The organism is Microbispora sp. KK1-11, assembly GCF_006874435.1.
Classification (GTDB): domain Bacteria; phylum Actinomycetota; class Actinomycetes; order Streptosporangiales; family Streptosporangiaceae; genus Microbispora; species Microbispora catharanthi.
In genome coordinates, this window is sequence record NZ_VIRJ01000036.1 from 1 (window position 1) to 57,671 (window position 57,671).

The following is a 57,671-nucleotide window of genomic DNA, read 5'->3' on the forward strand; positions in this document are numbered from 1 at the left end:
GACCCAAAAGCCGCGGCCTGACCCTCTACACGATCCTCAAAGAACTCCAGATACTCCTGGCCACCTGGACCGGCCGCTGCCCCACCTGCTCACAGCGCCCACCCTGAGCACCTAACAAAGCACTACTAGGGCGTGTATCGAAAGTGCGTGCGGTGGTGGACGTGTCGCAGTACTCCTGGGGAGACAGAGACACCTTGGTTCTTGTTTGGAGTCGTAGATGGCCGTTCGCCGTGTCGTGCCCAACATCCAGTCGGAGGCTGCGCGGGAGAGCCGGGAGTTCTATGGCCTGCTGGGCTTCGAGGAGGTCATGAACCACGGTCGGATCATGACGCTCGCGTCCCCGTCCAGCCCGGCAGCGCAGGTCAGCGTCATGACCAGCGATAAGACCGCGCCTGTCTCCCCCGACATGAGTGTCGAGGTGGACGACGTGGATGCGGCTTATGCGGTCATGCGGGCGAGCTGGCGCGGAGATCGTTCACCCCTTGCAGGACGAGGAGTGGGGCGTGCGGCGGTTCTTCGTCCGTGACCCCAGCGGACGGGTTGTAAACGTGCTGGGTCACCGCTGACGGCCCTCCCGTGTCCCTGGCGAAAGTGCTGGTCACAGCCACTCGTTGATGGCCGCCACAAGAACGCGCATTGAAGATCCGCTGCCAGGTACCCTCCGTACGTCCAGACGCGTGCCGCGCCGCCCACGCGCTCCGTAGCGTCGGCACCACGACGAGCAGGAGGAAGAAGGACATGGCCACCACCGGCGACGCGCCGGCGACCTATCCAGATCGAGTTACGCCGTTGATCGGACGGACCCGTCGTCCGCCACGAGCGTTCCGGCTTGCTTGATCTGGCGGTGAATGGGGCTCACCTCGGCGGACTCGACGCCGGGCAGGGTTCCGACACGGTCGGAGGTGAACTCGAAGAGCTCGTCCAGGTCCCTGCAGTGGACGGCGGCGTGGAGGTTGTTCCTCCCGGACATGGCGGCGACGAAGCCCACTTCGGGCATCTCGGCCAATGCGCGCCCAACGGACTTGGTCTCGGAGGGGTGTACCTGTAGCCACAGGTTCGCGCAGGCATGGAACCCCAACGCCGCCGGCGTGAGCTCCACATGGATGTGCACGACGCCGTCGCTGATGAGTGCCTGAAGCCGCCGGGACGCCCGGCCGGGAGTGAGACCGGCCGCGGACGCGAGGTCGACGAGACTGGCGCGACCATCAGCGGTAAGGGCCGTCAGCAGCTTCTCGTCGTGCTCGTGAAGATGTGGCGATCGGTTCACGACCATGGCCGATTCCTTGTACGGCTTTCCGGTCAGGCCGAACTGCGCTTCCTGTTCGGGCGTCAGCACTCCGGCGAGCGCGGCCCAGTACCGGCCTCGTCCGCCGAGAAACTTACGGAGCATCACGGATGCTTCGATGTCGAGTACGGCGGCCGCGCGGGGGAGCTTGCGTCCCAGGAGGTCCTCTCGCTCCTCTTGCGATCGTGACCGGACCGCGCAGGTGACCTCGGCGCCGGCCGCGCTCAGCGCGACCCAGCTGATGTCATCGCGGTGCGCGAGCGCTACGGCGATGGCGGCGCCGCTGCCGGGCCGGCACCGCAGCCGCACCATCCACTGGCTCTGGCCGAGCGCGCCCGGGTCGACGGCTCCGGTCACCCGCAGCACGCCCGTGCGCCGCATCCGCGCGTACCGGCGGGACACGGTCGGCTCGGACAGCCCGAGCACCGCCGCCATCGTCGCGAAGGGGACGCGCGGGTCGATCTGCAAGGCACGGATGATTTGCAGGTCGGCGGCCTCCAGGGTGAAAGAATCCACCATTTGCACCGCTGTCATATCGACGATCGTACAACCAGGGGGTGGATCTGAGGCGTGTCCGGCACCCGCGCGATGACACTGGGGTCACAGACGTGAGGGAGTGTTCGATGCGTAAGTGGTTACCGCTCGTCGCGGTGTGTCTGGGCACGTTCATGCTGCTGGTGGACGTGACCATCGTGAACGTGGCCCTGCCCGATATGGCCAGCGGCCTGCGGACCTCGCTCAGCTCGTTGCAGTGGGTGGTCGACGGGTACGCCCTGGCGCTGGCCGCGCTGCTGATCGGTGTCGGCGGGCTGGCGGACAGGATCGGTCACCGGCGGACCTACCTGGCTGGGCTGGCGGTGTTCGCGCTTGCCTCGCTGGCCTGCGGCATCGCGCCGGACCCCGCGGTGCTCATCGTCTCTCGGGCTGTGCAGGGCGTGGGCGGCGCGGCGATGATCGCCACGACGTTCGCGTTGCTGAACAACTCCTACACCGGGCGGGAGCGAGGCATGGCGTACGGGATGTGGGGGGCCGTGTCGGGCGCCTCCTCGGCGGTCGGGCCGCTGGTCGGCGGCCCTCTCACAGAATTCCTGTCGTGGCGCTGGATCTTCTTCGTCAACCTCCCGGTGAGCGTGGTGGCGATCACCATGGGCGTGCTCCTGCTGCGCGACCAGCACACCCGGCAGGCGCATCGCATCGACGTGGTGGGAGTGGTGCTCTTCTCGGCCGCGATCGGCTTCCTGACGTTCGGGATGATTCGCGCCGGCGAACTCGGCTGGGACACCACGAGCTGCTGGGTGGCGCTCTGCGTCGGTGCGGCCTTGCTGCTCGCGTTCGTGGTCGTCGAGACGCGGATCGCCGAGCCGCTGCTCGAACCGTCCCTGTTGCGCAACCGGGTATTCAGCGGCGTGCTCATCGCGGCTGTAGTGCTGAACTTCTCCGCGTACGTGTCGTTGACCTATTCCTCGATCTGGATGCAGTCGGTCTTGGGTCTGTCGCCGGTGACCGCCGGTCTGGTCGCGCTGCCGATGTCGGGAGCCGCGTTCGTCGTCTCCGCCTCGCTCGGACGCGTCATGCACCGGCTGCCGCCGGGGCGGGTGATCGGCAGCGGGATCCTGCTCGTCGGCGTCGGTGACCTTCTCGGTTTCGCGCTCGTGCACGTATGGGCATCCTGGCCGGCAATGCTGCCGGCCTTCTTCGTCGTCGGGCTCGGGGTCGGTCTGGCCACGCCGCTGCTGAGCTCGACCGGCACGGCCGCGGTGCCGGCCCGGCGCGCCGGGATGGCGGGCGGTGCCGTCTACACCGCCCGGCAGGTGGGTTTCGCCTTCGGCATCGCACTCCTCGGCAGCGTCTTCACCGCCGGCGCGCACCACACTCTCGCCGACCGGCACATCGAATCCACGGGCTCGGTCGCGCACGACATCGCCGGTGCGCGCAGTGCTGACCTGGCGCGCACGGTGCCCGCAGGGGCACGCCGGCTGGTCGACGAGGCGGTCCACGCCGCGGCCGCCAACGGCATCGCGGCGCTTCTCGCCGTCGCCGGGCTCCTGGGCGTCGCCGGGGCCGTGGTCTCGTTCGTCATGCTTCGAGAGCGACCCGTGCCGGAGACCGCCGCCGAAGCCAGACCGGAGGCCGCCCTGGCCGAGTAGATACGCGGCCTAGCGGCCGGGGACGGAGGCGGGACGGCCGGCGTCGAGGCGATCACGCTGCGGCACGACGGTGTACTCGGGGTCCTTGGCCGAGGCCCGGCCCGCCTCCAGCACGCCGAATCGGGTGCACAGGGCTCCGGCCGTGATCGCGAGCCCGGACAGCGCGGTGAGGGCCCGGCTGCGTCCGGCGACCGTGGCGAGCAGGCCGCCGCCGAGGGTGAGCACGCGGGAGGCCCGCATGAGCCTGCCCGCCCTGCCCTTGCGGTACGGCTCGCCGACGAGACCGAGACGGCGCTCCATCAGCCCGCCGGCGACGACCTCGGCCACGGCGCCCGCCGCCGCGGCGGCGCGGGCGGGCCCGGCCTGCGCCCGTGGCGTGGTCAGCATGACGGCCGCACCCGCCGAGGCGAGGGCACTCCCGGAGAACAGGAACGGCAGCTCGCGCATCCCCTCGTGCCAGGCGGGGACGGCGGTGTCGGCCAGCAGGACGGCCGTGTAGGTGGCCATCGCCAGACCGCTCAGGCCGCTCGCGACCGACGCGGCGTCGCCCGCGAGGGGCAGCAGGCCGGTCACCGCGGAGCCCGCCGCGACGCCGGTCAGCCCGCTGTGGGCGGCCAGCGTCCAGGAGCCGACGCTCATCGGCGAGGTGACCTTGAACACCCGCAGCATGTTGAGGAAGCGCATCGGCCGGCCCAGCTCGGCCACGAGGAAGACCGCACCGGCGCTCGCCCCGGCGAAGGCGGTCATCCGGGCGGCCAGTTCCAGCCGATCCCGCCCGGTGAGGCGGGCGGCCGCCGCCATCGCGCCCGCCGCGCCGGACAGCCCGCCCAGATAGAGGTACGCCGGCATGTGGGGTTCATGCCAGATGGGCTGCTTGAGGACCGGCTGGCCGTAGTAGGACCGGAACTCGGCGTCCGGCACCATCTCGTCCCGGCGCCTCGGCATCAGATCCTCCCCACAGAAACGATCACGACCTTCTCCCCGGACGGTGTCATGTCCTTCTCCGCAGGCAGTGTCATGTCCTTCTCCGCAGGCAGTGTCATGTCCTTCTCCGCAGGCAGTGTCATGTCCTTCTCCGCAGGAAGGAGGCGGCGACGCCGGCGGCCAGGGCGAGCGCCGCGCCGCCCGCCCAGCGCCACATCGCGGGCAGGTCGCGCGTGGTCACCACGGGATCCGGCGGCAGGCCGTACGTCTCCGGCTCGTCCAGCAGGAGGAAGAACGCGCCCGTGCCGCCCACCCCGTTGTCCGGGTTCGCGCCGTACAGCCGGGCCTCGGTCGTGCCCTCGGCGTGCAGCCGTTCGACCCGTTCCTCGGCCCGCTGCCGCAGCTCGTCGAGCGGCCCGAACTGGATGGACTTCGTCGGGCACGCCTTCGCGCAGGCGGGCTCCATGCCGCCGCGCAGCCGGTCGTAGCAGAGCGTGCACTTCCACGCCCGGCCGTCGTCCTCCCTGCGGTCGATCACGCCGTACGGACAGGCGGGGACGCAGTAGCCGCAGCCGTTGCAGACGTCGGCCTGGACGACGACGGTGTCGAACTCGGTGCGGAACAGCGCCCCGGTGGGGCAGACGTCGAGGCAGGCCGCGTGGGTGCAGTGCTTGCACACGTCCGACGACATGAGCCATCGGCCGTCCTGCTCGACGAACGCCACGTGCCGCCAGGTGCTCGCGCCGAGCGCGCCGGTGTTGTCGTAGGAGGTGGCCCGGAAGACGAACCCGTCGTCGGGCACCTGGTTCCACTCCTTGCAGGCCACCTCGCAGGCTTTGCAGCCGATGCAGATGGACGTGTCGGTGAAGAACCCCACCCGCTCAGCCATGGCGATACCTCTCGATCAGGTCGAGCAGGGCCTTGCCCCGCGGGCGGCGCCCCGGCAGGACGTCGCAGGTGCCGGCCTTGCTCTCCTGGATGTAGACGTTCGGGTCGAGCACGATCGACGGCAGGTCGTTGACGACGTCCCCGGTGATCACCCCGCCGCTGCTGTATCCCCAGTGATACGGCATGATCACCTGGTGGACGGTCCGGCCGTTCAGCCGCAGCGGGCGCACCCGGCCGGTCACGAGCACGCGCAGCTCGATCGCGGTCCGCGCGGTGACGATCGTCGCCCAGCCGCCGTTGTCCAGCCCGATCTCCTCCGCCATGTCCAGGGACACCTCGCAGAACGCCTCCGGCTGGAGCTCGGCGAGGTAGGGCAGGGGCCTGCTCATGGCGCCCGTCGTGTGGTGCTCGGTGAGCCTGCTCGTCGTGTAGACGTACGGGAACCGGGGCGACAGCGCCGGGTTGTACGGGTTCTCGGGGCGGTCGATGGTCCGGCGGGCCGGGTTGGCCTGCTGGCCGTACAGCGCGTTGCGCACCGGCGACTCGTGCGGCTCGTAGTGGGTGGGCAGCGGCCCGTCGGACAGTCCTGACGGGACGTACAGCCAGCCCCTGCCGTCCGACTGCATGATGAACGGGTCGGTGCCGGCCAGCGCGTCCTGCGCCTTGGCCCCCTCGGGCGGCACGTAGTCGGGCGCCTTGTCCTCCTCGAAGTCCGGCACGTCAGGTCCGGTCCATTTGGTCCCGTCCCAGTAGACGTACTTCTTCCGCTCGCTCCACGGGCGGCCCTGCGGGTCGGCCGAGGCGCGGTTGTAGAGGATGCGCCGGTTCGCCGGCCAGGCCCAGCCCCATTCGAGCGCGACAGGACCCTGCTCGGTGTGCGGCTTGCGCCGGGCCGCCATGTTGACCCCGTCGGCGTACACCCCGCAGTAGATCCAGCAGCCGCAGCTCGTCGACCCGTCGGGCTTCAGCTCGCGCAGCGACGCCAGCAGGCGGCCGTCGGCGGCCGTGCCGTTGATCTCGCGCAGGACGGCCCCGGCGTCGGGGTCGCGCTGCTCACCGATCTCCGGGTAGTCCCAGGTCAGCTCCATGACCGGCCGGTCGATCTCGTCGTCGCCGAGCCGCTGCCTGATCCGCTTGCCGAGGTGGTAGTAGAACCACAGGTCGCTGCGGCAGTCGCCCGGCGGGTCGAGGGCCTTCTCCCGCCACTGCAGCAGCCGCTGGGTGTTGGTGAAGGTGCCCTCCTTCTCCACGTGGCTCGCGGCCGGCAGGAAGAAGACCTCGGTGCCGATGTCCTCGGTCCGCAGCTCGCCCGTCTCGATCTCGGGCGCGTCCTTCCAGAACGTCGCGGTCTCGACCAGCACGAGGTCGCGGACCACCAGCCAGTCGAGGTTGGCCAGGCCGAGCCGCTGCGCCTTGCCGTTGACCGAGCCGACCGCCGGGTTCTCGCCCACGACGAAGTAGCCCTTGACCGTCCCGTCGATCTGGCCCATCACCGTCGCGTAGTGGCCGTGGTCGCCCGTCAGGCGCGGCAGGTAGTCGAAGCAGTAGTCGTTGGCCTCCGTCGCCGCGTCGCCCCACCACGCCTTGAGCAGGCTGACGACGTACGCCCGCCGGTTGCCCCACCAGCCGGTGTCGGCGCCCTCCCGCTCCAGATAGTGGTCGAGGCCGTCGTGCCGGTGGGCGTGCGGCATCGCGATGTATCCCGGCAGCAGGTTGAACAGCGTCGGGATGTCCGTGGAGCCCTGGATGCTCGCGTGCCCGCGCAGCGCCATGATGCCGCCGCCCGGCCGGCCCATGTTGCCCAGCAGGAGCTGCAGGATCGAGGCGGCCCTGATGTACTGCACGCCGACCGAGTGCTGCGTCCAGCCGACCGAGTAGACCCACGCCGTGGTCCGCTCCCGGCCCGAGTTGGCGGTGATCGCCTCGGCCAGCTCGTGGAACCGCTCCGGCGGGATGCCGCACAGTTCCTCGACCATCTCGGGTGTGTAGCGGGAGTAGTGCCGCTTGAGTATCTGGTAGACGCACCGCGGGTCGGTCAGCGTCGGGTCCTCGGGCGGCGTCGCACTGGCGCCCGCGCCGCGCGCGCCATAGGAGTCGGACCCCGCCGCCTCGGCGTGGCGCATGTCGCCCTCGACCGGCTCCTCCTCCTCGGGCACGTCGCCCTCGTACGCCCAGCTCGACGGGTCGTACCTGCCGGTCTCCTCGTCGTAGCCGGAGAACAGGCCGTCGAGGTCCTCGGTGTCGCGGAAGTTCCTGTTCACCAGGGTCGCGGCGTTCGTGTACGCGAGGACGTACTCGCGGAAGTCGAGCCCGTTCGACAGCACGTAGTTGATCAGCGCGCCGAGCAGCACGATGTCGGTGCCGGCGCGGATCGCGAGATACCTGTCCACGGTCGCGCTGGTCCGGCTGAAGCGCGGGTCGATGTGGAAGACCTTCGCGCCGCGCGCACGCGCCTCCATCACCCACTGGTACCCCACCGGATGGCACTCGGCCATGTTGGAGCCCTGGATGACGATGCAGTCAGCGTTGGCCAGGTCCTGCTGATACTGGGTCGCGCCGCCACGCCCGAAGCTGGTCCCCAGACCGGGGACGGTGGAGGAGTGTCATATGCGCGCCTGGTTCTCGACCTGGATCGCGCCGAGGGCGGTGTAGAGCTTCTTCATCAGGTAGTTCTCTTCGTTGTCGAGCGTCGCCCCGCCCAGGCTGGCGATGCCCAGAGTCCTCCTGACCTCCTGCCCCTCGTGCGTCTGCTGCCAGGTCTCGCGCCGGGTCCGCACCACGCGGTCGGCGATCATGTCCATCGCGGTCTCGAGGTCGAGCGGCTCCCACTCGGTGCCGTACGGCCTGCGGTAGAGGATCTTCGTCTGACGGCCGGGGTGGGTGACGAGCTGCTTGCTGGCCGATCCCTTCGGGCAGAGCCGCCCGCGGGAGATCGGCGAGTCGGGGTCGCCCTCGATCTGGGTGACCTTGCCGTCCTTGACGTAGACGAGCTGGCCGCAGCCCACGGCGCAGTAGGGACAGACGGAACGCGCGACCGTCTCGGCCCCCTCGACGCGGGGCCTCAGGGCGTCCGTACGCGCCGAGCGCGCCGCCTGCCCTCTGCCGTCCTCTCCCTTGAGCTGCCGGATCACCGGCCAGCGGGAGAGCCATCCACCACCCACGACGCCTCTGATGCCCCAGCGGTGACGGTCTAATCATGAGAAATCGCCGTGTCTTCCCCCCCCCGCCGGGACGTGACCGCGTGGAGGTAGCCCCGGGCGAGCGCGCGACGCCCGGACGAGCGGTGCAGCTCGCCGAGCAGCCGCCGGGTGGCCGCCTCCCCGCTCCGGTCGCCGAGCTGCCGGAAGATCGCCAGTGAGCTCTCCAGCCGGGCCGAGCCGTGCCGCCAGTCGCCCCTGGCCGCCTGGAGCCCGCCCAGGCCCTGCATCGCGTACGCCGCGCAGTGCCGGTCGCCGAAGCCCTCGAATATCGTCAGCGCCCGGCCCTGGGCGCGCATCGCCCGCCCGGTCTCCCCCGCGAGGTCGTGCAGGCGGCCGATCTGAAGCGACACGCAGCCCTCCCTGTGGGCGTCGCCGAGCTCCCGCGCCATGCGCAGCGCGCCGCCGAGCCAGTCGGCGGCGCCGTTCAGGTCGCCCGCGCTCAGGCAGGTGCGCCCGAGCGCCTGCCGCGCGTACGCCTCGCCCGACCGGTCGTCCAGCGACACGAACATCCCGAGGGCCCTGCGGAAGTACCGGGAGGCCGCGGCCTGATCGCCCCGGAACTGGCCGACCGCGCCCAGCCCGCAGACCGAGACCGCCTCGCCCCTGACGTCGCCGAGCGTACGGAAGATCACCCGGGAGCGGCGGAACATGCCGGCCGCCTGGACGTACCTGTCCCGATAGAGGGCCACCTGGCCGAGTCCCCGCAGCATGGCGGCCTCGCCCGCCCGGTCTCCGGCCGCGCGGGCGGCCTCCAGGGCGACGCGGTGGGTCTCCTCCCACGGGCCGAGGTGACAACGCAGGTCGAAGTACGGCACGAGCGCCGCCGCCAGACCCCAGGCGGCACCGGCCAGCCCCGCCTCCGCCGCCAGCCGTACGGCCTCGACCAGGGTCTCGTGCTCGGCCCCGAACCAGGAGACCGGGTCGGCGGCGACCCGGCGCAGGGCGTCCTCGGGCAGCCGCCAGCGCCGGGCGGCGGGCGAGGTCAGGCGGAAGACCGTGGTGGGCAGTAGGGCCGTGGCGTGTTCGGCGGCGGCCGTCCAGCCCGCGACCACGCGCGCCAGCGCCGGCATGTCCACCTCGCCCGCCTTGTCCCTGGCGTCGACGCGCAGCAGGTCGGGCAGCCGGTAGCGGGGCTGCCCGAGGGGGTCGGTCCCCACCGGGCGCAACAGGTTCGCGTCGACCAGCACGTCGGTCACGTCGTCGCTGCGGTGCCGGTCGAGCACGGCGTCGACCACCCAGCCGGGCAGCGGCCGGGTGCCGAGCAGGCCGAGCGCGCGGAACGTGCGCGCGGCGTCGTCCGGCAGCAGGCGGTAGCTGCGGTCGAAGGACTCCCGCACCTCCAGGTCGCCGGCGCGCAGCTCGGTGAGTCTGGCCGTCTCGTCGTCGAGCCGCCGCCGCAGCACGGCAGGCGACCAGCCGGGACGGGCGGCCAGCCGGGCCCCGGCCACCCGGATCGCGAGCGGCAGCCGGCCGCAGGCCCGCACGATGGCGGCGGCCTCCTCCGGCTCCCGCTCCAGCCGCTCCGCGCCGACGATCGCCGTCAGCAGCCCCAGCGCCTCCGCCTGCGGCAGGACGTCCAGGTCGATCCGCGCGGCGCCGGGCAGCTCGGTGATGCGGCGCCTGCCGGTCACGACGACGGCGCTGCCGCCGCCCGGCAGCAGCGGCCCCACCTGCGCGGCGCCCGCCGCGTCGTCGAGCACGACCAGCATCGGCCGTTCGGCGAGCAGCGTGCGGTAGAGCGCGGCCCGCTCGTGAACCGTGGGCGGCAACGGCTCCGCCGCGCCCAGCGCGCGCAGCGCCTCGGCCAGCAGCTCCCCCGGCTCGACCGGCGAGACGGTGTCTCCGGGCTGCGCGGTGTCTCTGGGCTGTGCGGTGTCATTGGACTGCGCGGCGTCGTTACGCTGCGCCGTGCCGCCCAGCGACAGGAAGAGCTGGCCGTGGGGGTACGCCTCGCGGACGGCGTGCGCGCAGCGCACCGCGAGCGCGGTCTTGCCGACGCCCGGCGGCCCGGTGACGACGGCGACCCCGCCGGGGGCGAGCGCCCGGGTCAGCGCCGCCACCTCGGCGGCCCGCCCGGTGAAGTCCACCAGGTCGGGCGGCAGCTGACGCGGCACGACAAGGCCGGGGACGCCGGGCAGAGCGGGATCGCCGGGGAAGACGGGATCGGCGGGGAGACCGGACGCGCCATGAGGCGACGCGGCACCGGGAGAACCGGAGGCGGTGGGGAAACCGGGCGGGCCGGGCGGTCGTGGGGGCGGCTCCCCGGCAAGCACGGCCTCGTGCGCCCGGCGCAGCTCGGGGCCGGGCTCGACGCCGAGTTCGGTCACGAGGTGCTCGCGGATCGCGGCGAAGGCCTGCAGCGCCTCGCCCTGCCGCCCCGACCAGTGCAGGGCCAGCATGAGCCTGCGCCACAGGTCCTCGCGGAAGGGATGGTCGGCGAGCAGTGCCCGCAGCTCCCCGACCGCCTCGCCGTAGTCCCCGGCCGCCATGAGCAGCTCGACCAGGTCCTCCGCGGCGCGCAGCCGCGCCTGGGCGAGCCGTTCGAGCCGGCGGTCCCACAGCGGGCTGCCGGGCAGGTCGGACAGCGGGACGCCCTGCCACAGCGCCAGCGCCCGTGCCAGCAGGTCGGCCGCCTCGTCCGGCCGGCCCCGCGCCCGGCACTCCCGCGCGGCGGTCACCCGCTCGTCGAACAGCAGCAGGTCGAGCTCGTGCGGCGGCAGCTCGATCGCGTACCCCGCCCCGAGGGCGCGGATGCGGGCCGGGGCCTGCCCGAGCTCCGCGCGCAGGGCGCTCGCGTACGTGCGGAGGTTGGCCGCGGTCGAGCGTGGGCGGTGGCCCGGCCACAGCACCTCGGCGAGCTCGTCGCCGCCGACCGTGTGGTTGGCGTGGAGGAGGAGGGTGGCCAGGAGCATGCGGGGTTTCGGGCCGCCGAGCCGTGGCGCCGTGCCCGGCAGGCGGACCTCCAGGGGACCGAGCACCCTGAACGTGGGCTTATCGACTGTCATGACCGCGTTGCTCCCCCTGTCGAAGGACCGGTTCGCCATGACTCGCCCACCCTTTGTACCGAGTCTTGATGTTTTTTGTGCAGTAGATTCCGACTCTTTTTGGTCATGAGACTCAAATCGCTTGTCACGGCGGGCCTCGCGATGGTCCTCGGCCTCGCGTTCGGCGCCGCGACCGCCCCGGCGGCCTCCGCGGCGGGTCCACGCCCGGACTTCCAGATGCCGTTCCCCTGCGGCCAGGTCTGGACCGGCAACTCCAACGCCAGCAGCGCCCACCAGTCGTACGAGATCGACTTCAACCGTGGCAGCACCGCCGACGCCGACTACGGCGACACGGTCGTGGCGGCGGCCGCCGGCACCGTCGTCATCTCGGCCCACCAGGGCTCCACCAACGGCTTCGGCAACCTCATCAAGATCGACCACGGCGGCGGCTGGTTCACCTACTACGCGCACCTGAGCGTGCGCTCGGTGAGCGAGGGGGCGCACGTCACCCAGGGCCAGAAGATCGGCGAGGTCGGCAACACCAGCAAGCCCGGCAACAACATCGCCCCGCACCTGCACTACGAGGTGCGCACCAGCGACACGTCCTACCCCGCCAACATCCAGAAGGCGGTGTTCAACGGGGTCACCTTCGGCTACCCCGTGCAGACCGTGACCTCGCACAACTGCGGCGGCGGCGGATCGGCCAACCCCTACACCCCGCAGGAGGTCTGCGGCAGCGGCTACTCGGTGATCGACTCGGCCGCCCTCGGCACGGCGGGCACCGTCTACCTGCTCTACAACTCCGGCAACGGCAACAACTGCGTCGTCACGATGAAGAAGACGTCACTGGGCACGGCCACCGCGACCAGCGCCTACCTGGAGGTCCAGGGCAAGAGCCGGGTGACCGACTCCGGCAACTACGGCTACTACGCCGGACCGGTGCGCGCCTCGGCCGCCGACACCTGCGTCAAGTGGGGCGGCAAGGCGGGCTCGTCCAGCTACGACAGCCCCTTCGAGCACTGTGGCTGACCCTCACCGGCTGACCCCCATGGCCGAACCCCTGATCGTCCGCGGGTCCCGACGTACGGCCCTGACCGCCGTCGGCGTCGTGACGCTCCTGCTGTGCCTGGCCGGGCTCGTCCCGGCCGGGCCGGCCTCGGCCGCCGAGGGCCCGCTCGCCACCGCCTTCACGCGGGCGGCCGCGGCCCACGGCGTCCCCCGCGACCTGCTCGTCGCGCTCGCCTACGCCGAGACCCACCTCGACGGCCATGGCGGCAAGCCGAGCGCGAGCGGCGGGTATGGCGTGGCGCACCTGGTCAGCAATCCCACGGCGCACACCCTGGAGGAGGCGGCGCGGCTCACCGGAGCGCCGGTCGCCTCGCTCAAGGCCGACGACGCGGCCAACGTGGCAGGCGCGGCGGCCGTGCTGCGGGCCAGGGCCGACGCCCTGGGCCTGGACGCCGCCGCCCGCGCCGAGCCCGGTCGCTGGTACACCGCCGTCGCGCGCTACGGCGGGGCGAGCACGCCCGAGGTCGCCCGGCTGTACGCGGACGCCGTCTACGACCTGCTGTCGGCCGGGTTCACCGCGCAGACGCCGGCGGGCGAGACGATCACGGTGGCCGCCCGCCCGGTGAACCCGGACCGGGGAGCCCTCGCGAACGCTCGCGACCTCGACCAGCCGGCGAACCGCACGCTCGCCGCGGCGGCCGTCGACTACCCCGGCGCGACGTGGGTGGCGGCCAGCACCGCCAACTACGCGGTGTCCGACCGGCCGGCGAGCGACACGATCGACCGCATCGTCATCCACGTCACCCAGGGCTCGTACGCCGGGACGATCTCCTGGTTCCAGAACCCCGCCGCCCAGGTCTCCGCGCACTACGTCGTACGGTCCTCCGACGGCGCGATCACCCAGATGGTGCGGGAGAAGGACCGGGCCTGGCACGCGGGCAACTCCGACTACAACCACCACTCCATCGGCATCGAGCACGAGGGATACGTGGACGACGCGTCCTGGTTCACCGACGCGATGTACCACTCCTCGGCCGCCCTCGTCCGCTCCATCGCCGCGCGGTACGGCATCCCCAAGGACCGGTCCCACATCGTGGGGCACTACCAGGTCCCCGGGAGCGACCACACCGACCCCGGGCCCCACTGGGACTGGAACACGTACATGCAGTACGTCACGGGCGGCAGCGGGACCGGGAACCCGTACACGCCGGAGCAGGTGTGCGGGAGCGGCTACTCGGTGATCGACTCGGCCGCCCTCGGCACGGCGGGCACGGTCTACCTGCTCTACAACTCCGGCAACGGCAACAACTGCGTCGTGACTCTGAAGAAGACGTCGCTGGGCACGGCCACCGCGACCAGCGCCTACCTGGAGGTCCAGGGCAAGAGCCGGGTGACCGACTCGGGCAACTACGGCTACTACGCCGGGCCGGTCAGTGCGTCCGCGGCGGACAAATGCGTGAAGTGGGGAGGCAAGGCGGGCTCGTCCGGCTACGACAGTCCGTTCGAGCACTGCGGCTGACCCCTTCCGGCATCGGTCCGAAGCATGGCCCGCAGCATGATCCGGGGTCCCCGCGCGCCGCACCGCGCGGGGGCCCTCGCACTGTCTCTGGGAGATTGATGAGAGCTTGGGACCCGCGAAGTGTAGAGCGCGCTGGGAGGGCAATAAGGGCCTGATTCGGCACTCTTCGTGGGCGACTCATGCCCGCGGAACCCACCCTCACCAGAGGACAGCGATGAGCGACCAGCCGCCCGAGTGGGCGAGGAATCTTGAGAAAGCGGCGATCGAGGCGGCCAGGGCCGTCGAACGCGCCGGCCGGGCACTCGGCAAGGCGGTGGAGCAGGCAGGACGCACAGCCAAGGCCCAGGCGGCGATGGCGGCGGCCTACCAGGCGGATCTCGAAGGGCTGGAAAGGGTGCTGCGCGACCTTCCCGCGGAGCAGGTCAGGGACATCTCTGCGGCCGCGGCGGTGGTGACGGCGACCGCCGACCAGGTGCTGGCCCAGACGCCGAAGGACGATCTCTGAGCCCGTGGCAGGCGATGCGCTCGGATCCTTCCCCGAAGCGGCGGGCAGGAGCGACGCGGCGATGTCCACAGCCTGTGGACGACCACACGGCCCTGCGCTCTTCCCCCCCTGAGGTTTTCCGCACCCCTGGGGATGCGGCGCACCAGAGGGAGCCCGGCGGCGCCCCTCATGGTGACCGCATCGCCCGGCTTCTAGCGTCAGCGGCATGGACACCGCGGAAGTCGGAGGGATCGCCGGGTGGGCGATGGAGCTCACCGAACGCCTGGGCGCGCCGGGCGCCGGCGTCGCGATCGCCCTGGAGAACCTGTTCCCCCCACTGCCCAGCGAGGTCATCCTGCCGCTCGCCGGGTTCACCGCCGCCCGCGGGGACATGAGCCTGGTCGCCGCCCTCCTGTGGACGACCGCGGGCTCCGTCGTGGGGGCGCTCGCGCTCTACTGTGTGGGCGCACTGCTCGGCCGGGAGCGTACGGTGGCCATCGCGGCGCGTCTGCCGCTGGTCAGGATTTCCGACATCGAGAAGGCGGAGGCGTGGTTCGCCCGGCATGGCGTGAAGACGGTGTTCTTCGGGCGCATGATCCCGATTTTTCGCAGCCTGATATCGGTCCCCGCCGGTGTGGAACGCATGCCGCTCGGCACCTTCCTGCTGTTCACCACGCTCGGCAGCCTGATCTGGAACACCGTGTTCGTGCTGGCGGGTTACCTGCTCGGCGAGAACTGGCACCTCGTCGAGGAGTACATGGGGATCGTGTCCAAGGTGGTCGTGGCGGCCGTCGTGCTGGTCGTCGTCCGGTTCGCGGCCGTACGGCTGCGGGAACGGCGCGGCCAGGGACCCCATGCCCGTTGACCGGCCGCTCCCCGGGCAGGTCCGCCTGCTGCCCCGAGCGGCGCGAATCGCCGCGAAGAAGCCGATGAACGTCGCACGCGCCCTCAGGATCCTCGCGGCGCTCGTCATCGGCACGCTGACGGCGGTCGTCGAGCTGGCCTGTCTGTTGGTGGCCGCGCCGCTCGCCCTGCTCTGCCTGCCGCACGCCAGCGCGCGACGCGCCGGGGAGCGGGCGCTGCGGGCCGTGGCCGTGCCGCTGGCCCAGGTCGAGATGCGCAGGCTCGGCCTGCTCGGCGTCCTCGATCTCACCGTCGGGACCGGCCGGGTCGCCGGGTATCTCGCGGCCCGATGGCCGGTCGGCCTGCTCGGCGGCCTCGTGCTCTTCCTGCTGGCGGTGGGCGTGAGCACATGCGTGTATTTCGCGTGGAGCTGGGCCCACGGGCAGAACCCCGACGGCATCCCGCCGACTCCCGGCATCCTCGCCTACATCGGGGTGCTCGGGATCGTGCTGCTCTTCCTCGACATCATGGGCATCCAGGGCGTCGCCGCCCTGGAACTGCGGGTCGCCCGGCGCTTCCTCGGCCCCAGCCCCACCGAGCTGCTGGAGCGCCGCATCGACGAGCTGGCCAGGACCCGCGCCGGGATCGTGAGCGCGGTGGACCAGGAGCGGCGCAGGATCGAGCGCGACCTGCACGACGGCGTGCAGCAGCGGCTGGTGGCCCTCGCCGTGCTGATCGGGCGGGCCCGGCGGGGGCGCACCCCGCAGCTGCGCGACGACCTGCTCCAGCAGGCCCACGAGGAGGCGCAGGAGGCCCTGCGCGAGCTGCGCGAGGTCGCCTGGCGGGTCTACCCGGCCGAGCTCGACACGCTCGGGCTGCGCGAGTCGCTGGCCGCCGTCGCCGAGCGGGCCGGGATGCCCGTCACGGTCGCGTACGGCCTGACCGCGCGCCCGCCCACCGAGGTCGAGACGGCGGTCTACTTCGTCGTACGGGAGGCCGTGACGAACGCCGCCAAGCACGCGGCGGCGGGGCAGGTCCGGGTGGAGATCCTGGAGGACGAGGACACGATCGTCGTACGGGTCCGCGACGACGGGTGTGGCGGCGCCGACCCCGGCGGAGGCGGCCTGTCCGGGCTGGCCCGCAGGGTCGCGGCACTGGACGGCCGGTTCCGGGTGGACAGCCCGCCCGGCGGCCCGACCACCGTGAGCGCCGAGCTGCCCTGCGGGTGACCCTGGCCGAAGGCCACGTGGTGCCCACGGCAAGGCCGAGCCTGCCGGCTTCTACGTGGGAGGTGCAGCGTGTCGTTGGCGTACGCACGTCGCCTGGCCATCTCGTGCAAACCGGTGACTGCTCGCCGTGCGGCGTATCGTCAGCGACATGACGGATCAATCGCGCGATTGGGAGAACGTAGCCGTTCTAAGGAACCTTTAAAGGTGCCTGAAACCACACCAGAGGCCGCGATGTTTGTGTTGCCCACAAGACGCCGGTTCTCGTCCGGCGAGCTCAGTGGACGAAAGGCATCACGATGACGAAACGCACACGGCTGGTCGTGGCCACGGTCACGCTCGCCACGCTGGCCGCGACCGGCACGGCAGCGGCGGCGGGTCCGACCCCGACACCCGGCGCCGCGAAATCCGACCCCGCGACGGTCAAGGTGGACGGAAGGTCCAGGGCGGGCGCGGATGCCGATGTGGCCGCGATCGCGGCGAAGCTCGGAGTGACGACCGAGCGGCTCGACGCCGCGCTGGTCGCGGCCAAGACGTCGCTGGCCAACTCGGCCGGCGTGACGCCGGACGCCTTCGTCGCGGCGGTCGCGGCCAACCTGGGGCTGCCGGTCCCGCAGGTTCAGGACGCTCTGAGACCGATGGTCGCCGAGCCCGCGCCAGGTCGTGACGACCAGAGCAAGCCGGACAGCATGGACAAGAAGGCCCTGGACGGCCCGCAGAAGTCGTCAGGCACGCCCAGGGCGGGCGCGGATGCCGATGTGGCCGCGATCGCGGCGAAGCTCGGAGTGACGACCGAGCGGCTCGACGCCGCGCTGGTCGCGGCCAAGACGTCGCTGGCCAACTCGGCCGGCGTGACGCCCGACGCCTTCGTCGCGGCGGTCGCGGCCAACCTGGGGCTGCCGGTCCCGCAGGTTCAGGACGCTCTGAGACCGATGGTCGCCGAGCCCGCGCCAGGTCGTGACGACCAGAGCAAGCCCGACAGCATGGACAAGAAGGCCCTGGACGGCCCGCAGGACTCGCCGTTCACCACCGACGCCGCGGCGGCGTCCGTGGCCGCGGCGCTCGGTGTCGATCAAGCCAAGGCCAAGGCCGCTCTCGAAACTGTGGTGGCGTGGGGCAGAGTCGACCCGACGTCCAAGGCCTTCGGTGACATCGCCGCCTCGCTCGGGGTCAGCGCCGACCAGCTCAATGCCGCGTTGAGCGATCTGAAGCGGTCACTGATCAAGGGCTGACGGCCACCGCGTCTCACACAGCTACAGGGTTCGACGGCGAGGATGGGCGACCATGCGGATACTTGTGGTGGACGACGACCCGGCTGTGCGGCGGTCCTTGGAGCATGCGTTGCGCCGGGACGGCTACGACGTGTCGTCCGCCGCTGATGGGGCGTCCGCCCTCGCCGAGCACGGCGTGTTCCGCCCGGACGCGGTGGTTCTCGACGTCCTCATGCCCGAACCGAACGGGCTGGAGGTGTGCCGGGCGCTACGTTCGGGCGGGCACGACACGCCGATCCTGATGCTCACGGCCCGGGACCTGGTCACCGACCGGGTCGCCGGGCTCGACGCGGGGGCCGACGACTACCTGGCCAAGCCCTTCGCCTTGGAGGAGCTGCGGGCCCGGCTCAGGGCCCTGCTCCGGCGCAGCGGTGCCAGGGCCGAGGTGCTGCGCTTCGCCGACGTCGACCTGGACTTGAGCGGCTGCAGGGCCGAGCGTGCCGGCCGGCGCCTGGATCTGACCAAGACGGAGCTGTCCCTGCTGGAGCTGTTCCTGCGCAATCCTGGCCGGGTGCTGAGCCGGACCCAGATCTTCGAGTCCGTCTGGGGCTACGACTTCGGCCCGGAGTCGAACGCACTGTGGGTGTACATCAGCTACCTGCGAAGCAAGCTCGAAGCGGACGGCGGCAGCAGATTGATCCAGACGGTGCGCGGCCTGGGGTATGTCCTGCGCGAGGAGCCATGAACCTGCGCACCCGGCTGGCCATCGCCGGCGGTTCCGTGGTCGCGGGCGCCCTGGTGCTCGTGTCGGTGGTCCTGTATCCGGCCGTGAACGCCAACCTCCGCGGCCAGATCGACAGCTCGCTGGTCGTGGCCGCCGACCAGGCACCGGACGTGGCCGCGGCCATCAAGACCAAGTTCAGGGACGTCAACGGGGAGCCGGGCTTCCCGGCTGTTCCGCTGGGGATCGGAAGCACCAAGCTGCAGATCGTGCCGGGCCCGGTCCAGATCGGGCCGTCGACGGAGTTCGTCGACCTCACCGCCCGCGACGTCGCCGTCGCGAACGGCACCGCCGACGCCTACTTCCGTGACGCGGTCTACAACGGCGTCGCCTACCGCGTCTTCACAGCCCAACTGCCCGAAGCTCCGGGGACGCTCGTACGCACGGCCATCCCGGAGTCCGATCCCGCACCCACGCTACGCGAACTCGCCTGGCTGCTCGCCGGCTCGACGGTGGCCGCCGGACTTCTGGCAGCACTGGCCTCACGCCTCGCAGCACGCCGCGTCCTACGCCCGGTGCACCAGCTCACCGAGACCGTGGAACTGATCCGCACGACCGGCGACCTGGCCATCCCGATCCCCGCCGACAGCCGGGATGAGATCGGCCGGCTCGGCTCTGCGTTCGCGGCGATGACCGCCGCCCTGGACGAATCGGTCGGCGCCCAGCGCCGTCTGGTGGCCGACGCCTCGCACGAGCTGCGCACACCACTGACGAGCCTGACGGTGAACCTCGAGCTGCTGTCGGAAAACCCCGCCGACGCGCAGGCCCCACTCCTCGCCGCCGAAGCGCTCGGCCAGGCCGGCGAACTCACGACATTGGTCAACGACCTGATCGACCTGGCCCGCTACGGCCAGGCCCCGTTCCACACGGAAGACGTCCGCCTCGACCTCGTCGCCGAGCGCGTCGCGGCCCGCGCGGCGCGTCGGGCGTCGCAGATCGAGTTCGAGCTGACCTGCGCGCCCACTCTCGTCCACGGAGACCCCGACGCCCTGGAACGCGCCGTCGCGAACCTCGTCGACAACGCCGTGAAATGGAGCCCGCCCGACGGCCGGATCAGGATCAGCGTCAAGGCGGGCACCCTCGAGGTCGCAGACGCCGGCCCGGGAATCCCCGACAGCGACCTCGAATTCGTCTTCGACCGCTTCTACCGATCACCCGCGGCCCGCGCGCACCCCGGCTCCGGACTGGGCCTGGCCATCGTCCGGCAGGTCGCCGAGGCGCATGGCGGGACGGCCGAAGCCGTGCCGTGTCAAAGCGGCGCGTTACTGCGGCTGATACTGCCGACGTGTATCGAACACACGGAGCCCTAGGCACCCCCTGAAGATCCGAACCCGTACAGGCCCTGGCCGAGGTGCCGTGCGAAGAACCGCAGCGAGCTGTCGATCTCGAACTCGGGGATCTCCCCGTGGTTGCCGGGATTGGCGTGCAGCGTCTTGTCGGCCGACCCCAGAGCGTCGAACAGCGCCAGGCCCTGGGCCCGCGGCACCTTGTCGTCGTCCCACTGGAGCAGGAACCGCACCGGGACGGTGACCCGGGCGGCGGTCTCGGCCAGCCCGTCCACGCCGAGCAGGCCCAGCACCGCCGCGCGGACCTGGGGTTCCGCTGCGACGAAGGGCACGCCGAGCCCGCAGCCCATCGACATGCCGTAGTAGCCCACAGGGCCGCCGCCGACGACGTCGAGTTCCCGCACCGCGGTCAGGACCGCCTGCCATTCCGGCACGGCGTGGTCGGCCAGGAACGTATGCATGGTGGCGAGATGCGGGGCGATGTCCTCACCCGCGGCCATGCCGGCCCGCAATGCGGCCGCGACCCGGGCGAACTCCTCGGTCTTCGGCCGATCGCCGTGGTTGGGCGCATCGACCGCGACCACCGCGTAACCGCCCTCGGTGACGAAGCGGCGCGCGCGGGCCACGATGCCGGGGGCCTTCTTGTGCTGCCCGCCGCCGTGGCCCATCAGGATCAGGGGACGAGCCCCGGCGGCGTCTTCCGGTGTCCACAACACACCGGGAACCTCGCCGAGGGTGAAAAGTTGTTCGGTGACGCCGTCCGACGACGTCCGGGAGATGAAGCGCAAAGCGTTTCACGCCTTTCGGGATGCCTGCTGCGGGCGCTCCCTAGGCCATGCAACGGAGGGAGCCCCGACCTGTCACAGCGTTGATCGGTCTCACCTCCTCAGGTCGCGGCGATGTGCACGGCGACGCAGAACGTATCACCACACCGCGCAGAGCCCCTAGTGATTTATCCGGCACAGTGATTTATCCGGCACCAGGAGCTCTGCGCGGCTTCCCCGTCGAGCCTGTCAGCGCCGCCCGAGGTCCGCGCGCTTGGCGGCGGCGACCACCGAGACCCAGGCCATGGCGACCAGCACGCCGACGCACAGGGTGAGGGAGCCGGCCCGCCCGCCGGACATGGCCCATCCGTTGCCCAGCAGGAGGGCCAGGCCGCCGAGGCGGGAGGCGACCGCGTGCCAGGCCCGCCCCGCGCGGGCGAAGTGACGGCCGAGGACGAAGCAGGCCGCGATGAGCGCGGTGAAGGCCACCGAGCCGGACGCCATGTGCAGCATCGCGTGCCAGCTCATCCCGGCCGGGGCCCCCAGCGGGGTGCCCGCGGGGAAGCCGTCCCCCGGGTCCATGGTGAAGACCCCCGCCGCCGCGAGTCCGGCGCCCTCGACGAGCAGCAGCCTGGGCGCCCAGGTCCCTCCGGGCGTGCCGCGCATGACCCTGCGCAGTCCGATCGCCCCGGCGACCGTCAGGACGGCGGTGATCCAGAAGTTGCCGATCTGCAGCCACCCGAGGTCGCCGGTGCTGAGCATGCTGAGCGGGTGACGGAGCAGGTCGAACCCCTCGCGGGTGAACGCCTGCGTCAGCGAGACGATCCCGAAGACGGGCGTGGAGAGCACGGCGCAGGTGAGCAGCGCACGCGTCGATCCCGTGGAGACCGTCGCGCTTGTGGAGCCCGTCGAGCCCGGCGCGGGGCGCCGTGCGCCCGGCCGCGCGGCCGGGCGCACGGTGAGCTCGGTGGCGAGCTCCGTGGCGAGCTCCGTGGTGAGCTGGGTCGTGTCCTGCGTGGCGGTCATGGCCGTTCCCTTCTTCGGTGTCCCGGTCTTCGGTGTCCCGGTCTTCGGTGTCCCGGGCGTCAGCGCCCCGGGGCTCCGGGGTCCCGGTCTTCGGTGGTGCGGTCTTCAGTGGTCCGGTCTTCGGTGGTCCGGTCTTCGGTGGTCCGGTCTTCGGTGGTCCCGGCCGGTGCGGTGTCCGGCCTCGCTTACGCGTCGAACGGCGGCCGCGCGATTCGACCACCCGTGCCCGGCCGTGCCCTCCGCCTGCCGCCTGCCCCGCCCACCTGCGGCGTCAGCCACGACTGCACATTCCCTGTCACATGCGCATTCCCTGTCACATCTCGGCAGATGGCCAGGTCACGACGTGTGAGGATCGGAGACTGTCGATTCCGGCTCGTCCCGTACGACGTGGAGGTGACGGCGGGGACCGGCGAGCGGCCCGGCCGGCCACAGGCTCAGAAAGAAGGAGAACGACGATGCGGTTCCTGATGACCACCAAGGGCGGCTCCCGGACGCCGGACGCGGCGATGATGGCCGAGATGGGCGCCTTCATCGAGGAGATGACCAGGGCGGGCGTGCTGCTGGCCACCGGCGGGCTGGAGCCGGGCGGCCTGCGGATGGTCTCCTCCGGCGGCGAGATCACCGTGACCGACGGACCCTTCACCGAGGCGAAGGAGGCGATCGTCAGCTTCGCCCTGATCGAGGCGCGCTCCCGCGAGGAGGCCGTGGAGCTGGCCCGCCGCTTCTGGAAGATCGTCGGCGACGGCGAGAGCGCGATCCAGCAGGTGTTCGGCCCCGAAGACGGCCCCGGGACCGGCTCCCGCTGACGGCGTGATCAGGCAGGTGTCCGGCCCGCAGGCGCCCCCGGAGACGTACGCGCCGGGTTGCGCGGTGGGCGGGCCGGTGCTGTCATCGGTCGAATGACGTCGCTGGACGCCCATCGCGTCGTGGACGCGGTCTGGAAGATGGAGTCCGCGAGGATCGTCGCCGGCCTCGTGCGAATGGTCGGCGACGTCGGCCTGGCGGAGGAACTGGCGCAGGACGCCGTCCTCGCCGCGCTGGAGCAGTGGCCCGAGGGGGGCGTCCCGGACAACCCGGGCGCATGGCTCATGGCCGTCGCCAAGCGCCGCGCCGTCGATCACCTGCGCCGGGAGGAGCGGCGGGACCGCGGGCAGGAGCGGCTCGCCCACGATCTCGCCACCCGCCCCGGCGACGGCGAGCGTGACGTGGACGACGTGGTGGACGCGCTCGACGGGGAGGTCGGCGACGACGTCCTCCGGCTGATGTTCGTCTCCTGTCACCCGGTGCTGTCCACCGAGGCCCGGGTCGCGCTCACGCTGCGGCTGATCGGCGGCCTGCGGACCGACGAGATCGCGCGGGCCTTCCTCGTCTCCGAGAGCGCCGTCGCCCAGCGGATCGTGCGGGCCAAGCGGACGCTCGCCGACGCGCAGGTCCCTTTCGAGGTCCCGTCTGGGCCGGAACGGGCGGCCCGGCTGTCGTCGGTGCTCGAAGTGATCTATCTCGTGTTCAACGAGGGATACGCGGCGACGGCGGGCGACGACCTGATGCGCCCGTCCCTCTGCCTGGAGGCGCTGCGCCTGGGCCGCGTCCTGGCCGAGCTGACCCCGGACGAGGCCGAGGTGCACGGCCTGGTCGCGCTGATGGAACTGCAGCAGTCGCGCTCGGCCGCGCGTACCGGCCCGTCAGGGGAGCCCGTCGTGCTGCACGAGCAGAACCGGGGGCGCTGGGACCCGCTGCTCATCCGGCGCGGCTTCACGGCGCTGCTGCGGGCGCGGCAGGCCGGCGGTCCCCTCGGGCCCTATGTGCTGCAGGCGGCCATCGCGGCCTGCCACGCGCGGGCCGCCACGCCGGAGGAGACCGACTGGCCGCAGATCGCGGCGCTCTACGAGGCCCTCGTCAGGGTGCTGCCCACGCCGGTCGTCCAGCTCAACCGCGCCGTCGCGCTCGCCATGGCTCACGGGCCGCGCGCCGGTCTCACGCTGGTGGACACGCTGACCGGCGAACCGGCGCTCAAGGGCTACCACCTGCTGCCCGCCGTACGCGGGGATCTGCTGGCCCGGCTGGGCCGGCACGACGAGGCCCGGGCGGAGTTCGAACGGGCGGCCTCCCTCACCCGCAACAGCCCGGAACGGGCGGTGCTGCTGCGGCGCGCCGCGACCTGCGCCGACAAGGCGGCCACGGAGGCCCAACCGGGGCACACGGAGGCCGGCCCGACGGTCGGGGACGTCACGCTCGGCGGGGCGATGGGCCTCTTCCTCGCCCGGCCCGATCTGAGCGCCGACACCGTCCGTTCCTACAACCAGACCCTGACGCGGCTGTGCCGGCACCTCGGCGAGGACGCCCCGCTGCGGGACGTGACGTCCCAGCGGGTCGCCGAGGTCTTCGCCGCGGCGTGGGGCACGGCTGCGGGCGCGACCTGGAACCGGCACCGCGCGGCGCTGCGGTCGTTCGCCACGTGGGCGGCCGAGCGCGGCTGGGCCGCCGCCGGCCTCGCCGCCCCGCTCGACCGGCGGCCCGAACCCCGCGCCCGCACCCGCCCCATCGACCGGTCCCGGCTGGAGAGCCTGTGGAAGCGGCCGGACATCCCGCTGCGCGAGCGGACGCTGTGGCTGCTGCTGTACGAGAGCGCGGCCCCGGCAGAGTGGGCGCTCTCGCTCAACGTGGAGGACCTCGACCTGCCCGGCATGCGCGGCGAGGTGAAGGCCAGAGGGCACTGGCTGCGCTGGCAGTCCGGCACGGCCGCGCTCCTGCCCCTCCTCGTCGCGGACCGCCGCCGGGGCCCGCTGTTCCTCGCCGACCGCAGGCCGGGGCCGGGCCGCATGCCCGCGGCGGCCGACCTGTGCCCGCACACGGGCCGGGGCCGCCTGTCGTACGAGCGGGCGGAGTACCTGTTCAAACGGGCCACCGGGGACCTCGACCCGGAGGGCGGCGGCTGCACCCTGCACCGCCTGCGCCACTCGCGCCTGGCCCACCTCGGCGAGGACGGCTGGTCCGCGCCGATGCTGATGTCCCTGTCCGGCCACGCCAGCGCGCGGACCCTGCACGGATTCGTCAGGGTCCCGCGACCTGCGGATACCGTTGCCTGAGTGGGGAGGAAAGCGGCATACCTCAAGGACGTCCTGCTCTGTGCCGTCCTCTGGGCCGTCCTCGGCCTGCCGGCGCTGTGGGCGGGCCTCACGCGCATCCTGGCCGACAGGTACACCTGGCCCGAGGTGATCGCCGGGCTGGCGGTGATCGGCGTCGCCGTCGCGCTCGCCCGGCCCCGGCCGCCGGCGGCGATGCTCGTGGCGGCCGCGCTGTGGGCGGGCTCGGTGGCCGTGCGGGGCGACCCCACCGTCTTCTTCCCGGCCCTGGCGGTGACGAGCTACCTGGCCGGGGTGCGCATGGCCCGGGCCCGGCCCGCCCTGCTCGGCCTGTCGGCCGCCGCGGCCGTCGCCGCCGCCGTCGTCCCGTTCGTACGGTGGCTTCTCGCGGCGCAGTGGGATCTGGGCGCGTGGTTCTTCGCCGTCACGGGCATCGCGCTGTTCGGACTCGTCCCGTGGCTCGCGGGCCATGCCCGCCACCAGAGCCTGGCCCTGACCAGGGCGGGCTGGGAACGCGCCGGGCATCTGGAGCGCGAGCGGCGCATGCTCGCCGAGCAGGCGAGGCTGCGGGAGCGGGCCACCATCGCGAGGGACATGCACGACCTGCTCGGTCACGACCTGAGCCTGGTCGCGCTGCGGATCGGGGCCCTGGAGGTCGACGCCGGCCTCCCCGAGAGCCGGCGCCGGGCGGCCGGCGAGGCCCGCGAGGCGGTCACCGCCGCGGCCGAGCGCCTGCGCGACATCGTCGCCGTGCTGAGGGACGGCGACGGCGACGGCCCCGGCCCTGGCCCTGGCCCGGAAGACGAGGACACGGCGGATCCGTCCGAGGAGAGCGTGGGCGCACTGGTCCGGCGCGCCGCAGCCGCCGGAATGCCGGTGACGCTGCACGGCGCGCAGGAGGAGGCACGGATCCCCGCGCCCGCGCTCGCCATCGTGCGGCGGGTCGTCCGTGAGGGGCTGACCAACGCCGCCAAGCACGCGCCCGGCGCCCCGGTCACCGTACGGCTCGCGCACGCACCGGGCGAGACCGTGGTCACCGTCGCCAACGCCGCACCGCACCGGCCCGGGCGCGGCGTGACGGGCGGACACGGACTGCGGGCGCTGGCGGAGCGGGTCCGCCTGCGGGGCGGGTCCCTGGAGAGCGGCCCCATTGAGGGCGGATTCACCCTGACCGCACGGCTCCCCCGCACCGCTGCCTCGCGAACGGCGTCGCGGCCCGTGGAGCTGGATCTGGCGCTGGCCCGGCGGCGGGTGCGCCGTACGCGGCTGGCCGCGGCGCTCGTCTGCCTGGCCGCGGCGGCCGGAGTGGCGGCGTTCGTGCTGGGGTTCACGGTCTACGAGGCGGTCACCTCGGTCCTGCCGCCGGCCGAGTTCGCGAAGCTGCGGGTCGGGCAGGCCGAGTCGGAGGTCGCGGCGGCGCTGCCGGCCAGGACCAGGATCGACGATCCGTCGTGGCCCGAGCCGCCGATCCCGCCGGGCGCCCGGTGCCGCTACTACAGCACCAGCCCCGAACCGTTCGGCGACTTGAAGCTCTACCGGCTGTGCTTCGCCGGGGGCCGGCTGGTCGCCAAGGCCTTCCTGCCCTCCTGAGCGGCGCCCGGAGGCTTTCCGCGCTTCCGTACCATCAAGGCATGCAGGCGATCCGGGTGGTCCTGGCCGACGACGAACCGGTGATCCGGGCCGGGGTGCGGGCGATCCTGGCGGCGGACCCGGGCATCGACGTGGTCGCCGAGGCCGCCGACGGGCGTGCGCTGGTGGACGCCGTCCTGGCGCACCGGCCCGACGTCGCGCTCGTCGACATCCGGATGCCCGGCCTGGACGGGCTGGCCGCCGCGGCCGAGGTGCGCAGGACCGCCCCCGGCACCGCCGTGCTGATCATGACGTCCTTCGGCGAGGACGCCTACGTCGCGCGGGCGCTGGGCGACGGCGCGGCGGGGTTCCTGCTGAAGACGGGGGATCCGCGCGAGTTCCCCCTCGGGGTGCGGGCGGCGGCCGAGGGCGGGGCGTATCTGTCGCCGCCGGTGGCCGCGCGGGTCATCCGGGGACTCGCCGGCGACCGGCTGTCGCGCGCGGCCGCGGCCCGGGAGCAGGTCGCGGCGCTGACCGGCCGGGAGCGCGAGGTGCTCGCCCTGGTCGGCGAGGGCATGTCGAACGCGGGCATCGCCGCCCGCCTGCACCTCGCCGAGGGCAGCGTCAAGACCTACGTGAGCACGATCATGGGAAAGCTCGGCGTGCCCAACCGGGTGCGGGCGGCGGTCATCGCCCATGAGGCGGGACTGGCGGGCGGGCGGTAGTCAGCACCGCCGCCAGCGCCGGTCGCCGCCGCATCGCGGAGACCAGGGCGGTCGCGGGGTTCCGCAGGGCCAGCAGGACCAGCGGCGCGATCAGCGCGCCGAACAGCAGCCCCGCCGCCACGTCGTGGGGGTAGTGGACGCCGACGAAGACCCTGGAGAACGCCTCCAGCAGCGCGAGCACCGGCGCCACCACCGCCATGCCGCGCCACAGGGCGACCAGCGCGACGGCCGCCGCCGCGGCGAAGGTCGCGTGGTTGCTCGGCAGCGACCAGTCGCCGTACGGCGGGCAGTGCGCCACGGTGACCACGTCGGGCAGGTCCCAGCAGGGGCGCCGCAGCCGCAGGACGCTTTTGACGCCTTCGCTCGCGAGGTAGGCCGTCACCACCGCGACCGGTGCGAGCAGGGCGAGCGCCATCCTGCGGTCGTCCCCCCGCCGCGCCCGCCACCAGCCGAAGACGAGGAACGCGAAGAGGATCGCGGGGACGGCGTCCGTCGCGATCTCCGCCGCGTCGCGCACCCACGCGGGGGTGTGGAGGGCGAACGCGGTGACCTCCCGGTACCACTCGGCGCTGATGTCCGGGACGTCCTCGATCTCGTTGCCCACCGGTTCCCCTCCGTGCTGCGTCCCGCCGGCCCGTCCGGCCCCTCGACCCTAGGGACCGGACGCACGGCGGGCACTCGCGGAAAGTCGCCGGTGACCCTTCACTTTCGTCAATGTTCCGCCGGGACCGCCGCCCCCCTGCGCGTGAACCGCGCGTACGCCAGGGCGGCGCCGCCGACCAGCAGCGGCCAGACGAGGTAGACGCCCGACGCGGCGACCAGCAGGGCGACCGCCACGAGCGCGAGCAGGGCGGCGGCCCTGGCCCGGCCGCGCGGCAGCAGCCGGATGGCGGCCGCCACGCCGATCGCGTAGACCACCACGAACGACCCGTTGGTCATCAGCACCAGGGGACGGATGCCCGTCTCCGCCGCGTACACGACGGCGAGCGCCAGGAAGGACAGCACGGCGACGACCGCGAGGCTGCGCCGGGGCACCTCCCCGGCGACGCTGCCGCGGGAGAGCCAGCCGGGCAGGGCGCCGTCGCGGCCGAGGGCAGAGCCGAGCTTGGCCGCCCCGGCCCAGTACGCGTTCATCGCGCCGAGCGTCAGCAGCAGCGCGGCCACGGCGGCGAGCAGCCGGGCGTTGCCGCCGAGGCCGAGGGCCAGCAGGTCGCCGAGGGGCGCCCGCGCGCTCCCGGCGGCCGGGCCGAGGACGGCGACGGTGGCGAAGGCGACCGACAGGTACAGCACGCCGACCAGCACGACGGCGGCCGCGGCGGCCCTGGGCAGGTCCCTGGACGGCCTGCGGAAGTCGGCGGCGAGGTGCGTGATCGCCTCCCAGCCGGCGAAGCTCCACACGAGCAGGGCCGCCGCCGGGGCGATGGCCGTCCAGCCGTGCGGGGCGAACGGCCGCAGGTTGGCCACATCGGCGTGCGGCAGCGACAGCGCGACGGCGACGACGAGCAACGCGACGAGCAGCCCGGCCAGCCCGAGCTGGACCCGGCCGGTCACCCGCAGACCGGAGGCGTTCGACACGGTCACGATCGCCATCAGCCCCGCCGCCGTCAGCGTCGCGGTGCCGGTCCCGCCGCCCACCGCCGCGGCGACGTACTCGCCGCCGAACAGCGCCGCGGCGGCGGCGCTGGGCGGGATCGCGAAGTAGAAGCACCAGCCGACGACGACCGCGGCCCGGTCCCCGAAGGCGAGGCGGGCGTAGGTCGACACGCCGCCGGAGTCGGGGTGGCGCGCGCCGAGCGCCGCGAACGCCGCGGCCAGCGGGGCCGACAGCACGACCAGGCCGAGCCAGGCCAGCAGCGACGCCGGCCCGGCCGCCTGGGCCGCGAGCGCGGGCAGGGCGATGACGCCTGTGCCGAGCACCGCACCGACGTACATGGCGGTGCCCTGGGCCGCCGTGAGGCGGCCCGCCGGTGCGGTGGCGGGTGTGACAGCAGGGGTGACGCTCGTCTGAGTCATGCGCGTTCACCTTCCAGTCAGGGAAGTGGCCGGCCGGGAATGTCCCGGCCGGCCCAGGTCGTGGAGCTGTCTCAGGCGGAGGTGCTGAACTCGAGGCTGGCGGGCAGGTCGGAACGGCGGGTGACGTTGAGCTTGCGATAGATGCGGGTCAGGTGCTGCTCGACCGTGCTGACCGTGATGTACAGCTTGTCGGCGATCTCGCGGTTGGTGTATCCGACCGCCGCGAGCGAGGCCACCCGGCGCTCGGCTTCGCTCAGCGTCCCGGGGCCGCTGTCCGTGCGGGGCGGCTCGGCCGGCTGCCCGGGACCGCCCTGGGTGAGCGCGTTGACCAGCGGGACGGCCTCGCACTCCTCCGCGATCCGCTGGGCCTGCCTGGCGACCGTACGGGCGCGGCGCAGCTCTCCCACCGCCTGGTAGGCGTCGGCCAGGTCGACCAGGGCCCTGGCCAGCTCGTACTGGTCGCCGCTCGCCTGGAGCATGTCGGCGGCGCGGCGCAGCAGCGCAGGACGCTGCCGGGGCTCGCTCGCGGCGGCTGTCAGGCGCAGGCCGGTGCCGCGGGCGCGGACCGGGCCGGGGGCGCAGCGCGCCACGTGCTCGTCCAGCAGCGGCCGGGCCCGCTCCGCGCGGCCCATGCCGATCAGCGCCTCGGCCGCGCCCGTCCGCCAGGAGACCAGCCCCGGCGAGTCGAGGCTCCAGGAGCCCATCAGCTCGCCGCACGTCTGGAAGTCGCGCAGCGCCATGCCGAGGTCGCCCGTCGCCAGGTGGTAGCGGCCCCGCGCGTTCAGGTAGTGCAGGCCGTATCGGGTCTGGAGCATGGCCTCGGGCACCGGCTGGTTCACCAGCTGCACGGCCTCGTCCAACCGGCCCATCGCGGTCACCGCCGTCAGCAGCACCGACAGCGGGCCGCCGACCGCGACCCCCCAGCTCGTCGGCGGGATGAGCCGTACGGCCATCTGGGCGAGGCCCTCGGCGCCCTCCAGGTCGCCCTGCCGCAGGCTGATCTCGGCGCGCAGCGCCGCGAGGCGGGCCTGCCTGCTGGGGGCGCGCCGGCTGGCGGCCTCCTCGAAGAACAGGTCGCACCAGGGGGCCGCAAGGTCGGACCGCTCGCCGTAGATCAGCGCGAGCAGCGCGCACTCGACGGCGTCCATCGACATGTCGTCGAGGCGGGAGCCGCGCAGGATGCGCTCCACGTCGGCCAGCGTCTGCGGGTGCGGGCCCTTGGTCAGCACGGCCGCGAGCGCGGTGGCGGCCTCCAGCCGGCCGATGACCGGCGCGGACGGCGGCGCCTGCGTGCTCATGTCGGTGACCCTCGGGATGTGCGCCAGGAACGGCGTGTAGGAGCAGCGCAGCCACGGCCGGGCGGCGCGGATCTCGGCCACGGTCTCCGCGTCCATGATCGAGCCGATCCTGCCCAGGTGGTCGAGCACGTCACGGGCGTCGTCGAAGCGGCCGTGCCACAGCAGCGCCTTGGCCAGCACGACCGCGTCGGAGCCGCGCAGGTGGCCGCGGTGCATGGCGTCGGTGAGCTCGTCGAGGTGGGCCGCGGGGGCGCTCGGGTTGAGCCGCCACTCCGCCCGCACCAGCGTCGTCTTGATGGTGGCCCTGCGCTGGTCGTCGGTGCACGCGCCGTCGGCCAGCCGCAGGTAGTCGACGGCGGGCTCGACCCGTCCCTCGCTGAGCGCCTGCCGGGCCGCCTCCTCCAGGATCGGTACGGCCCACGAGCCCCCGTTGTGCGAGGCGGCCAGCAGGTGCTCGGCGATCACGGCGGCCGGGGCGCCCTGGCCGTACGCCAGCTCGGCGGCCCTGCGGTGCAGGTCCGTCCGGTCGTGCCGGTCGAGGTCGGCGAGCACGGCGGCGCGCGCCTGGGGGTGGCGCAGGTGCAGGTCGGCGCCGACCAGCCCGGCGTTGTGCAGCGAGTTGAGCGCCTGGACGACGACGCCGGCGTCGAGGTCGAGCAGCCGGTCGAGGTGGCCGGGGTCGTCGGCGACCGCCAGGCCCCGCGCGACGCGGGCCGCGAGCGGGTGCCCGCGGCGCAGGCACGACTGCACGGCCTGGCGGTAGGCGTCGCCCGCGACGATCTCGTCCGGCTCCGCCGCCGGTTCGCTCTCGGCCGGGGCGCCTCCGGCGTCGGCCGCGGCGAGGTGGTCCTCGATGAGCGCGCCCACGAGCAGCGGGTTGCCGCCGCTGACCGCGTGCCAGTCCGCGGCGAGCCGCCGGGCGACTTCGTCACCCACGATGTCGGCGGCCATGATCTCTACGCCCTCGCGGGACAGGGCCGACAGCGGGAGGCGGCGGCAGTGCGGCTGGCGCAGCAGCTCGGTCTGGAACAGCGACGGGGCGTTCCACGTCTCCTCCGACTGGCTGAAGATCGCCAGGATGTGGGCGAAGCGCAGCCTACGGGCGAGGTAGGCCAGGCAGAGCTGCGAGGCGCGGTCGGCGTGCTGGATGTCGTCCACCACGATCATGAGGGGGTGCCGCTCGGCGAGTTCCAGCAGCACCATGCACAGGGCGTGCACGATGTGGGCGTCCACCTGGTCGACGTAGTCGGCCAGCGGGTCGGCCGACATGGCGCAGCGGGCGCCCTCGTGCAGCAGGTTGCGGGTGCGCTCCTCCTCGTCGGGGGTGAGCGGCGCGTTGTGCAGGATCTGCGACAGCACGGCCAGCGCCAGTCCCGACTCCGACTGCGAGCAGGTCGCGGTCAGCGGCAGCGCGCCGTGCTCCAGCGCGTCCTCGACCAGAGTGTTGAGCAGTGCGGTCTTCCCCGTCGCGACGGGTCCGCCGACGATCGCGATCTTTCCTCTGCCGGTGACGGCGTCGGCCAGCATGTCCTCAAGGGAGGCCAACACCTCTTCCCGCTCCACCAGGGCCATAATGAGCCTCCCGAATTCCGTTCGATTCTCGGCCGCACGGCCGGTTCACAATTGCCGTGACTTGTGTAAAGGTTCTGGGTTGAGCCGCGTTCAGGCGACGAGCCTCATTCGCGGGGAAACGCTCTCGCCGGCCCGCTCCCCCGCGCCTTCCGCGTCCGTTTCGCCGGCGCGGGCCAGCGCCGAGCGGACGGCCGCGAAGGACGCGGCGACCACGTCGTGGTCGAGGCCCACCCCCCAGACCTGCCGCCCGTCGATCACGCACTCGGCGTAGACCGCGACCTCCCGGTCCTCCGCGCTCCCGGCCGCGGCCTCCACGCCGGTGCGGTGGACCATCTGCACGTCCACGTTCCAGACCGCCAGCCGGGCGCCCAGGGTGCGGATGGCGTCGGCCCGCGGCCCGGCGACGTCGAAGCGCGCGCCGTCGACGTACAACGTGGTCTGCAGCGGCCGGCCGCCGAGCCCGAGCGGGACGGTGATCTCGGTCCGCGACAGGTACTCCTCGTCGAACAGGTCACGGACGACGGCCGGGGTGATCTCCCCGCCCGAGCCGTCCGCGTGGGCCTGCACGACGCGGGCGAACTCCACCTGCAGGTTCTTGGGCAGGTTGAGCCCGTGCCAGGCGCTCAGGATGTAGGCCACGCCACCCTTGCCCGACTGGCTGTTGATGCGCACCACCGCCTCGTACGTGCGGCCGACGTCCTTGGGGTCGATCGGCAGGTACGGCATGCGCCACGGCAGGTCGTCCACGCTGACGCCGGCCTCGCCGGCCTCCACGGCCAGCGCGTCGAAGCCCTTCTTGATGGCGTCCTGGTGGGAGCCGGAGAAGGCCGTGTAGACGAGGTCGCCGCCGTACGGGTGGCGGGGGCTGACCTGCATCTCGTTGCAGTACTCGACAGTGCGCCGGATCTCGGTGATGTCGGAGAAGTCGATGCCGGGGTCGACACCGTGGGTGTACATGTTCAAGCCGAGCGTGACCAGGCAGACGTTGCCGGCCCGCTCGCCGTTGCCGAACAGGCAGCCCTCGATCCGCTGGGCGCCGGCCAGCAGCGCCAGCTCGGAGGCGGCGACGCCGGTGCCCCGGTCGTTGTGCGGGTGGATCGACAGGCAGACGTGCTCGCGGTGGGACAGATTGCGGTCGAGCCACTCGATCTGGTCGGCGAAGACGTGCGGGAGCGACCGCTCCACCGTGGTCGGGAAGTTGAGGATGATCTCCCGGCCCTCCTCGGGCTGCCACACGTCCATGACCGCCTCGCAGACCTCGAGCGCGAACTCGGGCTCGGTCTCGTTGAACAGCTCGGGCGAATACTGGAATCCCAGGTCGCAGTCGCCCAGGGTCGCCTCGGCGTACTTCATCATCAGGCGGGTGCCCTCGACGGCGAGGTCCCTGCACTCGTCGCGGGTCATGCCGAAGACCACCCGCCGGAAGAGCGGGGCGGTCGCGTTGTAGAGGTGGATGTTGGCCCGGGGAGCGCCGGCCAGGCTCTCCACGGTCCGCCGGATCAGCTCGTCCCGCGCCTGCACCAGAACCGAGATCCGCACGTCGTCGGGGATCCGGTCCTGCTCGATGAGCATGCGCACGAAGTCGTGGTCGTCCTGGCTCGCCACCGGGAACCCGACCTCGATCTCCTTGTAACCCATCCGTACGAGCAGGTCGAACATCGCGAGCTTGCGCTCCGGGCTCATCGGGTTGACCAGCGACTGGTTGCCGTCGCGCAGGTCGGTGGACAGCCATCGCGGGGCGGCCTCGATCGTCCGGTCCGGCCAGCGCCGGTCCGCCAGGCGGACGGGGGTGAAGGCCGAGTAACGGGAAGGAGAGCTGCTCATGAGGAATTCCTTTCTCATCGGCGACCGTGCCACCGAATTCGCGACCGACCGTTTTCCGAAAAGCTGTCCGCGAATCGCGCCGACTTCCTTCCGGGAAGGCCGTCCATATTGCTGGTGATTCGCTGACCGGTACGTCGCCGAAGCTACAAGCGCCCTGGTCAAGGGGCAAGGGAGAAGCAACTAGAGTGCGCCCCGTGTCACCCGTACGATCGGTAGGGGTATCGAAAGTTGTAGGCCCGGTACAACCTCCCGGGCGGCCCTCTTAACGCCCCCCTGAACCGGACACATACTCCGAGTCATGTCGATCAGCAGAGCAGCATTCCCGGCAATTTCGATTTCGCCTTTCCGAATCCTGGGAATGTGCGTGACCGAGGCGCGCCCGTCCGTTCTGGCCATCTTCTTCCTGCGGTTCGCCGCCGGCGCGGCCCTGGACGCGGGACTCGCCCCCGCCGACCCGTTCCGCCTGGTGGCGGGGGCCCTGGTGTGGCAGTGCGCGATCTTCTTCGTCTACCTGTTCAACGGCGTGATGGACGTGCGGGAGGACCGCGTGAACGGCTCGCGCCGGCCGATCGCCCGCGGCGACCTCGACCCCGCCCTCGCCCGGATCATCGCCTGGGCCGCCGCCGCGGCCGCCCTGCTCGGCGCGCTGCTGCTCGGCGGCGCGATGATCTGGCTGGTCATCGCGGTGCTCGCGCTCGGCTACCTCTACTCGGCGCCGCCCTTCCAGCTGAAGAAGTGGTCCAGCGCCACGGTGGTGGTCGGCGGTCTGTCCGGACTGCTCTCCTACTGCGCGGGCTACACCTCGTGCGGGACCGGCCCCGCCGGGCAGGCGGTGATCGCGCTGCCCGCGTTCGCCGTCGCGGCCTCGCTGTGGATGGGCCTGGTCGGCACACCGGCGAAGGACCTGCCCGACATCGCGGGCGACCGCTCCGCCGGTCGCGTGACGTTCGCGGTGAGCCGCGGAGAATGGCCGGTCAGGCTGCTGCTGTCGGCGGTCGCCACCTCCGTCGCGCTCGCATTCTGCGCGGTCGAGCTGCTATTGCGGGTGCCGCTCGGCATGGCGCCGGCCGCGATGCTCACCGGCGCCTCGCTGCTCGTCGTCGTCACCCTTACTCCGCTTTCCCGGGGGTCCCGGGTGCGCCGCCGCCTGCCCTACCGGGCGTTCATGACGACGCAATACGCTGTGCATTTGGCTGTTCTTCTCCCGCTGGTGTCACAATTCTTATTGTCTGGGCGTTCGGCTTAGTCCAGGATGGAGGCACTCGTCCGCTTCCTCTCGGAGGGTCCATTGGCGGGAGATGGAGAACTGGGACCGGCGGTCCCGGACTTCGAGGGATTCCTCGAAGCGCATCGCTCCGAGATTCTGGAAGCGTACGCACGGAACCTTGCGGCACTGAACAGCCCGATCAGCCGCGATCCGATCGCCCTGCGGCAGGCGCTGGCGAACGCGGAGCAGATCCTCGACGACGTCGCGGAGACGCTGCGAGCCGGCAGCATCAGGGTGGGCGACTCCTCCAAGATCATCGCCTGGGAGGTGGGGGCGACCAGGGCGGCGAGCGGGGTTCATCCGGACGAGTCGCTCCGCGCGGCGTCGGTGTGGTTCCAGGCGGTCGTGACCTGCCTGCTGGAGCGCATGCCCGGCGACGCCGAGTCCATGCGGCTGCTCACGCTGGTCGTGCTGGGGCTGGAGCGCAGCATCACGACACGGATCAGGGAGGCCTCGGCCAGCTACTCCAGCTTCCTGCTCGACAAGGTCCACGAGGCCCAGGTCGAGGAGCGCCGCAGGATCGCCCGCGAACTGCACGACCGGCTCGGGCACGGCCTCAGCGTCGCCCACCGGCAACTGGAGCTGTACGACCTGCACCGGGCGAGCAAGCCCGCGACGGCGACCGCCAAGGTGGAGACCGCCCAGCAGGCCATCCTGGAGACCATGCAGAACCTGCGCGCGGTCACCAGCGATCTGCACCCGCAGGAGCCGCTCAACAGCCTGGAGAAGGCCCTGCTGTACTACCTCGAGACCGCGGACATGGAAGAGGTGGACATCCGGCTTCGGGTCAGCGGGGACGAGACGTGGGCCTCTCCCGCCGTGCGCGACGAGTCCTTCCTCATCCTGCGTGAGGCGACCAGGAACGCGCTCAAGCACGGCAGCCCCACCAAGGTGCTGATCCGCGTCGACTTCGCCCCCCACGAGCTGCGGGCGTCGGTGGAGGACGACGGCCTGGGCTTCGCGGAGGGGCGCAGGCGGTCGGACGGGGTGGGCCTGATGTCGATGCAGGAACGCGCCGCGATCATCGGAGGAACGACCACCATCACGAGCAGGCCAGGCAACGGCACGCACGTCGAACTGTACGTGCCGTTCTCGGGGCTCACCGCATGAGCGAGCGGAGCAGTGTGATTCGCCCATGCGACCCCGAGCCGCCAGGCGAGGGGGCAAAATGAGCAAATCGGACAGAATGATCAGCATCGCCGTCGTCGACGACCATGCGCTGTTCCGGGAGGGCCTGCGCGAGATCCTGGAGGCCCAGGACGACTTCGAGGTCGTGGGCGAGGCGGGCGACTCCGACGGGGCGGTGGCCCTGGTCGAGCGGGAGCGGCCCGACGTGGTCCTCCTCGACGTCGAGATCCCCGGCGACGACGCCACGCAGACCGTGGCCCGCATGCGCACGATCTCGCCCGAGTCGCAGATCATCATCCTCAGCATGTACGACGGCCCGCAGCTGCTGAGCCGCCTGCTGGCGGCGGGCATCCGCGGCTACCTGCTCAAGAGCGTGCACCGCCAGGAGCTGGTGTCGGCGGTCAGGAGCGTCAGGGACGAGCCCGACCGGCTCGTGCTCGCCGTCTCGCGCGACTCCTTCGCCCAGGTGCAGGGGGGCGGGTCGAAGGTGGTGCTGACCGACAGGGAGCGGGAGATCCTCGAACTCGCCGCCCAGGCGCTGAGCAACTACCAGATCGCCACCCGGCTCACGCTCACCGAGGCGACGATCAAGCGGCACCTGCACAACATCTTCACCAAGCTCGGCGCGGTCTCCCGGATCGACGCGGTCAACAAGGCGCTGGCCGCCTCGCTCATCTCGCCGCGCCGCGACCAGCCGGCGCCCCGCCCCCGGCCGAACACCCCGGGGCTACGGGGGCAGCGCTCGTTCCCCTGAGCCTCAGCCCTCCTCCAAGGGAAGCCCAGTCCTCCTTCAGAGGAGATGCCCTCAGTCCTCCTCCAGAGGAAATGCCCTGGCGAGGCTGGCCTTGACCGGCTCGGGCAGCAGGATGCCGGTCGCGGTGAGGTTCATCTCCAGGTGAACCAGGTCGCGCGTGCTCGGCACCGGCACGATGTCGTCGCCCCGCCCCAGCAGCCAGGCGATGGCCAGCCGTCCCATTCCGACGTCCATGTCGGCCGCCACCCGCTGGGCGTCGCGCAGCCGCAGCAGCTCGGATTCCAGGCTCTCCGGGGAGAAACGCGGGTCCAGGCGGCGCACGTCCCCCGGGCCGAGCTGGACCGGCGAGGTGATCCGCCCGGTCAGGAAGCCCCGGCCGAGCGGCCTGCCGGCGACGACGCCCATCCCCAGCTCGCGCGCCAACGGCAGCAGCTCCCGCTCCGCCCGGCGCTGCCACAGGGAGTACTCCACCGCGACGGCGGCGACGGGCCGCGCCGCGTGCGCGCGCCGCAACCGGTTTCCGTCCAGCCCGCGGACGCCGATGTGCGCGATCTTCCCGGCGTCCTGGAGACGGCCGGCCACGCCCATCGTCTCCTCGATCGGCGCGCCGGTGGCGCCGGGGTCCACCACGAACAGGTCGATCCGCTCGATCCCCAGGCGGGCCAGCGACGCGTCGCAGGCGCGGCCGAGGTCCTCGGGACGGGACACACAGTCCCGCCCCTCCCATCGGGCGGCACCGTCCCAGCGAACCGCGCCAGCCCCTCCAACCGCACCGGGACCGGCCGCGATCAGGGCCTCGTCGCGCCGGTGGGCGACGGCCTTGCCGACCAGGCGCTCGGCCTCGCCGTCGGCGTCGATCAGGTCGATCAGCGACACGCCGCCGTCGAGCGCGCGCAGGACGACCCGCATCGCCTCATCGGGGTCCGCCGGGCCGTACGCGCCGGTCAGCGCGGTGCAGCCGAGCCCGAGGCTCGTGGAGACCAGGCCCTGCCCGCCGAGGCTCACGCGCCGCATGACGCCACCCGGGACCGGCGTGGCCGTGACCGTTTGAAGGGTTTCGATATCGCTTCGTCATTCACGTGGACACCGCTGGAAGTAATGGAGGTACGAGAAACGCGAGGATGCACCCGATACCACTCAGATTGCACGAGGCGGATTTTCCACCCCTATTTTTCCCTACCGCTACGGCCGTTCGCGCTACAAATCTGGCAAATCATCGGCCAGATATGATGGCATTTCGGCCACGGAACCGCCGAACACGACGAAGCGGCTGGCGAGGTGGCCCGCGTGGGGGTTGCGGGCGCCGTGCCGGACGCCCGGCGGCGCGTAGACGCCGTCGCCCGGCCCCAGGTCCACCCACCGGTCGTGCAGGTAGAACTGTCCCTCGCCCTCGAAGACGAAGTACGCCGCCTCGCTCCCCTCGTGCGGGCGGACGCCGAGCGTCTCCCCCGGCAGCATGATCCCGCAGCGCAGGCAGAGTCCGGCATGGCCGGCCGCCGGCCGGAACAGGACGTTCGCGGCGGGCGGGGTCAGCCAGGTCTCGCCGTTCCACAGCGAGCGGAACCGGGCCGGGCCGGTGCTGGGCCGGCCGGTGCCGGGTCGGCCGGTGCTGGCCGTGCCGCCCATGGACGGCACGGCGCTCCAGATGTAGACGGTCATCTCCCGGTCGCCGGCCGACAGGGAGTACGTACTGCCCATGGGCGAGTACAGCGCCGAGGCGGCGCGCATCCGGCTGATCTCGTAGCCGACGGTGCCGACGCCCGCGCCTGCCAGCACGACCGCGATCTGCTCGGCCGCCGCCGCGTTCGGCGGCGACCACTGGCGGCCCGCGGGGATGCGGACCGCGTCGACGGCGGAGTGCCGCGCACCGATGTCCGGGCCGACAACCGGGCTCACCCAGCAGTCGCCGTGCCGCCGATACTCCAGGTCCGCGCCCCGCACCACCGTGCCGGTCTCTTGCCTGGTGCCGATCGCTTGCGTGGTCAGGTTCATCGGGTCTCTCCCTGATCACGCCCGCGCGAGTTCGGCGCGGGCGGCGGAGGGGGTGAGGATCGCGTGGTACTGCCAGATGATCACAAGGCCGAAGACGCCGTACAGCGCGGCCATGCCCCACGGAGGAAGGACCGAGCCGATCGTGATGCACAGCGACGCGACGACCAGGGCCACGCGGATGTTGAGGTTGTAGACCGCCATGTAGCGGGTGCGGGACGCGGCCGGGACCATGTCGGCGAGCAGGGCCTGCCGCACCGGCACGTCCATCAGCTCGCCCACGGTGAGCACCAGCGCGGCCACGAGCAGGATCCAGCCGGTGTCGCTGACGGCCAGCACCATGTATCCGGCGGTGAACAGCCCCGCCCCGGCGTACATCCGCACCCGGTCGGGCACCCGGCGCAGCACCAGGTGGGCGACGAGCGCGAGCGCCACGACCAGCACGGTGTTCTCCGCGCGGAGGATGCCGAGCATCTCCACGCCGTCCACGCGGACCGACCACGAGCCGATCGACAGCAGGTTCTGCGCCGGCAGGTCCCTGGCCAGCCGTACGCCGATGTAGTTGATCAGTTGCAGCTCGATGGACATGAACAGCGTGGCGGCCACCAGCAGCCGGCCGAAGGCGCGGTCCTGGAGCACCAGCCGGTAGCCGTTGGCGAAGTCCCGCAGGATCGACCCGCGCGGCTCGGCCGCGACGCCGGTCTCCCCCTGCCCGGTCTCCCCCTGCCCGGTCTCCTCCGGCTTGGTCTCCGCGATGAGGAAGTACGTGGCCGCGGCGATCGCGACCGTACCCACGGCGGCCAGGGTCAGCAGCAGCGTGAAGTGGCCGTTGTAGAGGAAGCCGCCGAGCAGCGCGCCGAAGGCCAGCGCGAGGTTGATCGACCAGTAGTTGATCGTGTAGACGAGCTTGCGGCTCTCGGGGGTCGTGACGTCGAGGATCATCGCGTCGTTCGCCGGCATCGCGAAGCTCGCGGCGAACTTGTTGACGAGGTAGCCGCAGTAGACGATCGCCGGGCTGTGCCAGGCGGACGAGTCGGCGACCGCCATGAGCGCGAACGTCAGGCAGACGCCGGTCTCGCCGAGCAGCAGCGTGCGCCGCCGCCCGCGTGCGTCGGACATGTGCCCGCCCGCCAGCGTGCCCACGACGCCGAGCACCATGACGGTCACGACCAGCACGCCCGCGACCGCCACGCCGTACTCGAAGGCGAGGTAGATGGCCATGAACGACATGACCATCGAGTCGAGCAGGCGCTGCAGGAAGCCGACCGCGATGCGGACGCGCAAGTTTGGATGAAGCACTGCGGGGTGGAGGGCGGCCAGGTTCATGAGGTCACGCCCGCCCCGGCCACGACGGGCTCGCCCACCTCGGCCCGTACGAGCGAGTGGACGTGCCGCGCCCGCGCGACGGCCTGCTCCTCGGTCTCCCCGGTCACGACGACGAAGCCGTGCCGGGTGCGCCAGTCCACCGTCTCCGGGATCCGGTCACCCGGCCGGAACGGGAACTCCAGCATGTCCACGAAGTCGAGCGCCCTGGCCTCCTCCACGCCGGAGACGGCGCGGACCTCGCCGGGGGTCAGGCTGAAGTACGAGATGTGGGCGACCGCCCGGCGCTCCACCGTGCCCGGCGACCGGCCGTCGAGGATCCGGAAGACGGCCCGCTCGATGTCGAGCCCGGTGGCGAGCTGCACCAGGCGCGGGATCTGGTCGCCGCCGAGCCGCGCCTGTGACTCGACGATCCGGGGACCGGCGGCGGTCCAGATGATCTCGGTGTGGGCCGGACCGGTCTGGTAGCCGGTCAACCGCAGCATCTCGATCGTCAGCTCGGCCATCGCCGCCGTGTCGGGCCCGGCCTGCGCGGGGTGCACGTGCCCGGCCTCGACGAACAGCGGCGGCGGGCCGAGCACCTTGCGGGTGACGCCGACCACCTGGTGGCGGCCGTGGTCGCTGAGCGACTCCACGCTGTATTCGGGACCGCGCAGGTACTCCTCCACGAGAACCGGGCCGCCGTAGCCGTACGAGTCGAGCAGCGCGCCCCATTCGTCGACCTGGCCGGGCTCGCGCAGCAGGTAAACGCCCCGGCTACCGGCCAGCTCGGTCGGCTTGACGACCACAGGCAGCTCGAAGCCGTCGAGCAGGGCGGGCACGTCCTGCCAGCGCGCCGCGTGGGCGAACCGCACCGGCGACAGGTCGTGCTCGGCGAGCAGCCGCCGCAGCTGGAGCTTGTCGTTGAGCAGTTCGATCGAGCGTGCGGGGTTGACCGCCTTGCCGAGGTCCTCCGCGATGCGGTAGGTCGCGAGCATGCTCTCCTCGGCCCCGATGTGGTAGACGAGGTCGGCGCCGAAGTCGCGCACGGCCTGCCGTACGGCCCGGTCGAACGCGACGGGGTCGGCGAAGTCGGCGAGCACGAAGGCGTCGGCCAGGTCGGCGATGCCGGCCAGGTATTCCGGCGTCTGCAGGGTGGGATCCCAGACCGCGCAGATCCGGTGACCCTCCTCTCGGGCCTTGATGACGAACGCCCGGTAGGGCATGACCATGACGAGATCGCTCACCGGGATCCTCCCCTCTTTCTGCTGGAAGCGGCTGTGGTGGATACGGATGAGTCAGTAGGGCAGCTCGCGGCCCGACGGCGTGCGGAGATCGGGCGCGTTCGACTGGGGCTTACTGGCCGGCTTGCTCACGCGGATGCGACGTGCCATCGAAATCCCTCCAAGTCCCCTACGAGCCGTTTCACGGGCCCTCTGACCAGCACGCTGGCACGCGGATATGGCCGCCACAACGGCCGCGCACCCTAATGACCAGGCCGGATGACGGAAGGGGCAGACGGCCTACAACTTTGGTTACGCCGGAGTGCTACGAAAATTCACACCTGCGCGTAGGCGAAGCTCGGCGCGCGGCTCGGCCCGCGCCGCAGGTAGGTCCACCAGGTGAGCCCGGCGAGCAGCACGTAGGAGCCGACGAAGATCCACAGGGCGGGCAGCGACCACCCCGCGTGCTCCTGGGCGACGCGGGCGGCGGCGGCGCCGGTCATGCCCTTCATCGCGCTCGCCGCGTCGAGGCTCGCCAGGCGGAACACCTGCTGGATCAGGAACCCGCCGAACGCGCCGATCGCCCCGGCGATGCCGATCACGGCCGCGGCCCTGCGCTTGTAGTCCGTCGCCGTCAGCGCCGGGTCGAGGCCGCGCCTGGCCGCCTCCCTGCGCCCCAGCTCGCCGAAGATCACCGGAATCATCCGGTAGGTCGAGCCGTTGCCCACCCCGGAGCAGGCGAAGACGACCAGGTAGGCGCAGAAGAACAGGCCGAAGTCGTGGCGGATCACCCCCGCCGCCGCCGCGACGGTCGCCACGACCATCCCGGCGAACACGGCCAGCGTGACCCGGGCCCCGCCGTACCGGTCGGACAGCCGGCCTCCGAACGGCCGGGCGACCGACCCGGCCAGCGCTCCGACGAAGCCGAGCCCGGCGAGGTAGTCGCGCACGAACGGATGCTGGGCGAGGAACTCCGGGAACGTCGTCCTGATCACCAGCGGCAGCGCGAAGGAGAACCCGATGAACGAGCCGAACGTGCCGACATAGAGCAGCGACACGATCCAGGTCTGCCCGTGCCGCAGCGCCGCGGCGTACGACCGGGGGTCGGCCTTGGCCTCGGCGAGGCTGTCCATGAACAGCCAGGCGCCGAGCCCGGCCACCACGATGAACGGCATCCAGACCAGGCCGGCGTACGCGAGGTGGACCTGCGTGCCCGACGCCGCCACGGGCACGCCGGCGACGACCACCAGCGGCACCAGGAGCTGGACGACCGCGACGCCGAGGTTGCCGCCGGCCGCGTTGAGGCCGAGTGCGAAGCCCTTGCGCCGCTCGGGATAGAAGAACGAGATGTTGGCCATGGAGGAGGAGAAGTTGCCGCCGCCGACGCCGGCCACGGCGGCGCAGGCGAGCAGGACCCAGAACCTCGTGTCGTGGTCCTGTGCGGCCAGCCAGCCGCTCGGCACGACGAACGCCAGCAGCGACGACGGGACCAGCAGCAGTGCCGCCGACATCGTCGTCCACACCCGGCCGCCGAAGCGCGGCACCGCGAACGTGTACGGGATCCGGATCGCCGCGCCCACCAGGTTGGGCGCGGAGACGAGCCAGAACGACTCCGACACGCTCATCGGCAGCCCGGCGGCGGGCAGGCTCAGCACCACCACCGACCACAGCACCCAGATCGCGAAGCCCAGGTGCTCGGTGAAGACCGACAGGATCAGGTTGCGCCTGGCCACCCGCCGGCCGGTGGTCTCCCAGAACTCCTCGTCCTCCGGGTTCCAGTGCTCGATCCATCCGCGGCCGCGCCGGGCGGCCGCCCTCGTTCCGCTCATGGGCAACTCCTCGTCAGCGTGGTAGGGGTCGGGGTATCAGGACTGGGCATGCGCCGTCCCCGCGGCTTCCGCCTTCTCCGATTGGGCGAGCCAGCGGGCGATGCCGCACACCGTGTCGGTGCAGGTGCCGCAGCCCGTGGTCGCCCGGGTCGCGGAGGCGAGGGCGGTCAGGTCACGGGCTCCGGACCGCCACGCGGCGACCAGCTTGTCCTTGCTGACCGCGTTACAGCGGCACACCACGCTCGTTCCGGGCAGCTCCGCCGCGTTCCCGCCGCCGGGGGCCGCGCCCTCGCCGTACGGCATGGCCCGGCCGAGCAGCAGCGCGAGCCGGTCGGGCGGCACGGGCAGGCCGCGGTCGTAGAACTGGGTGATCGCGGCGGCGGCGTCGGGCACGCCGAGCGCGATGGCCCCCGCGACCCGCTCGTCGCGGACGACGAGCTTGGCGTAGCGGCCCCGGGCCGGCTCGCTCAGCCACAGCACCTCGGCTCGCGGGTCGTCCGGCGCGGCGTGCACGTCGCCGAGCGAGGCCAGGTCCACCCCGCTCGCCTTGAGCCGGGTCACCACCTTCGTGCCGCGGTAGGGCGACCGCGTGCCGGTGAGCAGCGCGGCCAGCGCGGCGGCCTGCTCCCAGGCGGGCTGCACGAGTCCGGGGACCGTGCCGGGATGCCGGGCGCAGTCGCCGATCGCGTGGATCCACGGGTCGCTCGTGCGCAGCTCGTCGTCCACCAGCACGCCGCCGTCGACGTCGAGCCCGGCCGCCCACGCCTGCGCGGTCTGCGGGCGCACTCCTGCCGCCACGACGACGAGGTCGGCCTCGACCAGCCGGCCGTCGTCCAGCTTCAGCCCGTCGCCGGGCAGGTAGCGGGCCGCCCGCGAGTTCAGCAGCACCCGCACGCCGAGGCCGCGCAGGACCTGGGCGAGCACCTGGCCCGCGCCGTCGTCGAGCTGGCGCTCCATCAGGTGGCCTCTCGGATGGACGACGGTGACCTCGTTGCCGCGCGCCGCCAGGCCCCTGGCCGCCTCCAGCCCGAGCAGGCCGCCGCCGAGCACGGCCACCCGCACGCCGCCGCGCGCTCCTGCCGCGATCGCGGCGCAGTCGTCCAGCGTGCGGAACGTCGTCACGCCGGGGGCGAGCTCGCCGTCGTCGCCGATCAGCCCCTCGACGGGCGGCACCCACGCGCGGGCGCCGGTGGCCAGCACGAGCACGTCGTAGCCGACCAGCGTGCCGTCGTCGAGCGTGACGCGGCGCCCGTCGCGGTCGATCGAGACGACCTCGCGGCCCCGCCGCACCTCCACGCCGTGCGCGACGGCCCAGCCCTCCTCCTGCAGCCGCACCGACTCGGCGGACATCGCGCCCGCCAGCACGTTGGACAGCAGGACCCGGTTGTACGGCGGGTGCGGCTCGTCCCCGATCGCGACGATCGCGACGCGCTCTCCCGCCGGGTCCCTGCGGCGGATCTCCTCCGCCAGCCGGGCGCCGGCCATGCCGTAGCCGGCGATCACGACCCTGGTTTTCACTGCGCCTCCCGTTCACCCGCCGGCGACAGCCGTACGGCGCAGACCTTGAATTCGGGCATCCGGCTGACGGGATCGAGCGCCGGATTCGTCACGAGGTTGGCGCGCTGGGCGCCCGGGAAGTGGAACGGCAGGAAGACCACGTCGGGCCGCATCGACGGCACGCAGCGCACCGTCGCGAGGACCCGCCCGCGCCTGCCGACGACCGCCGCCGCCGCGCCGTCGCTCAGCCCGGCCCGCCGCGCGGTGTCCGGGTGCACCTCGACGTACGCCTCGGGCACGGCCGCGCGCAGTTCCTCCACCCGGCGGGTCTGCGCGCCCGACTGGTAGTGCTGGAGCACCCGCCCGGTGATCGCGTACAGGGGGAACTCCTCGTCCGGCGGCTCGGCCGGCCCTTTGTGGTCCACGGCGGCGAACCTGGCCCGCCCGTCGGGATGGGCGAACCGGTCCAGGAACAGCCGCGGCGTCCCCTGATGTCCCGGCGTTCGCGGCACAGGCCAGTGGAGTCGTTCCCCGGCGCGCAGCCGGTCCCAGGTCACGCCGGAGTAGTCGGCGGGGCCGCCCTCCGACGCGGCCCGCAGCTCCGTGAAGACCGTCTCGGGGTCGGTGGGGAAGCGCTCGGGCGGCTGCCCGAGCCGTACGGCCAGATCGTGCAGGACCTCCAGGTCGGTGCGCACCCCGGGCGGCGGGGCCAGCGCGCGGCGGCGCAGCAGCACACGTCCTTCGAGGTTGGTCAGCGTGCCGTCCTCCTCCGCCCACTGGGTGATCGGCAGCACCACGTCGGCGGCCCTGGCGGTCTCCGACAGCACGATGTCGGCGACCACGAGAAGGTCGAGCGCGGCCAGCCGGTCGGCCACCCGGGCCGAATGCGGCGCCGACACGACCGGGTTGCTGCCGAAGACCAGAAGCGCGGACGGGCCGTCCGGGGTGCCGAGCGCGTCGAGCAGTTCGAACGCCGAACGTCCCGGGCCGGGCAACGCGGACGGCTCGACCCCCCACACCCGCGCCACGTGCGCGCGGGCCGCCGGGTCGTCGATCCGCCGGTAGCCGGGCAGCTGGTCGGCCTTCTGCCCGTGCTCGCGCCCGCCCTGCCCGTTGCCCTGGCCGGTCAGGCAGCCCCAGCCCGAGCCGCGGCGGCCGGGCAGGCCCAGCGCGAGCGCCAGGTTGATCCAGGCCCCGACCGTGTCCACGCCCGTGGCGTGCTGCTCCGCCCCCCGGGCGGTCAGCACGTAGGCGCTCGCGGCCTCGGCCAGGATCGCGGCGGCCCTGCGCTGGTCGGCGGCGGCGACACCGGTCACCCGCTCCACCCGCTCGGGCCACCAGGCGGCGGCCACCCGCCATGCCTCGTCGAAACCCGTCGTGCGATCGGCGACGTACGCGTGGTCGAGACGGCCGTCGGCCACGGCGGCGTGCAGGATGCCGAGCGCCAGCGCGAGGTCGGTGCCCGGGGCCGGCGCGAGGTGCAGCGCCGCGCGCTCGGCCGTCGGGGTGCGCCGGGGATCGACCACGATCAGCCCTCCGGCGTCCATGGCGCGGCGCAGGTGGGACAGGAACGGCGGCATCGTCTCCGCCGGGTTGGCCCCGGCGAGCAGCACCGCGTCCGCGCCCTCCAGGTCGGCCAGGGGGAACGGCAGCCCCCGGTCGAGGCCGAAGGCGCGGTGCGCCGCGGCCGCCGCCGACGACATGCAGAACCTGCCGTTGTAGTCCACTTGGGAGGTGCCGAGCGCCACCCGGGCGAACTTGCCGAGCAGATATGCCTTCTCGTTGGTGAGCCCGCCGCCGCCGAAGACCGCGACGGCGTCCGGCCCGCGTTCCGCGGCGATCTCCTTGATCCTGCGGGCGACCAGGCCGAGAGCCTCGTCCCAGCTCGCCGGGCGCAGGGTCCCGCCGTCCCGGACGAGCGGAGTGGTGAGCCGGGCCGGCGAGCCGAGCAGGGCCGCGGCGGTCCAGCCCTTCTGGCACAGTCCGCCGGCGGACGGGTCGCGGGGCCGCACCCGCACCGAGGCGCGGCCCGCCGGGCTGAGGGTCATGCCGCACTGCAACGCGCAGTACGGGCAGTGTGTGTCGACAGTGGCGCCGGCGGCGGTGCCGTCGGCACCGACAGCGGCGTCCGCCGGGCGCGTGCTCGTCGCCGCGCGCATCGCTCCACCTCCTCGACCGGCACTCGTACGCAGCCGGGCCGGTCTAGACGACGTCGGGGGTGAGGGCGTCGTGGATCTCGGAGTAGTCGGCTGCCGGGGCCGGGGCCAGCCGGCGGCCGACGCCGAGCGCGAGCATCTCCAGCCGGCTCATCAGCCGGGCGAAGTCCTCGGGGAGCAGCGCCTGCTTGCCGTCGCACAGCGCCTGCTCGGGCTGGACGTGCACGTCGATCAGCAGGGCGTCCGCGCCCGCCGCCACGGCGGCCAGCGTGAGCGGCTCGATGAGCTCGGGGATGCCGAGGGAGTGGCTGGGGTCGACCATCACCGGCAGGTGGGTGCGCCGCTTCAGCAGCGCCACAGCCGACAGGTCGAGCGTGAAGCGGGTGGCCCCCTCGAACGTCCTGATCCCCCGCTCGCACAGCACGACCTGGTCGTTGCCCTCGGCGAGGATGTACTCGGCGGCGGTGAGCAGTTCGTCGACCGTGCAGCCGAAGCCGCGCTTGAGCACGGCCGGCATGCCGCTGCGGCCCACCTCGGTCAGCAGCTCGAAGTTCTGCATGTTGCGGGTGCCGATCTGGAAGCCGTCGATCACCTCGGCCATCCGGTCGACGTGCCGGGGGTCGACCACCTCGGTGAGGATCGGCAGGCCGGTCTCCTCCCTGGCCTGCACCAGCAGGTCCAGGCCCGCCCACTTGAGGCCCTGGAAGGAGTACGGCGTGGTGCGCGGCTTGAACGCGCCGCCGCGCAGGCCGACCGCGCCGTGCCTGGCGACGGCCCTGGCCGTGGACATCATCTGTCCGGGGTTCTCGACCGCGCAGGGTCCGGCGAAGACGGCGATGTCCCCGTCCCCGACCACGGCGGAGCCGATGGTCACGGCGGTGCCCGAGGGGAACAGCTCGCGCCGGCCGAGCCGGAAGCCGCCGCTCGCCCGTGCCGTCTGCCGGGGCCGGGGCAGGTCGGCAGGGAGGGGAAGCAGGGCGCCGGGCCCCTGGGCCACCATCACGTCCGCCCCGCCCAGCCGGTACGTCGTGACCGTGGTGCCGGTGGAGTCGAAGTGCTGGGCCCACCCGGTGATGCCGGACGGATCGATGGTCGGGTCGAACACCAGCAACAGCTCGGCGTCAGTCATGGCAATTCTCCACATCCGTGTGGTCGGGTCGGAGTGTCGTCTGCGTGTGCGCCGCCGGACCGGGCCTGGGGGGGAACCTCCGGCCCGGCGGCGCGGATCGGGTGCGGATCGCCGTTGATCCGCGTGCGGATCGCGGAATCGGGGGGCGTCGGCCGGCGCGGGATCAGACGAAGACGTCGGTGAGGATCGTGCCGAGCTGCCTGCCGCTGTTCTCCCGGATGTAGGTGGACAGCGAGCTGTACTTCTCCCGCAGCCGGCGCTTGAGGACCTTGCCGGTGACGCCGACCGGGAAGTCCTCCTCGCTCCGGGCGACCTCCAGCATGGTCAGCTCAGGGTGGCCGGCGGCCTTCAGCTTCTCGTTCGCCTCGTTGAGCAGCTTCTGCGCGTCCGGCCTGGCGGCGCTGGACGTCACGACCGCCACCGGGACCGTGCGGCCGCGGTGGATGCCCGCCACCACGGCGCAGTCGAGGACCTCGGGCAGGTCGTTGAGCAGCAGCTCCTCCATGAAGACCGAGTAGCCGGTGCCGGTCGGTGTCTCGATCGCGTCCACCGCGCGGTCGACCTGGAAGTAGTTGCCCGCCTCGTCGCGGTAGGCCATGTCGCCGGTCAGCCAGTAGCCCGACAGCTTGCTGCGGTAGGTGGTGTCGGAGTCGCTCCAGTATCCGGCGGTGATCGCCGGGCCCTTCGCGCCGAGCAGCCCGACCTCGTTGACGTCGGCGATCGTGCCGTCCCTGCGCAGCACGGCGACCTCGGCGACGCCGACCGGCTTGCCCACGCACCGGTCGTTGCGCTCGTCGGCCAGCGTGCGGACCTTCAGCAGCACGCCCCAGCCCAGCTCGGTGGTGCCGAGGCGGTCGAAGAACGCGGCCGGCGGCAGCGACGGGTCGCGCTTGGCCAGAATCCCCTTGATGTGCTTCTCGTGGACCGCGTCGCCGATGGAGATCCAGACGTTGACGGAGTCGATCGCCCCGTCCGGCAGGTCCGCGCCCGCCAGCTCGGCGTACGCGTGGCCGAAGGCCATGACGGTCGTCGGGCGGTACTGCTCGACGGCCTTGGCCAGCTCGGGGCCGCTGGTGTCGAACCAGGGCACGATGGGCGTGCCGCCCAGCACGGCGTACGTCGTGTAGGCGATGCAGCCGAGGTGCGACTGCGGCAGCGCGGTCATCATCACGGCGCCCGGCTGCTCGTGGTGGTCCACGAGGCGGAAGCGCGGCCCGGCCACGCACGAGCGGTGGGTCTGGATGACCGGCTTGGGCCGCCCGGTGGTGCCGGAGGAGTGCAGGATCGAGACCGGGTCCTCGCCGACGTGACGGAAGCGGGCCTCCTGCGGCAGGGCGGCGTGCGGGGGCGCGGGCAGCTCCTCGGCCACCTGCGTCCACCGCAGGCCGGGCAGCAGGTGGAACTCCTCGCCGAGGATCTCCAGGTGGGCGAGGTCGGTGTACATGCCGACCGGGTTGGTCTGGCGGCACAGCTCGGTGGCGATGTACCGCGACGCCTTGCTGTTGACCAGCACCGCCACCGCGCCGATCTGGGACAGCGCGTAGAAGTGCAGGGAGTAGGCGAAGGAGTCCTCCAGGTAGATGGCCACGCGGTCGCGGGGCCGAACGCCCTGGCGCAGGTACCACACCGACCAACTCTGGGCCAGCTCGTCCAGATCGAGCAGGCTGAACTCGGTCTGCTGCTCACCCTTGGTGTTGGTGAGCGGCCGGCCCAGGTGGATGAACGGCAGCTCCGGGTGCGGGTTGGCCTCGATGGCCTTCGTCAGCAGGTTGCCGCCGCCGAGGTCCGGGTCCGCGGCGAACCTGGCGCGCTGCTCCGGCGTGAGGACGGTCTCGTGGGAGATGGAGATGGTCATCGATCTCACCTTTCGGTCGTGACTGGAGATGACGTGCTCGTGGTGGGGCTGGGCTCGTACGGGGTCAGGGGGTGCTCGTAGGGGCTCAGCTGTAGGGGCTCAGCTGTAGGGGCTCAGCTGTAGGGGCGCAGTGCGCCGAACATCTCGGCGCAGGTGTCGCGGTAGAAGTCGAGGTCGGGGCCGAGGAGGTCGCGCAGCCCGCCCAGGGCCGCCGCGAACTCCGCCTCCCCGTCCGCCCGGCCGTCGAGGAGGCCGGCGAGGGTGCGCACGCCTTCGGCGAGGGCCTCGCGGGCGGGGGCGGCCTGCGGGTTGGCCGACTGGACGTCCCAGTAGACCTCCGGGGTGCCCGAGGCGATCCGGGCCAGCAGTGCGAGCATCGTGGCGTGCGGCGGCGGGGCGACCGCGGCCAGTTCGGCGACGCCGACGCCGAGGCTGGCCAGCGCGAGCCCGAACGACAGCACCGCCGCGTGGGTGAGCGCCTGGGTCGCCGCGGCCAGCCGGTCGTGCTCGTGCGCGCCGAGCCGTACGGCACGGCCGCCCCAGCTTTCGACCAGCCGCAGCAGCGCCCTCGTGCGGGGACCGTCGTGGAGCACGACGGCGGCGACCGGCCGTCCCGCGAAGCCGAGCGACGGGGCGAACATCGGGTTGAGACCGGCCGCCTCGACGTTCCCGGCGTGCGCCAGGATCTCGTCGGCGACCGGGCCCTTGACCGAGAGCGTGTCGGCGAGCAGCGCGCCCGGCCGCATCGCCGCGGCCACCTGCTTCACCGCCGCCAGCGCCACCTGCTCGGGCACCGCGAGCAGGACGAGGTCGGCCCGCCCGATCTCCTCGCGGAGATCGGGCCCGATGTCCGTGATGTCGCCGCGCAGGAACCTCGCCTCGCCGGGCCCCGTCTTCAGCCCGCCGGGCAGTGCCTCCCCGGCGCCGGGGTCGACGACGAGCACCTCGGCGCCGGCCCGCAGCAGGTGCTCGGCGAACAGGCCGCCCACGGCGCCCGCGCCGCCGACGACGACGCAGCGCCGCAGCAGGTCCGTCGTGTGGTCCCCGCGAGTCATCGTCAGGCCCCCACGGTCTGGGCCGCGGTGGCCAGCACCGCGGTGATCATGGCGCGGGACTTGACGACCGTCTCCTCGAACTCCTCCTCGGGGTCCGACAGGGCCACGATCGCGCCGCCGACGCCGAAGCTGACCCGGTCCCCGGTGGCGACCAGGGTGCGGATGATGATGCTGAGGTCGGTGGCCCCGCCCAGGGAGAACCAGCCGAGCGCGCCGGAGTAGGCGCCGCGCGGGCCCTCCTCCAGGCGGTCGATGATCTCCATCGTGCGGATCTTGGGAGCGCCCGTCATCGACCCGCCGGGGAAGGCGGCCCGCACACAGCTCACCACCGACTCCTCCGGGCGCAGCGTGCCGCGGATCGTGGAGACGAGCTGGTGCACCGGCGCGTACGTCTCGACGTGGAAGAGCCGGGGCACGTGCACCGACCCGACCTCGCAGACCGTGTTCAGGTCGTTGCGGATCAAGTCGACGATCATGAGGTTCTCGGCGCGGTCCTTCTCCCGGCTGAGCAGGTCGTGGCGGAGCGCCTCGTCCTCCTCCGGGGTCGCGCCGCGCGGCCGGGTGCCCTTGATCGGCTTGGACTCGGCGACCCGGTCGGGGCCGATCGTCATGAACCGCTCGGGCGAGGCGCTGAGCACCGCGACGTCGGGGAAGTCGAGCAGCGCGCCGTACGGCACCGGGCTGATGCTCCGCAGGTGGCTGTAGGTCCGCAGCGGGTCGATCTCGGCGCGGACGGTGACGGCGTTGGTGAGGCAGATCTCGTAGGACTCGCCGTGGTAGATCTCCTCCAGGCACTCGCCGATCCGGCTGAGGTAGCCCTGCTTGTCGTGCCGCATCTCCACGGCGCCGGCGATCGCCGGGTCGGTCATGCCGACTCCCGCGAACGCGACCGGCTCGGCCGGCTCGTGCCTGGGCAGGGAGAACAGCCGCGCCGCGGTCTCGTCCAGCCAGGCGAGCGCGCCGCCGTCCGTGTCCCCGTCCGCGCTTGTCGTCAGCGCGAGCAGGTAGCAGACGCGATCCACGTCGTCGAGCACGAGCATCCGGTCGGCGAACAGCAGCGCCGCGTCGGGCTCCTCGGCCTGGTGCGCGGCCTGGCCGCCCGCCTCGGCCTTGAGCTCGTAGCCCAGGTAGCCGACGTACCCGAGGTTGAAGTCGAACGGCAGGCCCTCGGGCGTCGGCACGGCACGCTCACGCAGCTGCTCGTCCAGGTACTCGAAGAACGGCTGCTCGACGCGCTGCCGCGATCCGTCGGCCCGGCGTACGGTGACCGTTCCCTCCGACACCCGGTAGGTGACGTACTCGGCGAGCGGACCGGAGCCGTCGCCCATGAACGAGAACCGCGACAGCCCCTCGATCACCGAGCTGCTGTCGAGCCAGAAGCCGTGCTCCTTGCCCGCGAACAGCTCCCGGTAGGCGCTCTCCGCGTCCGGCAGCAGCGGCAGCCTGCGCACGTGCACCCGGTAGGGCGAGCGGGCGGCGGCGGCGCGCTCCTCCCTGACCTGGCGGTGGGCCAGCGCGAGGTCGCGGAAGTTGGCCAGCAGCTCGCGGCCGTGCTCGCTGCTGATCGACTCGGGGTGGAACTGGACGCCCCAGATGGGCTCGGTGCGGTGCCGGACCCCCATGACGACGCCGTCGTCGGTCCAGGCCACGGCCTCCAGCTCGTCCGGCAGGTCGGTGGCGGCCAGCGAGTGGTAGCGCACGACCGAGAACGGCGAGGGCAGGCCGGCGAAGATGTCGGCGCCGGTGTGGCGCACCTGCGAGACGCGGCCGTGCATCGGCTGCGGCGCGTGGGTGACGGTCCCGCCGAACAGGTGGCAGATGCCCTGGTGGCCGAGGCAGACGCCGAGCACGGGCAGCCCGCTCTCGCGGATGGCCCGCGCGCTCACACCGAAGTCGCGGGCCCGCTCGGGCCGGCCAGGACCAGGGGAGATCACGACGCTGTCGAACTCGTGGATCGGCACCTGGGACCAGTCGGCGTCGTTGCGCACCACGACCGGCGGCTGCCCGTTCACCTCGCCCAGGAGCTGGTAGAGGTTGTAGGTGAACGAGTCGTAATTGTCGATCAGGATCGTTCTCATTCCGGGGTTCCTCCAAGCCGTGTCGGAATAGCCGGGTGAGCCGCCGGCGCCGCGTTCACCGAGCGGCGACATCGCCGATCACCAGGTCCTCGACCCTGCAGGTCTCCGCGATGACGAGTTCGTAGAGGCGGCGCAGGAAGTCGGGGTCGATTCCGTGGTCCTGCGCGTATCGGGCGGCCCGCCGCTGCACGATGCCGATGCGGTGGGGCTGCATCATCGGGACGTTGTGCTCGCGCTTGAAATGCGCGATTTCCACGCAGCACTCGATGCGCCTGCGCAGCGTGTCGAGCAGCGACTCGTCGATACGGTCGAGCGAGGCCCGCAGCGTCTCCAGACCGTCTTCTCCGGCGCCGTTGCCAGCCATGTGAACAGCCCTCCAATCGGGGGTGCACGGGTGTTCCGGCCCTGTCGGGCTAATTCAGGATTCGATCCGGAGCGCATTTCTCACAACCCCTAACGGCCCCACAGCACAGCCGGACAATCCGGGATGACCTCGGACTTCTCGGTACCCCCCGAGGCCGCGGGGGCGAAGAGCGGCCGGCGACCCCGGTCCACCCCTATCGGGAAACGGCTCATCCCGAACAATCGGGAAATTTGGTTGACCGTCCGAAAATGCCGGAACTAATCTCCGTTCGCGAAGTGCCTGTGAGCACGTGCGAGAAACGGCGGTGACGAAAGTGAAACCTCGAGCATTCGTACTTACCGGGTCATTCCTGGTGATCTGCCGGGCCCCTCTTTATCTGCGCGAACTGTCCCGCCGGGGGCTGCGGATCCTCGTGGTCACGCCGGCCTCCTGGCGGGAGCAGGCCCTGGCCCAGATGCGCGATCCCTCGCACCCGGCCTCGGTCATCGAGGAGGTCGCCTTCACCGACGGCGACGTCAACACGGACAACTCGTTCACCGCCGGCGTGATCTCGGGCGTACGGGCGTGGCGGGACCGCTACGACATCGCCGGCGTCTACGCGGTCGGCGAGACGCTGGTCGAGCCGACCGGCCTGCTCGCCGACGCCCTGGAGCTGCCCTCCCCCGGCCTGCGGGCCACCCGCGCCTGCCGCAGCAAATACCTCCAGCGGTGGTATCTGCCCGAGTTCAGCCCGGCCTCGATGGTCGTCCCCCCGGCCGCGCGTGCGACGTTCACCGCCGCGGACGTGTCGTTCCCCGCCGTGGTCAAGCCCGCGAGCCGGCACTCCAGCTCGGGTGTGGAGACCGTGCGCGACCCGGCCGAGCTGCGCGCCCAGCTCGACGCGTACCTGCCGCACGAGACGGTGCTGGTGGAGGAGAAGGTCGTGGGCCAGGAGTTCTCCGTGGAGAGCCTGGTGCAGGACGGCCGGCTCGTCTTCGCCTCGGTCACCCGCAAGGAGACGACCGAGTCGGGCACCCGCACCTTCGTCGAGCTGTCCCACTCGGTGCCCAACGAGCTCGACGGCGTGAACGAGATCATCCTCGACGCCAACCGGCGCATGCTCGAACGGCTGGCCTTCGCGAACGGCATCGCGCACGCCGAATGGCGCGTGGACGGCACGGGCCGGGCCTACCTGATGGAGGTGGCCGCGCGCACCCCCGGCGACGGCCTGTCGATCCTCTACTCGCTCGCGACCGGCGCCCCGATGGAGCCGGAGATCATTCGCATCGCCCTCGGGGAGCCCGCGGCCTACCCCGCGCCGCGCCGGTACGCCCGGCAGGTCTACCTGGAGCACGAGCCCGGGCGGCTCGGCGACGTGACGGTGGACTGGCCGGGGGTCTCGCCGGCCTGGGTGGGCGAGGGCGGCCTGTGGCCCGAGATCGCACCCGGCGCCCCGGACGACCCGCCCACGCTGCGCGCCGTGCTCGTGCTCAAGGACCGCGGCGCCGAGCTCGGGCCGCTGCACAGCTCGGACGACCGCGCCGTGACGTTCCTCATCGACGCGCCCACCCCGGCCGAGCTGGACGAGCTCGAAATGCGCGTACGGCACGCGGTGCGGATCCACACGCTCGAGCCCGCCGGTGCCCGGATGTAGTGAATCCCCTGGACGTGCGAGGCGCGGCGGGAGGCGATGAGCCTCCCGCCGCGCCCGGCTGTCAGGGGTCGTGAACCGTCAGGGGTAGCTGACCACGTTCACCGGGACGGTGGCCGTGCCCTGGGCCGCGCCGCCCGTGTCGTTGATGACGTGGGCGATCGTGCCCACGCCGCCCAGCGACACCGTGAGCAGGTCGTGGAACTTCACGCCCGACCTGTTGGGGGCCTCGAAGCCGCGCTCGGCGACGATCGAGGGGTCGGTGCTGAAGTTGCAGTAGCTGCCCATGCCCCAGGCCTCGTGGCTGGTCACGCTGTCGGCCACCTTGTAGGCGGCGTAGCCCCGGGTCGAGCCGTTCATCCAGGACGCCTGGTTGGGCGGGTCGTAGGGCAGCTCGTTCTGGAAGAAGATCGTCTTGCCGCCCTGGCCGTTCCAGATCACCTCGTACTTCTTGTAGTGCTCGACGAACAGGCCGTACGCCGTGACGTTGTTGCCGTTGACGATCAGGCCCGTGTCGGCGGGGTTGGTGTTCCAGCCCACGCCCGCGCCGTGGTCGGCCCGCCACGCCCAGATGTGGTCGATGATCGTGTTGTTGCTGTTCACCACCAGGCTGGTCGTGGCCGAGCCGGGGCCCGCGCCGCCGATCCGGAAGAACACGTCCTGGATCGAGGTGGGGTTGCCGGCGTGGCTCGCTGAGGCGCCGTCGGGGCCCACCCGCAGCAGCACCGGCGAGTTGACCGTGCCGGCGTCGAGCAGCAGACCGGCGATCTTCACGCCGTCGACGTCCGCGACGTTCATCGCGACGACCCCGTTGTCCGGGATCAGCGTGGCGTAGCCGAGCCCGAGGACCACCGTGTCCGCCCGGGTGACGTTGAGCGTCTGGTTGAGGTGGTAGACGCCCGGCGTGAACAGCAGGTTGAGGCCCTGGCTCAGCGCCTGGTTGAGCGTGGCGGCGCTGTCGGACGGCTTGGCGACGTAGAACTGCGTCAGCGGGATCGACGTGCCGGGGGTCGCGCCGTTCGCCCAGCTCACGCCGCTGGAGTTCGTCCGCAGCGACGGGACGAAGACGCGGTAGGCACCGCCCGAGTCCACGTACAGGTACGGCTTCTCCCGGGTGACGGGGCTGGTCGCGAGCGTCGTGTACGGCGGGTTCGGGAAGCTCTGCGCCGGAGCGCCGACGACGCCGGAGAACACCATGTTCCAGACGCCGTTGGTCCAGCCGCCGATGGTGCTGTCGCGGGTGAACCACTGCTGCTGGGAGTACGGGCCGACCGTGCCGTCGATCTTGCTGTCGGCGATGTAGCCGCCGCTGGCCCAACCGTACCCGTTGGGGGCGAGGTTCAGCCCGCCGCGCACGTGGATCCGCCGGAACGGCGCGGCCTGGGCCACGGCCCACCTGTCGGTGCCGTTGACCGGGACGACGGCCAGGTTCTCCGCCGACCGCCAGAAGTTCTGGGTGGCGTTGCCGTTGAACCACCCGGCGTCGACGGTGATGTCCCCGTTGATCGTCACGTTGTCGGGCGACTGGCCGAGACCGGCGATCGAGGTGTAGAAGCCGATCTGGGCGTTCAGGCCGCTGTAGTTGCCCGGCTTGAACAGCAGCGCGTAGCGCTGGCTGCCGAACTGGTTCGACTCCTGCTGCTTGAAGATGGTGTCGAGCGTGCTCTGGATGCTCGCGCTCGACATCGACGGGTCGAAGACCTTCACGTTCGGCCCGAGGTCGCCGCCGCCCGGGAGATTGGGGCCGCCGTTGTCACCGCCGCCGGTGGTGTTGACGGCGAACTCCCAGAGCGAGTAGCCGTACGCCGTGGCGCGGGTGAGCCCGTACATCCGGATGTAGCGGCCGGTCGCCGTCAGGTCGAGCGACTGCGTCCCGCTGGCGCCGTTCACCGTCGCGGTCGCGTCCGACCAGGCCGAACCGTCCGGCGAGACCTGGATCTTGAACGTCTGCGCGCGGGCGGCCTCCCAGTTCAGGATCACCTTGCAGATCTGCTGCGAGCTGCCGAGATCCACCTGGATCCACTGCGGGTCGCTGAACGCGCTCGACCACCGGGTGCCGGTGTCGCCGTCGAACGCGGCCGACGCCGGGGACGCGGCGTTCTCGGTGGAGGAGGCCGACGACGGCCTGCCCTGCGCGACGTTCGCGGTGCCGCAGGTGGTCCCTCCGCCCGAGGCGACGTTGACGGCGAACTCCCAGAGCGAGTAGCCGTACGCCGTGGCCCTGGTCAGCCCGTACATCCGGACGTAGCGGCCGGTCGCCGTCAGGTCGAGGGACTGCGTCCCGCTCGCGCCGTTCACCGTCGCGGTCGCGTCCGACCAGGCCGAACCGTCCGGCGACACCTGGATCTTGAACGTCTGCGCGCGGGCGGCCTCCCAGTTGAGCACGACCCGGCAGATCTGCTGCGAGCTGCCCAGGTCCACCTGGATCCACTGCGGGTCGCTGAACGCGCTCGACCACCGGGTGCCGGTGTCGCCGTCGAACGCGGCCGACGCCGGGGACGCGGCGTTCTCGGTGGAGGAGGCCGACGACGGCCTGCCCTGCGCGACGTTGGTCGTGCCGCAGGCCGCCGCCGCGGCGCTGTAGGTGGCGGGGACGACGCCGGTCACGGCCGCGAAGGTCGACAGCGCGACGAGCCCGGCGGCGACCAGGCCGGAACGTCCGCGCCGCCTGCGCGGTCGTCCGGGCGCGGGGTGAGGCGGGGAGGATGGAGGCATACACGTCTCCTTGATGCGGAGCCCCTCGGGCGAGGGTTCG

Annotated in this window: 41 protein-coding genes and 3 pseudogenes; 19 read left to right on the forward strand and 25 right to left on the reverse strand. The window is 72.4% G+C overall.

What is annotated here, in order from left to right:
* The first annotated feature begins 217 nt into the window (after positions 1-217).
* A pseudogene (locus FLW16_RS36200) lies at positions 218-566 on the forward strand (VOC family protein).
* 215 nt (positions 567-781) lie between these two features.
* Here FLW16_RS36200 and FLW16_RS36205 read toward each other — a convergent pair.
* Positions 782-1,819 carry an Lrp/AsnC family transcriptional regulator gene (locus FLW16_RS36205; RefSeq protein ID WP_221891454.1) on the reverse strand — a complete coding sequence of 346 codons (1,038 nt, stop codon included), beginning with the start codon at positions 1,817-1,819 and terminating at the stop codon, positions 782-784.
* Between the two features lie 89 nt (positions 1,820-1,908).
* On the opposite strand from FLW16_RS36205, the gene FLW16_RS36210 reads away from it, so the two are divergent.
* Positions 1,909-3,432 carry an MFS transporter gene (locus FLW16_RS36210; RefSeq protein WP_142565179.1) on the forward strand — a complete coding sequence of 508 codons (1,524 nt, stop codon included), beginning with the start codon at positions 1,909-1,911 and terminating at the stop codon, positions 3,430-3,432.
* A gap of 9 nt (positions 3,433-3,441) precedes the next feature.
* On the opposite strand, the gene nrfD is transcribed toward FLW16_RS36210, so the two are convergent.
* The 5 genes from nrfD to FLW16_RS36230 are packed head-to-tail and all read right to left on the reverse strand — an operon-like array spanning position 3,442 to position 11,449.
* Positions 3,442-4,377 carry an NrfD/PsrC family molybdoenzyme membrane anchor subunit gene (nrfD, locus tag FLW16_RS36215; protein ID WP_260615973.1) on the reverse strand — a complete coding sequence of 312 codons (936 nt, stop codon included), beginning with the start codon at positions 4,375-4,377 and terminating at the stop codon, positions 3,442-3,444.
* Positions 4,377-4,499, reverse strand: a complete 123-nt coding sequence (locus FLW16_RS45645) for a hypothetical protein (RefSeq protein ID WP_260615974.1) — start codon at positions 4,497-4,499, stop codon at positions 4,377-4,379. Before FLW16_RS45645 ends, nrfD begins: the two co-directional genes overlap by 1 nt.
* Complete coding sequence (locus FLW16_RS36220) at positions 4,496-5,245, reverse strand: 4Fe-4S dicluster domain-containing protein (protein WP_142565182.1); 750 nt, start codon at positions 5,243-5,245, stop codon at positions 4,496-4,498. The genes FLW16_RS45645 and FLW16_RS36220 overlap by 4 nt, the downstream gene beginning before the upstream one ends.
* Positions 5,238-8,405: a formate dehydrogenase gene (gene fdh / locus FLW16_RS36225; protein WP_142565183.1), complete on the reverse strand. Its 3,168-nt coding sequence runs from the start codon at positions 8,403-8,405 to the stop codon at positions 5,238-5,240. Before fdh ends, FLW16_RS36220 begins: the two co-directional genes overlap by 8 nt.
* A 29-nt stretch (positions 8,406-8,434) precedes the next feature.
* Positions 8,435-11,449: a BTAD domain-containing putative transcriptional regulator gene (locus FLW16_RS36230; RefSeq protein ID WP_142565185.1), complete on the reverse strand. Its 3,015-nt coding sequence runs from the start codon at positions 11,447-11,449 to the stop codon at positions 8,435-8,437.
* 105 nt (positions 11,450-11,554) lie between these two features.
* On the opposite strand from FLW16_RS36230, the gene FLW16_RS36235 reads away from it, so the two are divergent.
* The 8 genes from FLW16_RS36235 to FLW16_RS36270 all read left to right on the forward strand — a co-directional run bounded on the left by FLW16_RS36235 (position 11,555) and on the right by FLW16_RS36270 (position 19,810).
* Positions 11,555-12,457, forward strand: a complete 903-nt coding sequence (locus FLW16_RS36235; RefSeq protein WP_142565188.1) for a M23 family metallopeptidase — start codon at positions 11,555-11,557, stop codon at positions 12,455-12,457.
* A 19-nt stretch (positions 12,458-12,476) separates the two neighbouring features.
* The gene (locus tag FLW16_RS36240) at positions 12,477-13,955 is read left to right on the forward strand and encodes an N-acetylmuramoyl-L-alanine amidase (RefSeq protein WP_142565189.1); all 1,479 of its coding nucleotides are present in this window, start codon (positions 12,477-12,479) and stop codon (positions 13,953-13,955) included.
* A 214-nt stretch (positions 13,956-14,169) separates the two neighbouring features.
* Entirely contained in the window at positions 14,170-14,460 is a 291-nt protein-coding gene (locus FLW16_RS36245; protein WP_142565193.1) for a hypothetical protein, read from the forward strand.
* Positions 14,461-14,665: 205 nt separating this feature from the next.
* The gene (locus FLW16_RS36250) at positions 14,666-15,304 is read left to right on the forward strand and encodes a DedA family protein (protein WP_142565195.1); all 639 of its coding nucleotides are present in this window, start codon (positions 14,666-14,668) and stop codon (positions 15,302-15,304) included.
* Entirely contained in the window at positions 15,294-16,511 is a 1,218-nt protein-coding gene (locus FLW16_RS36255) for a sensor histidine kinase (RefSeq protein ID WP_260615976.1), read from the forward strand. The genes FLW16_RS36250 and FLW16_RS36255 overlap by 11 nt, the downstream gene beginning before the upstream one ends.
* Before the next feature lie 296 nt (positions 16,512-16,807).
* On the forward strand, positions 16,808-17,740 hold the full coding sequence (locus FLW16_RS36260) for a hypothetical protein (RefSeq protein ID WP_142565197.1): 933 nt from the start codon (positions 16,808-16,810) through the stop codon (positions 17,738-17,740).
* A 52-nt stretch (positions 17,741-17,792) separates the two neighbouring features.
* Positions 17,793-18,464 (forward strand): response regulator transcription factor, encoded by a 672-nt coding sequence (locus FLW16_RS36265; RefSeq protein WP_142565199.1) that lies wholly within the window; start codon positions 17,793-17,795, stop codon positions 18,462-18,464.
* Positions 18,461-19,810 carry a cell wall metabolism sensor histidine kinase WalK gene (locus FLW16_RS36270; RefSeq protein ID WP_142565200.1) on the forward strand — a complete coding sequence of 450 codons (1,350 nt, stop codon included), beginning with the start codon at positions 18,461-18,463 and terminating at the stop codon, positions 19,808-19,810. Before FLW16_RS36265 ends, FLW16_RS36270 begins: the two co-directional genes overlap by 4 nt.
* Here the strand turns inward: FLW16_RS36270 and FLW16_RS36275 are convergent.
* Both FLW16_RS36275 and FLW16_RS36280 read right to left on the reverse strand, forming a co-directional pair.
* Positions 19,807-20,574, reverse strand: coding sequence for a dienelactone hydrolase family protein (locus tag FLW16_RS36275; protein ID WP_142565202.1), 768 nt, complete (start codon positions 20,572-20,574; stop codon positions 19,807-19,809). The two genes, FLW16_RS36270 and FLW16_RS36275, sit on opposite strands and share 4 nt — an antisense overlap.
* A 225-nt stretch (positions 20,575-20,799) precedes the next feature.
* Positions 20,800-21,576, reverse strand: coding sequence for a DUF998 domain-containing protein (locus tag FLW16_RS36280; protein WP_142565204.1), 777 nt, complete (start codon positions 21,574-21,576; stop codon positions 20,800-20,802).
* Positions 21,577-22,031: 455 nt separating this feature from the next.
* Here FLW16_RS36280 and FLW16_RS36290 point away from each other — a divergent pair, with 455 nt between their 5' ends.
* The 5 genes and pseudogenes from FLW16_RS36290 (at position 22,032) to FLW16_RS36305 (ending at position 26,953) form a co-directional block, all read left to right on the forward strand.
* Entirely contained in the window at positions 22,032-22,382 is a 351-nt protein-coding gene (locus tag FLW16_RS36290; protein ID WP_142565208.1) for a YciI family protein, read from the forward strand.
* Positions 22,383-22,475: 93 nt separating this feature from the next.
* Positions 22,476-23,744: pseudogene (locus FLW16_RS46315) on the forward strand (RNA polymerase sigma factor); the annotation flags it as partial.
* 111 nt (positions 23,745-23,855) lie between these two features.
* A pseudogene (locus FLW16_RS46320) lies at positions 23,856-24,662 on the forward strand (tyrosine-type recombinase/integrase); the annotation flags it as partial.
* Entirely contained in the window at positions 24,663-26,249 is a 1,587-nt protein-coding gene (locus tag FLW16_RS36300; RefSeq protein ID WP_221891455.1) for a sensor histidine kinase, read from the forward strand. It begins immediately after the preceding pseudogene.
* A gap of 41 nt (positions 26,250-26,290) precedes the next feature.
* Positions 26,291-26,953 (forward strand): response regulator transcription factor, encoded by a 663-nt coding sequence (locus FLW16_RS36305; RefSeq protein ID WP_142565212.1) that lies wholly within the window; start codon positions 26,291-26,293, stop codon positions 26,951-26,953.
* Here the strand turns inward: FLW16_RS36305 and FLW16_RS36310 are convergent.
* The 4 genes from FLW16_RS36310 to leuA form a co-directional block, all read right to left on the reverse strand.
* Complete coding sequence (locus tag FLW16_RS36310) at positions 26,916-27,557, reverse strand: phosphatase PAP2 family protein (RefSeq protein ID WP_260615977.1); 642 nt, start codon at positions 27,555-27,557, stop codon at positions 26,916-26,918. The genes FLW16_RS36305 and FLW16_RS36310 overlap by 38 nt on opposite strands.
* 107 nt (positions 27,558-27,664) lie before the next feature.
* Positions 27,665-28,966: an APC family permease gene (locus FLW16_RS36315; RefSeq protein ID WP_142565213.1), complete on the reverse strand. Its 1,302-nt coding sequence runs from the start codon at positions 28,964-28,966 to the stop codon at positions 27,665-27,667.
* Between the two features lie 71 nt (positions 28,967-29,037).
* Positions 29,038-31,836, reverse strand: coding sequence for an AAA family ATPase (locus tag FLW16_RS36320; protein ID WP_142565215.1), 2,799 nt, complete (start codon positions 31,834-31,836; stop codon positions 29,038-29,040).
* Between the two features lie 90 nt (positions 31,837-31,926).
* Positions 31,927-33,660 (reverse strand): 2-isopropylmalate synthase, encoded by a 1,734-nt coding sequence (gene leuA / locus FLW16_RS36325; RefSeq protein WP_185949745.1) that lies wholly within the window; start codon positions 33,658-33,660, stop codon positions 31,927-31,929.
* A gap of 364 nt (positions 33,661-34,024) precedes the next feature.
* On the opposite strand from leuA, the gene FLW16_RS36330 reads away from it, so the two are divergent.
* From FLW16_RS36330 to FLW16_RS36340, 3 genes are read left to right on the forward strand one after another with little or no spacing between them, the layout of a single operon-like run.
* Positions 34,025-34,906: a UbiA family prenyltransferase gene (locus FLW16_RS36330; RefSeq protein ID WP_185949746.1), complete on the forward strand. Its 882-nt coding sequence runs from the start codon at positions 34,025-34,027 to the stop codon at positions 34,904-34,906.
* A 42-nt stretch (positions 34,907-34,948) separates the two neighbouring features.
* The gene (locus FLW16_RS36335) at positions 34,949-36,037 is read left to right on the forward strand and encodes a sensor histidine kinase (protein ID WP_185949747.1); all 1,089 of its coding nucleotides are present in this window, start codon (positions 34,949-34,951) and stop codon (positions 36,035-36,037) included.
* Positions 36,038-36,095: 58 nt separating this feature from the next.
* Positions 36,096-36,809, forward strand: coding sequence for a response regulator transcription factor (locus FLW16_RS36340; RefSeq protein WP_142565223.1), 714 nt, complete (start codon positions 36,096-36,098; stop codon positions 36,807-36,809).
* A gap of 51 nt (positions 36,810-36,860) precedes the next feature.
* Here FLW16_RS36340 and FLW16_RS36345 read toward each other — a convergent pair whose 3' ends face one another.
* The 12 genes from FLW16_RS36345 to FLW16_RS36400 all read right to left on the reverse strand — a co-directional run bounded on the left by FLW16_RS36345 (position 36,861) and on the right by FLW16_RS36400 (position 53,286).
* A complete protein-coding gene (locus FLW16_RS36345; RefSeq protein ID WP_142565225.1) occupies positions 36,861-37,823 on the reverse strand; it encodes an aldo/keto reductase in 963 nt (320 codons plus the stop codon).
* A gap of 183 nt (positions 37,824-38,006) precedes the next feature.
* Positions 38,007-38,801, reverse strand: a complete 795-nt coding sequence (locus FLW16_RS36350; protein WP_142565227.1) for a cupin domain-containing protein — start codon at positions 38,799-38,801, stop codon at positions 38,007-38,009.
* Positions 38,802-38,816: 15 nt separating this feature from the next.
* Entirely contained in the window at positions 38,817-40,082 is a 1,266-nt protein-coding gene (locus FLW16_RS36355; protein WP_221891456.1) for an MFS transporter, read from the reverse strand.
* A gap of 38 nt (positions 40,083-40,120) precedes the next feature.
* Positions 40,121-41,347, reverse strand: a complete 1,227-nt coding sequence (locus FLW16_RS36360) for an ATP-grasp domain-containing protein (protein WP_142565231.1) — start codon at positions 41,345-41,347, stop codon at positions 40,121-40,123.
* Between the two features lie 311 nt (positions 41,348-41,658).
* Positions 41,659-43,152: an MFS transporter gene (locus FLW16_RS36365; protein ID WP_142565233.1), complete on the reverse strand. Its 1,494-nt coding sequence runs from the start codon at positions 43,150-43,152 to the stop codon at positions 41,659-41,661.
* A gap of 36 nt (positions 43,153-43,188) precedes the next feature.
* Positions 43,189-44,670 carry an FAD-dependent oxidoreductase gene (locus FLW16_RS36370; protein ID WP_142565235.1) on the reverse strand — a complete coding sequence of 494 codons (1,482 nt, stop codon included), beginning with the start codon at positions 44,668-44,670 and terminating at the stop codon, positions 43,189-43,191.
* The gene (locus FLW16_RS36375; protein WP_142565237.1) at positions 44,667-46,808 is read right to left on the reverse strand and encodes a molybdopterin oxidoreductase family protein; all 2,142 of its coding nucleotides are present in this window, start codon (positions 46,806-46,808) and stop codon (positions 44,667-44,669) included. The genes FLW16_RS36370 and FLW16_RS36375 overlap by 4 nt, the downstream gene beginning before the upstream one ends.
* 43 nt (positions 46,809-46,851) lie before the next feature.
* On the reverse strand, positions 46,852-47,934 hold the full coding sequence (gene aroF, locus FLW16_RS36380; protein WP_142565239.1) for a 3-deoxy-7-phosphoheptulonate synthase: 1,083 nt from the start codon (positions 47,932-47,934) through the stop codon (positions 46,852-46,854).
* Between the two features lie 163 nt (positions 47,935-48,097).
* Entirely contained in the window at positions 48,098-49,789 is a 1,692-nt protein-coding gene (locus FLW16_RS36385; RefSeq protein WP_185949748.1) for a class I adenylate-forming enzyme family protein, read from the reverse strand.
* 113 nt (positions 49,790-49,902) lie between these two features.
* Positions 49,903-50,844: a prephenate dehydrogenase/arogenate dehydrogenase family protein gene (locus tag FLW16_RS36390; protein ID WP_142565241.1), complete on the reverse strand. Its 942-nt coding sequence runs from the start codon at positions 50,842-50,844 to the stop codon at positions 49,903-49,905.
* A gap of 2 nt (positions 50,845-50,846) precedes the next feature.
* Positions 50,847-52,922 carry an aminodeoxychorismate synthase component I gene (pabB, locus tag FLW16_RS36395; protein ID WP_142565243.1) on the reverse strand — a complete coding sequence of 692 codons (2,076 nt, stop codon included), beginning with the start codon at positions 52,920-52,922 and terminating at the stop codon, positions 50,847-50,849.
* A gap of 55 nt (positions 52,923-52,977) precedes the next feature.
* Complete coding sequence (locus FLW16_RS36400; protein ID WP_030509683.1) at positions 52,978-53,286, reverse strand: chorismate mutase family protein; 309 nt, start codon at positions 53,284-53,286, stop codon at positions 52,978-52,980.
* A gap of 352 nt (positions 53,287-53,638) precedes the next feature.
* Between FLW16_RS36400 and FLW16_RS36405 the strand changes: the two genes are divergently transcribed.
* Positions 53,639-54,919 carry an acetyl-CoA carboxylase biotin carboxylase subunit family protein gene (locus FLW16_RS36405; RefSeq protein WP_221891457.1) on the forward strand — a complete coding sequence of 427 codons (1,281 nt, stop codon included), beginning with the start codon at positions 53,639-53,641 and terminating at the stop codon, positions 54,917-54,919.
* Positions 54,920-54,997: 78 nt separating this feature from the next.
* On the opposite strand, the gene FLW16_RS36410 is transcribed toward FLW16_RS36405, so the two are convergent.
* On the reverse strand, positions 54,998-57,631 hold the full coding sequence (locus FLW16_RS36410; protein WP_142565247.1) for a discoidin domain-containing protein: 2,634 nt from the start codon (positions 57,629-57,631) through the stop codon (positions 54,998-55,000).
* Between the last annotated feature and the right edge of the window lie 40 nt (positions 57,632-57,671).

Bases quoted from the DNA above. Each gene is read 5' to 3' on its own strand.
- FLW16_RS36205 (WP_221891454.1), bottom strand. From the start codon at position 1,819: ATGACAGCGGTGCAAATGGTGGATTCTTTCACCCTGGAGGCCGCCGAC.
- FLW16_RS36210 (WP_142565179.1), top strand. From the start codon at position 1,909: ATGCGTAAGTGGTTACCGCTCGTCGCGGTGTGTCTGGGCACGTTCATG.
- nrfD (WP_260615973.1), bottom strand. From the start codon at position 4,377: ATGCCGAGGCGCCGGGACGAGATGGTGCCGGACGCCGAGTTCCGGTCC.
- FLW16_RS45645 (WP_260615974.1), bottom strand. From the start codon at position 4,499: ATGACACTGCCTGCGGAGAAGGACATGACACTGCCTGCGGAGAAGGAC.
- FLW16_RS36220 (WP_142565182.1), bottom strand. From the start codon at position 5,245: ATGGCTGAGCGGGTGGGGTTCTTCACCGACACGTCCATCTGCATCGGC.
- FLW16_RS36230 (WP_142565185.1), bottom strand. From the start codon at position 11,449: ATGACAGTCGATAAGCCCACGTTCAGGGTGCTCGGTCCCCTGGAGGTC.
- FLW16_RS36235 (WP_142565188.1), top strand. From the start codon at position 11,555: ATGAGACTCAAATCGCTTGTCACGGCGGGCCTCGCGATGGTCCTCGGC.
- FLW16_RS36240 (WP_142565189.1), top strand. From the start codon at position 12,477: ATGGCCGAACCCCTGATCGTCCGCGGGTCCCGACGTACGGCCCTGACC.
- FLW16_RS36245 (WP_142565193.1), top strand. From the start codon at position 14,170: ATGAGCGACCAGCCGCCCGAGTGGGCGAGGAATCTTGAGAAAGCGGCG.
- FLW16_RS36250 (WP_142565195.1), top strand. From the start codon at position 14,666: ATGGACACCGCGGAAGTCGGAGGGATCGCCGGGTGGGCGATGGAGCTC.
- FLW16_RS36255 (WP_260615976.1), top strand. From the start codon at position 15,294: ATGCCCGTTGACCGGCCGCTCCCCGGGCAGGTCCGCCTGCTGCCCCGA.
- FLW16_RS36260 (WP_142565197.1), top strand. From the start codon at position 16,808: ATGACGAAACGCACACGGCTGGTCGTGGCCACGGTCACGCTCGCCACG.
- FLW16_RS36265 (WP_142565199.1), top strand. From the start codon at position 17,793: ATGCGGATACTTGTGGTGGACGACGACCCGGCTGTGCGGCGGTCCTTG.
- FLW16_RS36270 (WP_142565200.1), top strand. From the start codon at position 18,461: ATGAACCTGCGCACCCGGCTGGCCATCGCCGGCGGTTCCGTGGTCGCG.
- FLW16_RS36280 (WP_142565204.1), bottom strand. From the start codon at position 21,576: ATGACCGCCACGCAGGACACGACCCAGCTCACCACGGAGCTCGCCACG.
- FLW16_RS36290 (WP_142565208.1), top strand. From the start codon at position 22,032: ATGCGGTTCCTGATGACCACCAAGGGCGGCTCCCGGACGCCGGACGCG.
- FLW16_RS36305 (WP_142565212.1), top strand. From the start codon at position 26,291: ATGCAGGCGATCCGGGTGGTCCTGGCCGACGACGAACCGGTGATCCGG.
- FLW16_RS36315 (WP_142565213.1), bottom strand. From the start codon at position 28,966: ATGACTCAGACGAGCGTCACCCCTGCTGTCACACCCGCCACCGCACCG.
- FLW16_RS36320 (WP_142565215.1), bottom strand. From the start codon at position 31,836: ATGGCCCTGGTGGAGCGGGAAGAGGTGTTGGCCTCCCTTGAGGACATG.
- leuA (WP_185949745.1), bottom strand. From the start codon at position 33,660: ATGAGCAGCTCTCCTTCCCGTTACTCGGCCTTCACCCCCGTCCGCCTG.
- FLW16_RS36340 (WP_142565223.1), top strand. From the start codon at position 36,096: ATGAGCAAATCGGACAGAATGATCAGCATCGCCGTCGTCGACGACCAT.
- FLW16_RS36345 (WP_142565225.1), bottom strand. From the start codon at position 37,823: ATGCGGCGCGTGAGCCTCGGCGGGCAGGGCCTGGTCTCCACGAGCCTC.
- FLW16_RS36350 (WP_142565227.1), bottom strand. From the start codon at position 38,801: ATGAACCTGACCACGCAAGCGATCGGCACCAGGCAAGAGACCGGCACG.
- FLW16_RS36365 (WP_142565233.1), bottom strand. From the start codon at position 43,152: ATGAGCGGAACGAGGGCGGCCGCCCGGCGCGGCCGCGGATGGATCGAG.
- FLW16_RS36375 (WP_142565237.1), bottom strand. From the start codon at position 46,808: ATGCGCGCGGCGACGAGCACGCGCCCGGCGGACGCCGCTGTCGGTGCC.
- aroF (WP_142565239.1), bottom strand. From the start codon at position 47,934: ATGACTGACGCCGAGCTGTTGCTGGTGTTCGACCCGACCATCGATCCG.
- FLW16_RS36385 (WP_185949748.1), bottom strand. From the start codon at position 49,789: ATGACCATCTCCATCTCCCACGAGACCGTCCTCACGCCGGAGCAGCGC.
- FLW16_RS36390 (WP_142565241.1), bottom strand. From the start codon at position 50,844: ATGACTCGCGGGGACCACACGACGGACCTGCTGCGGCGCTGCGTCGTC.
- pabB (WP_142565243.1), bottom strand. From the start codon at position 52,922: ATGAGAACGATCCTGATCGACAATTACGACTCGTTCACCTACAACCTC.
- FLW16_RS36400 (WP_030509683.1), bottom strand. From the start codon at position 53,286: ATGGCTGGCAACGGCGCCGGAGAAGACGGTCTGGAGACGCTGCGGGCC.
- FLW16_RS36410 (WP_142565247.1), bottom strand. From the start codon at position 57,631: ATGCCTCCATCCTCCCCGCCTCACCCCGCGCCCGGACGACCGCGCAGG.